The following is a 55,082-nucleotide window of genomic DNA, read 5'->3' as shown; positions in this document are numbered from 1 at the left end:
TCTTCTGCCGTGCTGTCCACGATCATCTGCTTGTAGGCCTGGTCTGCATTGGCCTCCTCAGTGGCAATGAAGGCGGAGCCAATATAGGCCAGGTCGGCACCGGCTGCCTGGGCTGCCAGCACGGCGTTGCCGTTGGCAATGGAACCGGAGAGCAGCAGCGGACCGTCAAACCATTCGCGGATTTCCTGGATCAGGGCAAAGGGTGACTGGGTACCGGCATGGCCACCCGCACCGGCAGCTACTGCGATCAGCCCGTCGGCACCCTTCTCGATAGCCTTGCGGGCAAATCGGTCGTTGATGACGTCGTGGAGCGTAATGCCGCCCCATGCGTGGACCTTCTGGTTCAGGTCCTCACGGGCACCCAGGGAAGTGATGATGATGGGTACCTTGTACTTGGCGCAGAGGTCCAGGTCGTGTTCGAGCCGGTCGTTGGAACGGTGAACAATCTGGTTGACGGCAAAGGGAGCCGCTGGCTTGTCGGGGTTCCGGGCATTGTAGTCCGCCAGCTCGGTGGTGATCCGGTCAAGCCACTCTTCCAGCACATGGGCCGGGCGTGCATTGAGCGAGGGGAAAGACCCCACGATACCGGCCTTGCATTGAGCAATAACCAGGTCGGGGTTGGAAATAATAAACAGGGGGGAGGCAACGGCCGGTAGCGACAGGCCCTTGAGAATATCGGGTAACGACATGACAGCTCCTGACTGACTGAGCCACCGGTGGCGGTTGGTCCGGGCCCGGCGGCAGCGTGAACAAGGGAAACAGGTGGCCGAAGACGCCCGTTACGATGTGTCGCGCGTCTTGGTGCAACCAGTTGCACAAAATTACCAGTGGGTCCTGGCATGTGCAACTGGTTTCATACATGTCGCTTAGTGGATTATCAGGAGTCCCCCTGTGCGGAGGCGGCCTTGCGGAGGTATTGCACCAGCGTGTCGGGCTCCTGGGCGCCGGGCACCATATAGCGTCGATTCAGGACGAATGCCGGCACAGCACTGACCCCGGCCTGCTGCCAATAAGCCTCGTCTTCGCGGACGGCTTCGCCATAACGGTCTGAGGTGAGCACTTCGGTGGCTTCGCTGCCATCCAGGCCGATGCTCTCCGCCCGTGACCGCAGCACGGCAGGATCCGCGATGTTGTCTGCGTGCCCGAAATAGGCATCAAACAGGGCCAGCTTCATGTCTGTCTGCTTGCCATACTCGGCGGCCCATTTCACTAACCTGTGCCCGTCGAAGGTATTGCGGGTATAGCGTTCCTGCATACGGCTGAAATTCAGCCCCAGGCCCTTGGCAATCCCCATCATATCAGCCTGGGCGGCCTCCATTTCAGCAGGGGTGCGGCCGTACTTCCGGGCAAGGGCTTCAAGGATCGGCTGGCCATCACCGGTGGGGTCCGGGTTCAGCTCGAACGCGTGCCAGCGAACGTCGAAAGTCATTTCATCCGCCAGCAACTCCATGGCCTGCGCCAGGCGGGCGTACCCGATGGCGCACCAGGGGCAGGCGATGTCGGAGACGATGTCAATGGTCAGGTGGTTCATGGGTTATTTCTTCGCGATGACCCACACCGCATGCACGATGCCGGGAATATAGCCGAGCAGGGTCAGCAGGATGTTTATCCAGAAATGCTTGCCGATGCCTACCTGGAGGAAAACGCCCAGGGGCGGCAGCAGAATGGCGATCAGGATTCGAATCAGGTCCATGTGGCAGCTCCTTGTTGCGGTGTTCGGATTGACCGGAGTCATGTCCCTGACTCCCGGAAAACCATCCCTGAAGTTACCTATCTTGTAGTGAAGGTTAGCAATAAAACCCCGGGAGGTAATTAAAATTCGGAAACGCCCGTGACGATGGCAGGTCCTGTGATCGACTATGATGAACGGTGAAGCACGCAGAAACTGTGCCCTGCAGGGGCCGCCTGAATGGATCGCAAACCAGGGGAGGAAAGTTATGGCAATCAGACTTGAGCGGGTCTACGACGAGTCCGGTAGCGGTGACTATCGGGTGCTGGTCGACCGGATCTGGCCCAGGGGGATTTCGAAGGAATCGCTTGCCGCTGACGAATGGCTCAGGGAGATTGCGCCGTCATCGAAGCTGCGCAAGGCCTTCCACTCGGGGGACGTGTCCTGGGATGAGTTCCGTCGAAGCTATCTGACTGAACTGAAAGACCACCGGGATACCTTGCGCCCGCTGGCAGAACGGGCGAGCCGCGAGAGCGTCACACTGCTATACAGCGCAAAGGACGACGAGCACAACAACGCGGTGGTACTGAAACAGTACCTCAGCATGCTGGAGTGACGTCAGGCCTTCAGCATGCCGGCGACCAGCCGACCGGCCAGTGCGATAAGCAGCACGCCGAAGAAACGCTCCAGCCAGACCACGTTTCGTTTGAGGCTGGCCAGCAACCGGGGGCTGGAGAACAGCCAGGCCACGATCATATACCAGCCGATGTCGATCACCATGGCGGTGGCTGCATAGGCAAGCTTGGCCAGCAAGGGGGTGTCCGGTCCTACTACCTGGCTGAACAGCGCAATAAAGAATACCGCAACCTTGGGGTTCAGGAACGCCAGCATGAAGCCGTCCTGGGCGGCGCTTGCAGTTGTGGGTACTTCCGGCAACTCTCCAGCGTCGCCTCTCTTCGCTGTAAGGCCCTTGAAGCCGAGCCAGGCCAGGTAGGCTGCGCCGGCCCATTGCAGAGTGGCAAACAGGGTGGGGGATGTGGTGATCACGGCGGCCAGTCCGATAATGCTCAGAAAGGCATAGAGGCCGATACCGATGCCGTGGCTGACGGCCACGATCAAACCATTACCGCGCCCACCGGCCAGTGTCTGCTTCAGAACAAGCGCCAGGGAAGGCCCGGGGGACATGGCGCCAAGGGTGCATATGGTGACGACTGCGAGCCAGGTGGTCAGTGACATGATGTCTTACCTCGTGCCTGCAGCCATTCGGCGAGCGCCCAGCAAGGTCTGGAACACAGCCACGCCGAGTCCCCAGAAACCATTGAGGACCAGGCCGCCAACCCAGGTCTGGGCGGTAACATCGATTTCCTTCAGAGGAAAGACCACCAGCATGGCGACGGCCGTTGGTCCGATGGCCCCCAGAAGGACCATCAGGCCCCAGAACGCGGGGCTGGCCAGTCGTGCCAACAGTGCCCACAGAAGCAACCCCCAGAGCCCCCCGAAAAACCCAAGGGAGATAACTGCAGGCACACCAAACGGGGGCACCGGTGACAGGTTGAAGGGCGGGGCCGGCGTCATACCTGCCATCCAGAACAGGGCAAAGAGACCCTGGTGAAATACCAGTGTTGCGAGAAAACCGCTGATAAAAGCCTTGATCCAGGGCATGGGAACTCCACGAAATAAACCGATAGTTTACTGATTTGGGATAGCCCGTGCATCGTCGGGAAGCGATGAACCGGGAAAGGCGTATCAATAAAAAAGGGCCACGCCGGCTGGCAGTGGCCCTGAAGAGTACAGTTCTTGCTGGTACCTTAGTCGACCCGGGTCAGTGTGACGTCGATGTTGCCACGGGTGGCATTGGAATACGGGCACACCTGGTGAGCCTGTTCTATTAACTGGTTGGCCTGGTCGTTATCCATTCCCGGCAGTGAAATTCGCAGTTCCACCTGAATACCGAAACCGCCATTGGACGGCCCGATACCTACCAGCCCTTCTACGGAAGCATCCTGGGGCATGGGCAGCTTCGCCTTGCCGGCGACGACTTTCATTGCACCAATAAAGCACGCCGAGTAACCGGCTGCGAACAACTGTTCCGGGTTGGTACCCTCGCCCCCGGCACCACCGAGTTCGCGGGGTGTGGTCAGCGCGACATCCAGGGCTCCGTCGGAAGAAACGGCGCGGCCATCACGACCACCGGTCGCTTCAGCCGAAGCGGTGTAGAGCACTTTTTCCAGAGACATGGCAGATCCTTTTTCGTGTCAGGGATTAGTGGTCCGGCGCTGCCTGACGGCTTGCCGGATAGCTGCACTATACCTTCTGGAAAAATTGCACGCAATAAGATTGTGTGCAATGTAATAGTCCCATAGGAGCCCCAGATGGAATCTGGTCAGGTGCACAGAAGGGGCTGGCTACTGCTCCTTTTCCGTCAGCAGTTTGATCATCTCGGAGGCGCCCGTGGCGAGGGCGAGATCCAGCGCCGTGTTGCCATTTACATCGGTGAGGTCCGGGTTCGCGCCACTCTCCAGCAACAGGCGGGCGGTGTCGATATGGCCATTGCGCACCGCCAGAATCAGCAGGCTTTCGCCCTCGCTGGTGCGAACGTCAACCGGTACGCCGGCGTTGAGCAGGGTGGCCAGCACCCCGGTACCTCCGTTTCTGGCCAGCTCAAAGATTCCCTGGGCGAAGGCAATGGCGTCCTTATCCTGTTCACTGTCAGGCTTTTGTGGCTCTGGTGGTTTTGCTCTGCTCATTATTACTCCCGAAAGTTGCTGGCGTTCATGACGCTCCGTCACGGATAAGTGACAGGCCCCAGGCACCTGCCACCAAGAGCGTGATGATGACGGCGGTTTTTACCTTGTGCCGTTCGAAAATGGCCTGTGCCTTGTTCCCGGCCACCAGTACCAGAAGGGCCAATCCGAAATAGCGGATCGCCCGGGAAATGGCCGATGCGACCATGAACAGCGTAAACGAAAAACCGGTGGCGCCTGCGGCAAGCATGGCGATCTGGAACGGTATCGGAATAACGCCAACACTGAGTACAAACCAGAAACCACCGGTTTCCATGCTCTGGCGCACCCGTTCGAACTGTTCCGGTGACGATGCCCATTCCACCAGTTGCGCTCCGATGGCGTCGAAAACGAAGTAACCCACAGCATACCCTGTGGCGGCACCCAGCAGGCAACCCAGCAAGGCAATCCCTGCCAGCAGGAAAAGCTGGTGGCGGCGCGCCTGCATAAGCGGGATCAGTATTGCTTCAAGCGGAATCGGTACGATGATGGACTCCAGGAAGGACGCCAGCCCAAGCCCCCAGAGCGCGTGCCTGGAATAGACCAGTTGGCGGCCAAGTTTATGCAGGCGTGAGATGGTCGTCCGTTTCCTGTATTGCTCGCTGCCCATGGGTCGGCGTCCCTGTCTGGTGGATTGGCCGGGTGGAACCGGAGCCTGTCAGCGCTCGAGAATCCCTGTATGATTTCCACCCGTTTTCGCCGAGTATAACCCGGGAGCTGTATCGGATGTCGTCACTGGCCGCCTACCAATATGTCCTTATTGCGCTGATCTTTGTCTGGAGCGGGTTCGTCCGTTCGGGGCTGGGATTTGGTGGTGCGGTGCTGTCCCTGCCATTCCTGCTGCTGGTCCATGACCAGCCTCTGGTGTTCCTGCCCATTATCGCCGTGCATCTGCTCGTGTTCTCGTCCCTGACGATCTGGCTCAACAACCGCCGGACCAGTGCAGAACGCAGGGCTGGTGAACGCCGGGAGAGTACAGTGGACTGGCGCTACCTGTGGTATCTGCTGGCAGTGATGATGGTGCCGAAGCTGGTTGGCGTGTTCGGACTGATCACCCTGCCGTCACGGGTGCTGAGTGCCATTATCTTTGTCATCGTTGCCATATATGCCCTGTCTTACCTGTTCAACCGACCGTTTCGCAGCAATAGCCGCGTGGTGGATATCATCTTTCTGATGGTGGGTGGCTATATCAGTGGCACATCGCTGATCGGCGCGCCCCTGATCATTGCCGTGGCTGCCCAGCAGGTCGCGAAGGAAAAACTCAGGGATACCCTGTTTGCACTCTGGTTTATCCTGGTCTTCATCAAGCTGGCGGCCTTTATCTGGGCTGATGTCGACCTGCAGCTACTGCACCACCTGTGGTTATTGCCCTGCGCGGCCGTTGGCCATGTGATCGGACTGAAAGTCCATCGGAGGATGTTGCAGGCAGAGACTCCGGTATTTTTCCGGGTACTGGGCGCCGTCTTGTTGACGGTCAGTGCCGCGGGCCTGGTTCAGGCCTTCCTGTAGCGGGCACGTGCCCCGGCTCAGAGTAAGCCCAACTGCTCGCTACCGGGGCGCCTGAACAGGTCGGTCCGCAGGGCTGGCTCGGGTTCACGATTCAGCCCGACAGCCCTCGCTTGCCGGTTGAAACGCTGGCGTATGAGGTCGGCATAGGGGCCTGAACCGGTCATTCGCTTGCCGAATTCACTCTGGTAGCTCTTGCCGCCACGCAGGTCCCGCATCCTCGCCATGACATGATCCGCCCGTTGCGGGAAGTGCCTTTGCAGCCAGTCCTGGAAGAGTTCGTCCAGTTCCAGAGGCAGCCTCAGAAGGATCCAGCTTGCCCGTATGGCCCCTGCCGTGGCGGCCGCTTCCAGAATCCGCTCCAGCTCATGGTCGTTCACGAACGGGATGACCGGCCCCATTATTATGCCGGTAGGGACGCCGGCGGCCGACAGCTCCCGCAAGACTTTCAGTCGGGTTGCCGGGGCGGCGGTACGGGGTTCCATGGTGCGTTTCAGGTTGTTGTCGAGGGTGGTCAGGCTGACACGGACAGAGCAAAGCCGCTGGCTTGCAAGCTCTGACAACAGGTCAAGGTCCCGGAGGATAAGGCCACCCTTGGTGATGATGGATACCGGGTGACGGTATTCAAGCAGGACTTCCAGTAGTTGTCGGGTGATACCGCGCTCGCGCTCGACCGGCTGATAGGCGTCCGTGTTCACCCCCAGGGCAATGGTGGCTGGTCGATAGCCCGGCCTGTCCAGCTCTCGCCGCAACTGATCAGCAGCGTTTGGCTTGGCGATAAGGCGGGTTTCAAAGTCCAGGCCCGGTGAAAGGTCCCAGTAGGCGTGGGTCGGACGTGCAAAGCAGTAGATGCACGCATGCTCGCACCCCCGGTAGGGGTTGATGGACTGGTCGAAAGGCACATCCGGTGACCGATTTCGGCTGATGATAGTACGTACCCTCTCGTCCGTGACTTCGGTGGCAACCGAATCCGGGCACAGGGTGTCTTCGGGGGCCTGGTACCAGCCGTCGTCGACCTGGCGATCAGTTGCAATAGGCTGGAACCGGTTGTGAGGGTTCAGGGCCGTGCCGCGAGTCTTCAATGGAGTCACCGATACTGGTTAAATGTACAGTATTGGCTATCATATCACGGGCGCGGGCCATGACAAGCATGGTCAGCGGGCCTGTTGCTGTTTCAGAAACAGCACAATCGCCGGAGGCAGGTGCGCCACGCCGATGGCTGTCAGAAAGGCCGCCGCCCCGCCGCCTTCTTCCGCGCCCATGTAGACGCCGGTAACGGCCCATCCAAAGGCAACGGCAACCAACGCCAACAGGCCATGCCCCAGCCATCGCCGGGGGCTGGCGGTTACCTGGCGTGCCAGTTGCCAATGGGCGTAGGCGACAACGGCAATCGCCACCACCGTCAGAACCAGTGTGAAAACAAGTCGCATGGGCTTCTCCCCCGGGCATCTATCGCATAAGCTGACTGATCTGAAGTCTACTACCAAAAACAATGAAGCCGCGGCAGCCAGGTTCAAGGTGCCCGATCGGATCGGGCCCGGAACCCGGCCCCGGCCATAATCAACAGGATTACCCCCATGTCAGGAGCCAACGTTGTAGCTGGTCTGTCGCTGGACCGTCTTGAAAATATCAGTCGTCACCTGGATGAGCGCTATATCCGTACCGGCAAGTTCCCCGGTGCGGTAACCCTGGTAGCTCGCCGTGGCGAGATTGCCTGGGTGAAGGCGCAGGGTCTTATGGATATCGAACGGAACAAACCGGCCCGGCGGGATACGGTGTTCCGCATCTACTCCATGACCAAGCCGGTCACCTCCGTTGCCATGATGCAGTTGTACGAACAGGGCCGATTCCTGCTGGATGACCCGGTGCACAAGTACATTCCGTCCTGGAAGCATCTGCGGGTCTACGACAACGGCATCTATCCGAATTTCATTACTCGCCCGGCAACGACCACCATGCGGATCCGGGACCTGTTCACCCATATGTCAGGGCTCACCTACGGCTTTCTCTGCAGGAGTAACGTGGATGCCGCCTACCGGGAGCTGAAACTGGATGGCAGCCGGGACCTGACCCTGGACAAGCTGATTGAACAGCTCGCCGAGATGCCCCTGGAGTTCGATCCCGGCACCGCCTGGAACTATTCGGTGGCCACCGATGTGCTGGGTTACCTCGTGCAATTGTTATCCGGGCAGTCACTGGATGACTATTTCCGTGAGCACATTTTTGAACCGCTGGGTATGAGGGATACAGGTTTCCAGGTCCGGGAAGATCAGATGGACCGCTTTGCGGCCTGCTATCTCTACCAGCCGGGTGACCAGATGGCTCTGCAGGATGACCCGGAAACCTCCCGTTATCGGGAGCGTCCGAATTTCCTGGCTGGTGGGGCAGGCCTGGTATCCACCGTGGATGACTATTTCCGGTTTGCCCAGGCGCTTTGCCAGGGGGGTGAGCTGGATGGCCACCGTATCATTGGTCGCAAGACCCTGGAGTTCATGCGCCTGAATCACCTGCCTGGCAACCAGGACTTGCCCGGACTGTCCATCGGGGCATTCAGTGAGACCCCCTATGAAGGTAACGGATTCGGGTTGGGCTTCTCGGTAAAGACCGATGTGGCCAAGTCCCGGACCAACGGTTCGGTGGGGGAGTATGGTTGGGGGGGGCTGGCCAGCACTAACTTCTTCATAGATCCGGTGGAAGAGCTGGTAATGGTTTTCATGACCCAGTTGATTCCGTCGTCTTCCTACCCGATACGAGAAGAGTTACGGGCGATGATCAATGGGGCCCTGGTCTGATTTCAGGTCGCCACATTCCGGCTTCCCTGAAGGGAAGCCGGAATGTGGGTAGGCTGTTGTGTCGGCTGTTTCAGCCGGCGCGACCAAACATGCGCTCCAGGAAACCGGCTTCTCGTACGTCAGGTACCGGCAGCTGATGCAGTGATTCAGCCGCTTCCCGCCAGAACCGGGTCGGCTCGTCCAGGCCAGCGACCTGTTGCTTTTCTTCCTGGCTGAAGGAGTTATGGTCACCGGCCAGACCGGATTCCAGCACCGCACTGGTCCAGAGGTAGAGGGTGCCGCGGATGGTTCGGATGACGTCGCAGTAAGCGCTCCGGCTGACATTGATCGCCAGTTCGGCGGTCAGGTTGATCTTCTGCTGCAGTTCCCGCAGGTGCTCCGGGGGCAGGGAAATACGGTGCCCATTGCCCTTCTTGCAGTTCATGCAGATTTTTTCGAGCTCTGCCACGCCCTCGTGAAGGTCCAGGTGGCCAAATTGCTCCAGCTGCTGCTTGTCTACTGGAGCGGGAATCCACCCGTACTGCGGAGAGCGGGCTACAATATGTCCGCTGACATCATGACGATAGGCGGGCAGTTCGGTTTCAGGCGCATATCCCTCGAATTCACGGCGCAGCCAGGCGGCCATGGATCGGTGGCGAAGCATCATCGCAAGGGTGATAGCGGAGGGCATGATGTCAGTGAGTGACTCACTGGCATCGAGAAGGCGTTCCTGAAGGTGATCGACAGGTGCTGACATGATTGACGACTCCCATTCCGGATCAATCGCTGTCCGGGATTTTGTTGTTGTTTCTGGGTAATACCTGGGTTTTGTGTAGCCGGCGTGGTCAGTAACCAGCCATTACTATGACATTAGACCCGGAGCGTCCCGGTGTCTGTTCCAAAAAGTAATGAGCGGGTAACAGTTTGTACAGTATATGATCACCTCAGTCGCATTTTCTGGCTTACTCGTGTAGGTGATGTTTTTATTGGGCGTTTAGGACGTCAGGCCGGGGGTCGGGCACCGATATTTTTGAGCAGGCTCGTCACGTCCTCTTCCAGGTATTCCGGGTCGAAACCGGCGACGTCTTGCAGACCATTCCGGTCCAGGAGAGTGATGCCGTCAGGACCAAGTGTGGTAAGCCCTTCCTGCTTTAGCTCGTTCAGGGTGCGGTTTACGTGGACAGTGCTCAGTCCCAGCGCATCGGCCAGCACGACCTGGGTGAGCGGCAAGTGGTTGCAATCGTCCACATCGACACAGGCCTTGTCGAGGCGGTGTGCCATCTCCAGAAGGAAGTGAGCGACCTTCTCCCGGGCTGATCGGCGTCCCAGGTTTATCAGGCGCTCAACGAGGATGGCCTGGTCCCGTGCTGCGATCAGGAAAAACAGGTTGCACAGGAGGCGGGAGGTGGCAAAGACGTCCGTCAGGCGGTGCTTTGGGAAAGGGCACAGGGTGGCATTCGTGGCGGTAAGCAGGTTCGATACCCTGCGGCGGAACGCAAATTCCCGCAGGCCAACGATGTCACCCGGAACATACAGGTCCAGCACCTGCCTGGATCCATCTTCCATTGTCCTGAAGCTGCAGGCCCAGCCACTGCTGACCGTGTAGAAATGCTCCGACTCCGTACCCTGTTGCCAGATTACCGTACCCCGGGTGAACTCCCGGGGTGATTTCTCCAGCGAGTCCAACAACTCCCGGTCCCTCTGGTCGAGTTCGGCATAGTGTTCAAAGTGGCGAATGATACAGCTGCTGGACATGGGGGCTCCTTGTTTCGGGCTAATTTAAACCTGCCTTTTCCATAATTCTGTAGGCTTAGCGTTTCACTCTCTATTACAAACGGTCCATAATTCAACAAAGGACTACCGGTCAGGCACCTGTCATAACCTATGTTATGTCGTCGCTCATGGCAGGGTGTTAGTTTAAGTGGACCAAAATTCATGGTTTGGACAGGTTGTCTTGCCAGAAGAGTGGCCGCGCCACTGTCAGTCTCCGGTTCAGATAGCACCTCCTGTTTTTTGGGTCACAAAAGGTATCCCCGGATACCCCATGACCGTCTTGGAGGAAAGCAATGGGAATTGCACGCAGAAAAACCGGGTTTGAGTCAGTCAAAGGGGTTGTTGCTCCGCTCAATCTGAAACGGGTGTTGAGGGGCATGCCCCGGTGGCAGGAAGCGCGAAGTTTCCGCTTATTCAGCTACTCGGTAATTGTGGCCTCTGCTGTGGTACCAGCACTGGTCTGGAACAGTCTGACAAGCCCCGGTGACAGCTGGCAGGAGCCTGCGCTTCCTGTTTATGGGCCCTTCGTGCTGATCGGGGGGATCCTGGTGCTCGAAGCTGCGCTCATTCTGTGGGTCAAAATGCTCCAGTTCGGCAATGAACGAGTCCGGCGCCACCGTGAGCGCAGGGCCTCAGCATTTTCACCGGCGGCTGACACGACGCTATCGGCATCCGGTGATCTCCGCCCGGGATCTCCCGTTGAGAGCCATCAACGCGACGGGTGTCCGAGCACCAATATTCCCAGGGTTCTCGTGGTGGACGACGACCCCATCAACAGGATGATTCTGCGTAAACAGTTGTTGCGCCTGGATATCGAGCCGGTCAGTGCGGCGGATGGCATGGAAGCACTGGAAACCGTAAGGGAGGGGACCTGGGACCTGGTCCTTATGGATGGCCAGATGCCGCGGCTGGACGGCCCCGAAACCGCCCATGAGATTCGCCTGCGCGAACTGTTACCCCCCGAGGTGCCGATTATCGGAATTTCCACCAACGACACACCGGAATTCCGCGAACGTTGTCTCCGTGCCGGCATGCAGGCCTGCTATCATAAACCCGTACGCCGCTTTGTAATGGAAAAGCTGGTTGATGTTTATATCCATCAGCGCGTGGCTGAAACACCGGACCATATTGCTGGCCGTACCCTGACTTCCGTCTCTGCCTAGTCTTCGGCTGCCTGGAAGTCCCGCAGGTTCAGCAATTGGCCTGGCGGGACAGTATCCGAGTCAGTCTGAAAAGATGCCTGCCAATTAAGCTTTATTCATTCGGCCCCCTCAACGGCGATGAAAATGGCGTGTCATAACCTGTGTTATGTCTGCCACAAACAGCCGGTGTTACGTTGCCCCACATCCCTGATGGTCTCCCGTCACCTGGAGATCATCTGACATTCATCAGGGCATGTGGAGAGTGTAACCATGTTACAGAGAACCGACTTTTACCCGACCCGGGATGATTTCGTACCCGATCTGTTTCCCCGTCAGGAGCCGGTAATACATAGTACCGGTGTCGCCCGCGAACGCGGTCCGCTGGACCGGGAACAACTGGACCGTTTCGAGAGAGACGGCTTCCTCTGGATGGAGGGTTTCTTTCCGGAGCTGGCGGTTTCGCCCTTCCTGGAAGAACTCCGGCATATGGCCACACGGAACGATATCACGGACCTGGAGCAGGTGGTCATGGACAAGGAGCGACAGGAGATTCGCTCAATCTTCGCCATGCATGAGCTGTCTGATGCCTTTGATCGCATGACCCGCGATCCGAGGTTGCTCGACATGGTCCGCCAGCTACTTGGCTCGGAAGTCTATATCCACCAGTCACGGATCAACAGCAAGGCCGGGTTCTGCGGCAACGGGTTCGATTGGCACTCGGATTTTGAAACCTGGCACAGCGAAGATGGTATGCCTGCGATGAGGGCGGTAAGTGCCTCAATAATGCTGACCGAGAACAATGCCTTTAACGGTCCAGTCATGCTGATTCCGGGATCACACCAGCAGTTTGTGCCTTGTGTCGGGCGAACCCCCGACGAGAACTGGGCAAGCTCGCTGAAACACCAGCAGGTCGGCTTGCCATCCCGGGCTGACATCGAGAAACTTGCTGGCAGCGATGGCATCCAGGCCCCCACCGGACCTGCCGGCTCCCTGCTGCTGTTCGAGTGCAACACGCTGCACGCGTCCAATCGCAATATGTCGCCCTGGCCGAGGGCCAACCTGTTCTTTGTCTATAACAGTGTCGAGAACCGCCTGGCCCAGCCCTTTGCTGGTACCCGCCCACGCCCCTGGTACCTGGCGGAACGGGAGAATACCCGCCCGCTGATCGACCGTCGGTCTTAACGGATTGTCACCTCCCGGGGCAGGGGATGGGTTAACCTGAGGGTTCACCCTGAAATGGTCCACCCGCCCCGGAGGCGCATCATGACGGACTGGCTGCTGGCAAACCCGAAAGCCGGCGATGGCGAACGCAATGCTGACTTCTGGCAGGCACACCTCGCTGAGGTTGGGCTGACCGACTTGAGGTTGTGTGACCTTGACGGCCAGGGCTGGGTTGACTTGCTGGCACCGGGAGACCGCGTACTTGCCGCCGGTGGCGACGGCTCCGTTAACGCAGCGGCCCGGATCTGCCGGGATACTGGCGCAACCCTGGCGGTGTTGCCCTCCGGCACCGCCAATGATTTCTTTCGTAACCTCGGCATTGAGAACAGGCCCGAAGCCATTTGCCAGGCGGTGGCCGCTAACCGCAGTCTTGCGGTGGATGTGGCGGAATATGACGGTGGTATCTTCCTTAACGTGGCCCACGTCGGCCTGGGGACCATGCCGGCAAGGGACGCCAATTCCGACGATGAGACCAAGCAACGGTTCGGGCAACTTAGTTATGGACTGTCCCTTGTTCGCCGGGTTTTTTCCAGGCGTGGTTTCCGTGCCACTGTCTACACCGACCAGGGCACGCTATCGGGGCGCTGGCTGACCATAGCCATTGCCAATGGCACGTATTTCGGTGGCGGCAGTGAGGTACCCAATGCCGGTATCACCACAGGGGAACTGGCTGTAGTTGGTGTCAGGACGGCGTCGATACCCAGCCTTGCCATGGCCTTTGTGCTGACCCGCTTGCTGGGCCGGCCACCAAGGGATAACGATACCGTGGTTGAGGTGCAGAGCCCCTGGTGCCGCATCAGTGCCCGCCGCCCCAAGACAGTAACCGTGGATGGAGATGTGGCTGGGTCCACGCCGTTCAACGCAACCTGCCAGCCGGGAAAGCTCAGGGTGGTCGTCGGGGAGGTCAGTAGTTCGAGTAGGTCTCCGGACGCCAACGCGCAAAATGCTCGCTGAGGGACTCCGGCTCCCGTTCGATATCGGTGGCCTGCAGCTCTGCAGTCAGGCGATGGTCACGGAGCTCCTGTACCAGCAGGTCGAACCCGTCTTCCGGTCGGGGGCGCTGGTTGGCCCGGGGCTGGTTGTCCTTGCGCAGTACCGGAAAGGTTTCCGCCAGCGCCCCGGCGACTTTCAGTAACTGAACCTTATGCGAGCCGTGGTGTAACCAGGCGGTTTCACGGAGCTGTTTCCAGTCAGTGGTGGCGCTGTCGTGAAGCCGGTAGATGATGCCAGTGTTCGCCAGGGTGTCGACTGGTACTACCAGAAGCCGGGCAGTGGGAATACGGCGCTGATCAAACAGGCTGCCACTGCCATACCGGGGTTTTACGGTGAGACCGAGTTCGGGGAACGCCAGGTTCAAATGTTCCATCTGGGCGAGGAAGAAGGCGCCAATACCGGTTTCGATAAACAGGTGGCCCCGCAACGGTTCCTGGTCGAGGAAACGGATGTCTCCGGTTTCCCGGTAGCACTGCCTGCCCAGCATGGGAATCATTTCCCGAACCAGGGCGCTGCGCAGCGCCAGCGGGTGCTCTTTCAGGCGTGGGCTCAGGTCGATGGCGCGGGGGTGGTGGGTCTGGTCGCAGGTGCGCAGCCTCGCCAGGGCCTGGCCGGTATTGCCATAGCGGACGGTAAAGCGGTCTCCGGGGCGCAATGCCTGGTTGAAATAGCGCTCGTTGCACAGATCGAACAGTGCCTTGAGGTCATTGCAGGCGATGGGGTCGGCGCCGAGAGGCATAGCCGTCGTCCTCCGTAGGTCGAGACTGGCTTCCGCTGAGTATAGTGAAGTGTAGTTAATCTTCAGTGGAGGCGCCGTAACAGGGCGTAACGCTTTGTGTCGGCAGGCGCCGGTCGGGTGTCTGTGGGAGGGTCTTCAGGAGCAAATATGCATGCGACGATGCGGATAGCTGAAGGCGCACCGGGGGGCGGTGCGCCTCTGGGCCGTATTACAGGTAGGCTTTCAGCACTTCCTTGGCGATGGCGTTGCGGTGGACCTCATCGGGGCCATCCGCGGTGCGCAGATGACGGGCATAGACCCACATGTCCGCCAGCGGGAAGTCCTCAGTGTAGCCGGCGGCACCGTGAGCCTGGATAGACCAGTCGATGACCCTGAGGGCCATGGCCGGTGCTGCGACCTTGATCATGGCGATCTGCTGCTTCGCCACCTTGTTGCCCACGAGGTCCATCATCTGCGCAGCCTGCAACACCATCAGGCGGGTCTGATCGATGTCGATTCGGCAATCTGCAATGCGTTCACGCCAGACGCCCTGGTCAGACAGCTTCTTGTGGAAGGCTTCCCGGGAGACCAGGCGCTGACACATGATTTCGAAGGCCCTTTCGGCCTGTCCGATGACGCGCATACAGTGATGGATCCGGCCTGGTCCCAGGCGCCCCTGGGCAATTTCGAAGCCGCGGCCTTCACCCAGGATCAGGTTGCTGGCCGGTACCCGGACGTTGTCGAACAGGATCTCCGGATGGCCCTTGGGGGCGTGATAGTAACCGTAGACCGGCATATCCCGGACGATGGTTACCCCCGGGGTGTCCTTGGGGACGATGATCATCGACTGTTGCTTGTGGCGGTCGGCGTTGTCCGGGTCGGACTTGCCCATCACGATAAAGAACCTGGTTTCCTCGCCACAGCCGCCAGTGATAAACCATTTGCGACCGTTAACGACGTACTCGTCACCGTCCCGCTGGATACGGGTTTCAATATTGGTGGCGTCGCTGGAGGCCACGGCGGGCTCCGTCATGGCAAAGGAAGAGCGGATCTTGCCGTCCAGCAGTGGCTGCAGCCAGGTGGCTTTCTGTTCATCACTGCCGTAACGGGCCAGTACTTCCATATTGCCGGTGTCTGGCGCGGCGCAGTTGAAGACTTCGGAAGACCAAAGCACCCTGCCCATGATTTCCGCCAGCGGAGCATACTCCAGGTTGGTCAGGCCAGGGCCGTATTCTTCTTCCGGCAGGAAAAGGTTCCACAGGCCCTGGGCCCGTGCCTTTTCTTTCAGCTCGTCAACGATGGGTACCTTTGCATAGGCATGGCCCCGTTCGCGGTTCTCCTCTTTCTGCTGTTGGTACAGCGCCTCGTTCGGGTAGATGTGCTCTTCCATAAACGCCGTTAACTGTTTGCGCAGGGATTCGACCTTGTCGGAATACTGAAAATCCATTGATGCCTCCGGGCAGTGGATGTTGGTTGAGTGCTGACCACTATGAAAGCGGACAATGGATCAATCAACTGAATTGTTCTGATAGATCAGTATTAGTTTCGTTAATGAAGTGAGGCTGTGTGGGGTTTTCCGGGCGCCGGGGTGGCAAGGAAGGCGCTCCTTCGACCATACTGAGGGAACATCAAACCCTGAACAGATCTGAGGCGAAGCATGACTAACGAAGAACTGCAAAAGCTGAAAGAACGGTATGTGGCCGCCGGTGCTGCCAGCCCGAACGAACAGTTTGCGGATCACGCCCGCAACGCCGAACTGTGGGATGCCAACGGTAAACGCATGATCGATTTTGCCGGTGGTATCGGTGTACTCAATATTGGCCATCGTCATCCCAAAGTGGTTGAAGCGGTCAAGGCCCAGTTGGACAAGCTGATGCACACCTGCCAGACCGTCATGCCCTATGAGGGCTATGTCCGCGTGGCCGAGAAGCTCAGCCAGGTGGCACCGGTTCGCGGTCACTCCAAGGTGATGCTGGCAAACTCCGGTGCGGAAGCCCTGGAAAATGCGGTCAAGATCGCCCGGGCGGCGACCGGCAAGAATAACGTGGTCTGTTTTGATGGTGGTTACCATGGCCGCACCTTCATGACCATGGCCATGAACGGCAAGGTACAGCCCTATGCCACCGACTTTGGCGTGATGCCCGGCATGGTCTTCCGGGCGCCTTTCCCGGTGCCGTACCACGGGGTTTCCGAGGACGAGGCCATCCGAGGCCTGAAAATGGCCCTTAAAACCGATGCCAATCCAAAAGACACTGCTGCTATTGTCATCGAGCCAGTTCTGGGTGAGGGCGGTTTCTATCCGGCCCCGGCCAGCTTCCTGAAGAAGATCCGGGAAATCTGCGACGAGCACGGCATGCTGATGATCGTGGACGAAGTGCAGAGCGGATTCGGGCGCACAGGCAAGCTGTTTGCCATTGAGCACAGCGGTGTAGAGCCGGATATTATCACCATGGCCAAGAGCATGGCGGACGGTATGCCCATCTCTGCCATTGTTGGCACTGACAAGGTGATGGATGCCTCCGGCCCCAACTCCCTCGGTGGCACCTACACTGGCAGCCCCACCGCCTGCGCAGCTGCCCTCGCCGTCATGGAAGTCTTCGAGGAAGAGGACATCCTCGGCAAGAGCCAGGCGCTGGGCGATAAGCTGGGCAAGCGATTTGCCCAATGGCAGGAGAAGTTCGGCCATGTGGACAATGTGCGTAACCTGGGGGCCATGGCCGCTATCGAGCTGGTGACGGACAAGCAGGGCTGCGAACCCCGCGCCGACCTGGCGGCCAAGGTAACCGCCTACGCCAAGGAGCACGGCCTGATCCTGCTCAGCTGTGGCATGTATGGCAACACCATCCGTTTCCTGATGCCTGTGACTATTGAAGATGAGGTGCTGGAGGAAGGTCTTCAGATTGTTGAGGATGCCCTGGCAAGCCTGGCCTGAGGTCCGGCGTACCCGGCACTACCTAAACAGTGAGCTTTTCATTCAGGCAGCTGAGGTACTTCGTGGCGGTGTCAGAGATCGGCTCGGTCTCTGGCGCTGCCCGGGACCTTGCCGTTTCCCAGTCAACGATAACCGAAGCGATCAAAGAGCTGGAAAGTGACCTTGGCGTTGTCCTGCTGGAGCGGCATGCGCGGGGCATGGGGCTGACCCACAAGGGGCATGCCTTCCTTCGCCATGCCAACCGGATTCTGGCCGAGGTGAGCTATGCACGGGGGGTGTTCGCAGAACAGGAGCAGGTGACCGGCACCCTCAATATTGGCGTGACCTCTATTGTGGCCGGCTATGCCTTGCCAGATTTGCTGGCACGTTACCGGCGTGCGTTCAGCGCCACCGGAGTACAGGTAGTAGAGGATGCGCCGGAGTATCTCGAGCACTATCTGCTTAACGGCGAGCTGGATGTCGCAATCCTTATCCTGTCGGCGCTCGAGGAACGGACAGCCCTCAATACGGCGGTTATGGAAACCTCTCCTTTCCGGGCCTGGTTGCCGATGGGGCATCGCCTGGCGAACGGGCCTGAAATTGACCGGGACGTGCTCCTGGAAGATCGCTTTATACTCTTGAATACCGACGAAATCCGCCTGGCAACCGCCGATCTCTGGCATCGCGCTCGCCGCCAACCTCGCATGGCCATGCGTACCTCGTCAGTAGAAGCGGTGAGAAGCCTGGTGGCGACTGGCGCCGGTGTGTCGGTGCTTCCTGACCTTGTTTACCGGCCCTGGTCGCTGGAAGGCGACCGAATCGCTGGCGTCAAGTTGGCATCGCCGTTGCCGCCGGTAGAGGTTGGGCTTGCCTGGCGCCGCGGTGCCAAGCCATCGGACGCCGCGCGGGCCTTTATTGACCTGGCCCTGGAAGAGCCCGTCTCCCGCCATCGTTGATTTCCGGACCTGGTCGTTGCAGGTGTTCGGAAAAATCGAAAGTTTAACTCCCTTGACTGTTCCCTCTCATAAGCCTCCGTAGTTTTACCTATAAATATCGGAAAAATTGATATCTGTTTTCTGATTTTATTTATGGCGATACCTGTGTTGGTTTCTATACTCGAATTGGTAGCCGTCACTCATGTCGTCACAGAAGACATGGTGAGCCCCATAAAACGCGGGAGAAACATCATGAACAAGTTAATGTCGTCGATGCTGACGACCACGTTTTTCGTTGCAACGGTTGCTTCTGCAGCCGATATGAAAGAGTCGGTTGGTCAGGGTGAAGGTGCGGTGGATATCGTCGCCTGGCCCGGTTACATCGAGCGTGGTGAGACCGACAAGAACTACGACTGGGTCACGGGCTTCGAGAAAGCGACGGGCTGCGAGGTGCGCGTAAAAACAGCGAATACCTCGGATGAAATGGTTGCGCTGATGAACGAGGGTGGTTTTGACCTGGTAACGGCGTCCGGTGATGCGTCGCTGAGGATCATCTACGGTGACCGCGTGCAGCCCATCAACACTGACCTGATCCCGAGCTGGGACACCGTGGATGACCGGCTCAAGGAGGCTCCCTGGCATACGGTCGATGGCGTTCATTACGGCGTGCCCTACCAGTGGGGCGCAAACGTCCTGATGTACAACACCGAAGTATTCGGGGATCAGCCGCCTACAAGCTGGAAGGTTGTATTCGAGGAAATGACCCTGCCGGACGGCAAGTCGAACAAGGGTCGCGTGCAGGCCTTTGATGGGCCGATCTACATTGCGGATGCCGCGCTCTATCTCAAGAAACATCAGCCCGAACTGGGCATCGAGGACCCCTACGAACTGACCCAGGACCAATACTCCGCTGCCCTGGACCTGCTGCGGCAGCAACGCCAGATCGTTGGTCGTTACTGGCATGACGCCTTTGTCCAGATCGATGACTTTACCAACGAGGGCGTGGTTGCATCATCAGCCTGGCCCTTCCAGGCAAACATCCTCAAGGCCCAGGGCGAGCCAGTGGCAACACTGATTCCGGAGGAGGGCGCGACCGGTTGGGCGGATACCACCATGATGCACGTGGATGCCCCGCACCCGAACTGTGCCTATAAATGGATGGAGCATTCACTGAACACCAAGCTGCAGGGTGACCTGGCTTCCTGGTTTGGGTCGGTGCCGGTGGTACTGGCTGCCTGTGAAGATAATGAGTTGCTGGGTGAGAACGGTTGCCAGACCAACGGCCTGGATAACTTCGAAAAGATCAGCTTCTGGCGCACTCCGGTGTCCGCCTGCGGTGACGGCAAACAATGCGTTCCCTATTACCGCTGGGTAACGGACTACATCGCCATTCTGGGCGGTCGCTAAGGCGGGTGTGAGGCGTTTCGCCCCGCCATAGGCGCGGGGCGAAGTACGACAGGAGGCTCCATGGCAACGACGGTTCGGGAAACCATGTACGACACTGAAGGAAGTCAGGTGAACGAGGCAGCCGGTCAGAAAACCTCAGCCGTTGAACTGGCTGGCATCAGTCGGCACTTCGGCAAGGTCAAAGCGGTCGACAGTGTGGATCTGAGTATCCCCGAAGGTGAATTTTTCGGCATGCTTGGCCCTTCCGGCTCCGGCAAGACCACCTGCCTGAGGCTGATTGCGGGGTTTGAGCAACCGACAGCCGGCCATCTGAAGATCTTCGGCCAAACGGTTGACGGGGTGCCTCCCTATCGCCGTGCGGTTAACACCGTCTTCCAGGATTACGCACTGTTCCCGCATATGAATGTGATTGATAACGTGGCCTATGCCCTGACCGTTCGCGGTGTCGGACGCAAGGAAAGGCATCAACAGGCCATGGAAATGCTGGAGTTGGTGCGACTGGAAGAATTCGCCAGGCGACAACCGGCCCAGTTATCCGGGGGGCAGCGTCAGCGGGTTGCCCTGGCCCGGGCCCTGGTTGGAAAGCCGAGGGTTCTGTTACTGGACGAGCCTTTGGGCGCCCTTGACCTGAAACTTCGGGAGCAGATGCAGGTTGAACTCAAGACACTGCAACGTGAGCTGGGTATCACATTTGTATTTGTCACCCACGATCAGGGCGAGGCCCTCTCCATGAGCGACCGGGTGGCGGTTTTCAGCGAAGGTCGCGTGGTGCAGGTCGGTACTCCGGAAGATATCTATGAGCGGCCCGAGCACCGTTTTGTCGCTGATTTTGTTGGCTCCTCCAATATCCTGGAGCCGGCGTTCTGCCAACGTATAGGTGCTCCGGAGGGCTTGTGGAGCCTGCGGCCTGAGAAGATTCAACTCACGGACCAGTCGGTAACCCGGGAGAACAACGTACTCACGGTGTCCGCCGAGGTCAGCCACATGCAGTATCAGGGAGCGGTGCGTCGCTGCGTGCTCTCCGTTGCCGGACACTCCCTTTCGCTGTCTGTGCCGTCAAATGTTGAAAGCCTCGTCGTCGGGCAAACGGTTTATGCCCGGTGGAACCTCGATGACATGCACAGGATGGTATCGTGATGGCGCAGCGCGGTGTCCTCATGAACCAGCCTGCCGACGGCATCCTCGGACGGGTGTCCGACCTGTTTTTCCGCAAGCCGGGACTGTTGCTGCTGATCCTGTTGGGGCCACCCCTTATCTGGATTGGTGTGGTCTATGTTGGCTCGCTGGTGGCTTTGCTGGTGCAAAGCTTCTACTCGATTGATGAGTTTTCCGGTCGTATTGTCCGGGAGTTTACGCTGAAGACCTATGCCGAACTGCTGCGCCCCTCCAATCTGGATATCGTGCTGCGTACGGTCCTGATGGCCGCCTCAGTAACCGTTGTATCGGCCCTGATTGCTTTCCCTATCGCCTATTACGCGGCCCGGTTTGCCCGGGGCTGGGTCAAGGGGTTGTTTTTTATCGCGGTAATGCTCCCGCTCTGGTCCAGCTACCTGGTCCGGGTGTACGCCTGGAAACTGATTCTGGCCAACGAAGGTGTCCTGAACTGGACGGTGGAGAAAGTGGGCCTGACGCCGCTGGTGGACGCGCTGCTATCGATGCCGGTTATCGGTGGTCCCTCCCTGTCTTTCAGCTATATCGGAACGTTCCTGGTGTTTGTCTACCTCTGGTTGCCGTTCATGATCCTGCCAATCCAGGCCGCCCTGGAAAGGGTCCCGGCTTCAATGCTGGAGGCGTCCGGTGACCTGGGCGCACGTCCTGGTCAAACCTTCCGCAAAGTCATCTTCCCGCTGGCCCTGCCCGGCATCGTGGCCGGCTCAATCTTTACGTTTTCACTGACGCTGGGTGACTACATCGCGCCGCAAATTGTCGGTTCTTCCCGGCTGTTCATCGGCCAGGCGGTCTACATGCATCAAGGCACAGCGGGCAATCTGCCGATGGCCGCGGCGTTTTCAATGGTGCCGATTGTGGTGATGGCGATCTATCTGTGGATTGCGAAAAGGATGGGGGCTTTCAATGCGCTTTAAAAGAACACGGTCCGGTGCTTCGCTGAAGCTGAAAATTGGTGCCGTAGCGGGCCTCTTGTTCCTGCATCTGCCGTTGTTGCTGATATTTCTCTACGCCTTTACCACCGAGGAAAAGAGTTACCAGTTTCCGCCGCCAGACTACACGCTGAAATGGTTTGGCGTGGTCTGGGAGCGGCAGGACATCTGGGACGCCTTTGGGCTTTCCCTCAGAATCGCGCTGATCGCAACGGGTGCGGCCATTGTCCTCGGGACCCTGGCTGCGGCGGCGGTGGCCCGGACCCGTTTCTTTGGCCGGGAAGCCGTATCGCTTCTGATCATCCTGCCCATTGCGTTGCCCGGTGTGGTGACCGGTATTGCGTTGCGGTCCGCGTTCGACATCGCCGACATCCCGTTTTCCTTCTGGACCATAGTGCTGGGGCATGCCACGTTTTGTGTGGTGGTCGTCTATAACAATGCCGTTGCACGGTTAAGGCGCACGTCACCTTCTCTGCTGGAGGCCTCCCTGGACCTGGGGGCCAACGGCTTCCAGACGTTCCGCTATGTCTTACTTCCGAACCTGGCGACCGCCTTGCTGGCGGGCGGGATGCTGGCCTTTGCCCTGTCCTTTGACGAGGTCATCGTTACCACGTTCACCGCGGGGCAACAGACGACCCTGCCCATATGGATGCTCAGTGAGCTCGTTCGTCCCAGGCAGCGACCGGTGACCAATGTGGTGGCCGTATTCGTGGTGATTATCACCTTCCTGCCCATTCTCATGGCTTACTACTTCACCCGCGGTGGCGAGGCCACTGCAGGTCATGGCAAGTAGAAACCGCCAAGGCAATCACGGAGATTTCCCATGTCCCAGACAAGTAATGAAAAAAGTACCCAGGCCCTGTATACCCGGTTGCTGATAGGTGGAGACCTGGTGGCGGGCAGGGGCCCGGAAGAGCCCATTCTGAATCCGCGTACTGCCGAGAAAATTATCGGGCTGTCCGAAGCATCGGACGACCAGGTCAACCAGGCCGTTGCGGCTGCCCGGAGGGCTTTTCCGCGCTGGTCCCGAACCACGCCGGGTGAACGTTCGTTACTGCTGCTGAGGCTGGCGGATCGAATTGAGCAACAGGCCGAGACATTTGCCGGGCTGGAGGCGCTCAACTGCGGTAAACCCTTTCACATTGTTCTGGCGGAGGAGATTCCCGCGGTGGTGGACTGTCTGCGATATTTCGCAGGTGCCGCCAGGTGTCTGCAGGGCAGTGCCGCCGGTGAGTACATGGAGGGACATACTTCCATGGTGCGACGGGACCCGGTGGGCGTCATAGGCTCCATCGCACCGTGGAATTACCCGTTGATGATGGCCGCGTGGAAAATCAGCCCGGCCCTGGCCGCCGGCAATACGGTGGTGATCAAGCCTTCCGAACAGACGCCACTGACCAGTTTGTTGCTGGCGGAAGTCGCAGCCGAGGTCCTGCCCGCGGGGGTTCTTAACGTCATCACTGGCCGCGGAGAAAGTGTGGGCACATCACTGGTCAACCACCCGGACGTCGACATGGTCTCCCTGACCGGCGACATCGCGACGGGCAAGAAGATTCTCACCAGTGCGGCCAAGGGGGTCAAACGGACGCACCTGGAACTGGGTGGCAAGGCACCGGTCATTGTCTACGACGATGCGGACCTGGATGAGGTTGTTGAGGGTATCCGAACGTTTGGCTATTTCAACGCTGGCCAGGATTGCACGGCCGCGTGTCGAATCTATGCCGGGGCGGGTATTCATGACCGATTGGTGGAAAAGCTGGCGGATGCTGTGTCGTCCATACGATACAACCAGAACGATGATGATGAAAACGAAATTCCCCCGCTCATTTCAGAGCGTCAGCGGGACCGGGTGGCCAGCTTTGTGGCACGTGCCGCGGAGCAACCCCACATTGATGTGGCTGTAGGTGGTCGCAAGCCTTCAGGGAGTGGTTTTTACTACGAGCCAACATTGATAACCGGCGCCCTTCAGGAGGATGAGATTGTTCGCCGGGAGGTGTTTGGCCCGGTGGTCTCAGTGACCCGTTTCAGTGATGACGATGACGTTGTTGCATGGGCGAATCAGTCAGAGTACGGGTTATCTTCGTCGGTGTGGACCCGTGACGTCAGCCGGGCCATGGATGTTTCGGCACGCCTGCAGTATGGCTGTACCTGGGTAAATTGCCATTTCATGCTGGTCAATGAGATGCCCCATGGGGGCATGAAGCAGTCCGGTTATGGTAAGGATATGTCTATGTATTCCCTGGAAGATTACACCGTGGTGAGACACGTGATGATCAAGCATGGCTGAGCGCTGGCCAGGTCTCTGAACGGTGGATTTATCGATGAACTCGGGTATTCTCATAGGTTCTGATTCATTCCGAACGCTTAGAGAGTGCTGAGTTTATGTCCGATACATCCCGGGAGGCGGTGTTTGTCCGCGACGGAGATCTGTTCGTACCCTCCGAACTGGGCCGCGGCCCCTGGAGTCCCGATGCGCTCCACGGTGGAGCGCCTGCGGCCCTTTTGGCTGGCTATGCCGAAGAGATGGTCGGTGACCCGGAGATGCTGCTCGCCCGCCTGACCATGGAGCTGGTGCGTCCGGTGCCACTAGCGCCCCTGACAGTCACAGCAACCATGGGTAAGGGGCGCTCGGTGCGACGGGTGGAGCTGACCCTGTCTCACAGCGAGACCGTAGTCGCACGGGCAGTAGCGCTTTTCCTGAAGGGGGAAGACCAGGGTATTGAGCCAAGGCTGGAAGGCCATCCATTGTCGGGGCCGGAGCGTTGCCACGAACCTTTCCTGGTGCCCGGTATGGAGCAGGTCACTTCATTTCACTATACCGCCATGGATATCCGGGTGGCCCATGGGCAGACTGTGGGGCCAGGGCCGGCAGCGGCCTGGTTCCGCCTCAAGTACCCGGTCGTAGCTGGCGAAACCGTTTCGCCGGCCATGAGTGCGGTGGCCGCGGCCGACTTTGGTAACGGCCTGAGCTGGATCCTGCCCATTGAGGAGTTCACCTTCGTGAACACGGACCTGACGGTTTATCTGAATCGCCATCCCCGGAGCGAGTGGGTGGCGCTGGACAGCCGGATGACCGTTGAATCCAATGGTATTGGCCTGGTCCGCTCCGATCTCTATGACGAGCAGGGGTTGATTGGGGTGGCGCAGCAGAACCTGTTCGTTCGGGCGCGTAACCGGTGACCCGCACAGGCGGTCCACACCTTTCCGGACCCTGTCCAAACTGTCACTGAAACTGACGCTTCCGACCTTGTTCCGGCCAGTAGGCCGTGGCATAAACAGGGCTCTGATTCACTGGCGGGGCAAGGTCATGCAGAGATTTGAAGGTTTATACGTGGCGACACGTACGGCAAGGCTATACCGGACCATGTTGGTCATGGTGACCCTGCTTGTCTATGGGATGGGCTCACTGGCCCATGCCTCCTCTTCGGCGGAAACCGTTGTTCGCCTTTCCCCTCTGGGAACCATTGCCGAGCAATCCCGGGGGATGATCAAGGCGGGAATCCGTGATGGCCTGATAGCGACCGGACAAGTAGAGCCACTGGTAGCGGAAACCATCGCCGGGTTCGGCAGCAGTGCATTCGATACCCGTCGCATACGGGCCCGGCTGGTCAACGATCTGAACACGGACCTGAACGACCGACAGTTGCAGACGGTGGAGCGCTGGTACGAGTCGGACCTGGGGCAGCGCCTGTCACTGGCGGAAACGGAAGCCGCTATGCCGCCGGCCTGGGAGGCTATGGCAACGGCAGCGCCTGGCCTGCGCAAGCAGTTTGACGGTACCCGGCGTCAGCAGTTGTTTGACCGCTACGATCAGGCAGTGGGTGCCAGCCAGCGTGCGGTGGAAACGGCCCTGGCGGTCCAGCTTCACCTGGCGGAGGCCCTGGCCGCCCTCAGCGAGGGAGACACCGCGGAGTCTGTGAAGGAGCAGGTTCTGGCGAACCGGCCCATGATCGAGCGCCAGGTCGGCGAGCAGGTCTACCTGGCTTATCTTTACATGTACCAGGCATTCTCTGACCAGGAACTGGCAGAATACGTCGGCTTTCTCGAGTCACCTGAAGGCCGGGCTTTTACCGGGAGTGCCAGTAAATCCATCCATGCCGCTATCATTGAGCCGGTTTCCACGGTGGGGAATCAGTTGGTCAGACTGCTGGGGCCCGGGGGCGAATGACGCTACTGAAAGCCGCGTGTCGGTGGGTGGCCTTGCTGTTTCTGGCGGGGCTCCTGCTGATATCCCTGACACTCCTGCTCTTTCGTTACATTAACCCGCCAACCACGGCATTCATTCTTACCTGGCAGATTGAAAACCGCACCGGCGTTGAGCAGGAATGGGTGCCCCTGGAAGACATTTCTCCCTGGATGCCGCTGGCGGTTATTGCCAGTGAGGATCAGCGGTTTCTGGAGCACTGGGGCCTGGACCTGGATGCGATTGCCACGGCCGTCGACGCATTCCGGGAGGGGGATAGCCTGAGGGGAGCCAGCACGATTACACAGCAGACAGCCAAGAACCTGTTTCTGTGGAGTGGTCGAAGTTATTTCCGTAAAGGCTTGGAGGCCGCCCTGGCACTCGGGCTCGAGGGCTTGTGGAGCAAGCGGCGGATTATGGAAGTTTACCTCAATGTGGCAGAGTTCGGGCCGGGGATCTATGGGGTGGAAGCGGCCAGCCGGGCTCATTTCGGGATCAAGGCCTCACAGTTGACTGCGGAGCAGGCCGCCAGGCTTGCCGCAGTGCTTCCGAACCCTCGTGTCTACAATGCTGCTGCACCATCCGACTATATCTGGCGGCGTGTGTCCTGGATTCGTGCTCAGATGGGACAATTGGGGGGGCGGGACCTGGTCCGGCGGTTTTACTGAGAACGACCTCGACGAGCGCCGGTTGGTTCCTCCCGATCGTTCAGTACTTCTTTCTCGAAATGCCCGAGTACCGCGATCGTAATCAACGCAAAGGCCGACAGCAATGCAGCTAACGACAGGTTACCGATACCACTGGCCACACCGACGGCTCCTGCGATCCAGATGGAGGCACCAGTGGTGATGCCCTGCACGCTGCCCCGGGCCTGGATAATGCATCCGGCGCCCAGAAAACCGATGCCGCCAATCACGCCTTCCACGATGCGAGTCGGATCGATACGGGCCGAAGGGTCGCCGGTCGCGGTGGCGAAGAGTATATGCATACCCACCATGACAAACGCGGCTGCCCCCATGGCGACAAGCATGTGAGAGCGTAGCCCCGCTGGCTTGCCCCTGAGCTCCCGTTCGAGCCCCAGCAGGAACCCGAAGCCGGTAGCCACCGACAAGCGGATCAGCATGTCCATGAAAGGCAGTTCAGATGACTCCATGAACCCCTCCAGGTTGGCGCGCTAAAAACGGCCCGACGTCCGGAGACTGTCGGGCCAGAAGTACCTGAGTCAATCATAGTCGCCCTGCGGAATAGCTGCACGTCGAAAGCCCTGAGGGCGGAGCATGCCTTGGCCGGTGACGCCGCCTCGTGCCGCAGAGAGTCTGCACCTGGCTTCCTGCCAGGTGCCGGATGGTCGGTCAGAATGTGTAACGGAGACCAACGCGAGCGGTGTCAAACTCGGGACCGTCGTTGGTCACCTGGCCGTTGAAGTCATCCTCGTCGATATCCACGTTGTAGCGGTTGTACTCCGCAAATGCAGTGAGTGAATGGGTCATCATGAAGTCGACGCCGGCGCCGACAAACGGACTGACCTCGTCATAGGTCTCGTCTTCATCGAAGGCGCTGACTTCCATGTCCGAGGCGAAGGCACCCACCTTGCCATAGATACCAAAGGCCTCGGTGAGGGGCAGGCGGCCCTTGGCTGACAGTGAGAGGCCCTTGAGGTCAGAGCGCACTTCGTCATCACCGAACTTGCCGAAGTCGATGTAGTCCGCCTCCAGGGCGAAGAAAGGATTAAACTGGTAACCGGCGGATACGCCGTACAGATCGCGGTCATCATCGAACTCGCCGCCGTGGGCCTTGTAACCACCATAGCTACCGCTGATAAAGAAGCCGGAATTATCCCGCTCACCAGCGCCCTGGGCCATGGCAACTGGCGTGGCAACCGCAGCAGCGGTAAAAAGAGTCAAACAGGCAACACTGGACTTGATGCGCATAACACAGACCTCCTGGGTCATCTGTTGAATTCATGCTTCCGTTGCGTGTCGGTGTGCTCGACATCACATTATCCAGCGTAAATGAAAATCGGTAGCATCCAAGTTAAAACCTGAATACGCTTTGGTAATGAGGCTTTAATTTGTAGCCTGTTGAATCTGCGTTACTTTCAGCTCCCTGTTCAGCGGCGGTTCATCAACTCGATGGCATCGCCGATGGCCCGCGCCTCCGCTTCCAGTACGCTGGAAAGCAAGGCGTTCCCCTGACGGCGGGCGACGGTCAGTTGCCGCTGTTTGTTCTCGTGGAGGCGCTGGAGCAGGTCAGCCTGCTGCCTGGCAAGTCCCTGGTTCATGATGGTTCTCCGGTCGAACGTCGGTTTCCTTTACAGAACCCGTATCAACGGGGCCTCAGTGAGAGAAAACAGCATATTCCGCGCCATGACATCAAACATGCGCCAGTGATGGGCAGCTCGCTGTTTTACAGCCGTCTGGATGATCTAAAGAGAGACTGGGGGAGCCACCTGGTACCCTGAAGGCGACGATAAAGGGGGTATACTGACCCTGTGCGTCACAAAGGAGGCAATCGGTGCCGGACCTGTTTTCTGACCTGGACAACAACCCGGAATCCCTGGGCCCGGGTACATGGCTGTTCCGCGGTTATGCCCTGGACGTCGCGGATGAACTGCTGCAGGCCATTGGCCGTGTCGCCGAACAGTCACCGTTCCGGCGCATGAAAACCCCCGGAGGTCGTCAGATGTCGGCGGCGATGACCGGCTGCGGCGCCCGTAACTGGGTCACCGATCGTCAGGGCTATCGGTATAGTGAGCTGGATCCTGAGACAGGGCGCCCCTGGCCGACCATGCCGCCCCTGTTAACCCAGCTGGCAGGGGATGCAGCTGCCAGGGCTGGTTACCCGGGGTTCGAGCCGGATGTCTGTCTGGTTAATTGCTATCAACCGGGCGCCCGAATGGGGCTGCACCAGGATCGGGACGAACAGGATTTTCGCTGGCCTGTGGTGTCGGTATCGCTTGGGCTGCCAGCGGTATTTCTGTGGGGAGAATTGCGTCGTAGGGGTTCGCCGGCGAGGCTTCTCCTCGAACACGGGGATGTGCTGGTATGGGGTGGGGAAGACCGCCTCCGATACCATGGTATTGCGCCGGTCGCACATGGCCGGTGTGAGGCCACCGGCCATGTGCGTTACAACCTGACTTTCCGCAGGGCGTGTTAATCAGTTGCGGCTGGTCACTTCCAGCAGATGGTAGCCAAACTGTGTTTTAACCGGGCCGATGACAGTGTTCAGGTCGCTGTTGAAAACCGCCTTGTCAAACTCCGGTACCATCTGGCCAGGGCCGAAGGATCCAAGGTCACCGCCGTTGCGGCCTGACGGGCAACGGGAGTGCTCCCTGGCAACATCCGCAAAGTCCTGACCGTTCTCGATGGCCTGTTTGAGTTCTTCGCACTTCGCTTCTGTTTCTACCAGAATGTGGCGAGCTGTAGCCTGGGTCATGTTCAGTATCCCTGTTCCGTGAATGAGTCCGGAATGCTGCCTTTCCGGAACCCGTCTGGCAAGTCTTTTTGATGCCTGTCAGGGGAGTTCCTGGTGCTTCCTGCATCCCGATTCCCAATCACCACGCCCTGGCAGGCCCGGCACTGTCAGCCAGCCGCAGGGCGGTTCGGGCGAATGTGCAGGGCGATCCAGTGCTGGGCATGGCGGATCCAGCGGGCCACCGCCTTTGCAGTATTCCTGGCAGCCATCCGGGTATAGGCCCGGCGAAGCTCGACGGCATTGTGCAGTACGGTGGAGGGGACGGGATTAACTCTGGCTCGATCTTGCATACGTCTTACCTCCTGGTTGCATGGGTGTATTGCCTGATCGGGGCTGTGCCGCGGAGAAGGTAGTTTCCTGTCCGTCAGCACATGACTATTGTCTGGTTTCTTATGCGCAGTTTAAATACGTTAAACTGCATAGTCCCGTTGCAGATATGCAGTAACAAAAATCAATGACAGGACACCATCGATGGACTGGGATTACCTGAGATATGTACACGCCCTCGCCAATGGCGGGACCCTGGCCAGGGCCGGTGAGTTGCTCGGCGTGCATCAGACTACGGTGCTGAGACGACTCGATCAGATGGAGTCTGACCTGGCGACCCGGTTGTTTGAACGAAACCGTGATGGCCTGGCCCTGACTCCGGCCGGTGAACTGGCCTATCGGGAAGCTGAGCGACTGGCGGTGGATGTGGAAAACCTGGAGCGCCGGCTGGCAGGGCAGCAGACGGATCCGGAAGGACGGGTGCGGCTGGCTACGACAGACAGCCTGCTCAATGGGCTACTGGCACCGCTTCTGGGCGAGTTGATAGCGGCCTACCCGGGCCTGGATATCGAGGCAATCACCTGCACCGACGTGGCAGGGCTGACATTGAGGGACGCTGACCTGGTGCTGCGTCCTACCAACCAGCCCCAGGAAACCCTGGTCGGACACCGGGTCGGCAGTATCGAGTCGGCTATCTATGGCAGCCCTGCCTATGTAGAAAGGCACCCCTTCGATGAATCTGACCTGCCAGGCGATCACGTATGGGTAATACCGGATGAAAGCTTTGTTCACCTGGCTACCGGGCGCTGGTACCGCCGTAACCTTCGTCGCGCCGGTTCGACGCTCAGATGCAACAGCCTCTATGGTATGTTCAGCCTGATTCGCAATGGTGGGGGGCTTGGTGTTTTGCCCTGCTACCTGGGAGATCCGGCACCGGAACTGACCCGCCTGTCGGACCCACTGGAAGGCGAGAGCATCGACCTGTGGCTGCTGGCGCACCAGGACCTTCGCAAGATGGCCCGGGTCAGGGTGGCCATGGACTTCCTGGCACAACGCCTCCGTGACCGGCAACGGCAGCTTGAAGGCCAACCCTGACGGGTAACCACTGATTGCCGGGGTGGTACCAACAAACTTTTGCCAGCGCCGACAGACAGGATAGAAGCATGACAGCCCTGCGTCCCTCCAACCGATCCGTACCCATGCCCCGCACCGGGCCAGAGCCCGTGCCTGTGCAGCCGGAACAGGCAGCCGCAGCTCTCGCCGACTTCATCCGGAACCATCCCCGGCTGATGGTTCTGACGGGTGCAGGGATCAGTACAGATTCCGGTATTCCGGATTACCGGGATGCCTCGGGTGCCTGGAAACGCCGGCAACCGGTGCAGCACCAGGCCTTCCTGGCGGATGAGGGGTTGCGACGTCGGTACTGGGGGCGCAGCCTGTTGGGTTGGCCGGTTATGCGAAACGCGACGCCCAACCGCGCCCACGGGTACCTGGCTGAACTGGAGGCCAGGGGACACGTCAGTCTGTTGGTCACCCAGAATGTCGATCGCCTGCACCAGCGTGCCGGGAGTCGCCAGGTGGTGGACCTGCATGGTCGGGCAGACCAGGTCGTGTGCATGGAATGTGGTTATCGCTGCGACCGGGACCAGGTACATGGCTGGTGTACCGATCTGAACCCGGGCTTTCTCCGGTTTCGTGCGAGTGCCGCGCCGGATGGTGATGCTGACCTGGAAGTGGACTTCAGCGGTTTTCGGGTGGCGGACTGTCCCGACTGTCATGGAGTTCTGAAACCGGATGTGGTCTTTTTCGGCGACTATGTGCCGCGGGAACGGGTCAGCCGTGCCCTGGAGTGCCTGCGTTCAGCAGATGGGCTGCTGGTTGTGGGCTCGTCCCTGATGGTCTACTCCGGTCTTCGTTTCTGCCGTTATGGGCGGGACTGGGGAAAACCAATGGCTGCCCTTAACCTGGGGCGAACCCGGGCCGACGATATGCTGGACCTGCGCCTTAATGCGCGGATTACCGAAACCCTGGAGCTTTGCCTCGAGCAGCTGGGCCCACCCTGAAAACACAAAAAAGGCCCGGCAGAAACTGCCGGGCCAAGACGACACTCTGCAAGCAGAGTGTTACCCCCAACGATTGCCGGATTCCCTTCCGGCCTGAGCGACTGGTCCCTGGTCGCTGTGTTCCTCAAATCCCCCGATTGATAACTGCCTGGGTTACCACATCATCGATGGAGCAGATCGGGCTTTCCCGGTCGACCCATGCGTCGCCGCCGAAGTACTGCTGGAAGATCTTCTCGGCAGTCCGGGTAGCCAGTGCCTGGGTGCTCAGGGTTGGGTTCGGGCCGCCCAGGGAGTTGGGCAGGGCCGAGTTATCGGCTATGAACAGACCCTGCACCGCCCGCGCCTCGCAGTTCTCATCCAGCACGGAGTTGCGGGCGCTGTCACCCATGCGCATGGAGGACTGCAGGTGCAGCAGTACAGGTGCCCAGTCGCTGCGAATAATCTTCCTGGCACCGGCAGCCCGCAGGATTTCCGCTGCCCGGGTGGCCAGGTAGTCCCGGTTGCGCTGGGTACGACGTGAGCGACGGCGCTTGTTGATATCCACCCTTGCTACAGGGCCGTGGTCGTCCCGGAATACACGGGAAACGTCTACCTTGTTCTGGTATTCCACGTCGTCGTCGGTCAGCACCAGGATACTCATCTGGCGGTTGATGTCCGACATCACCTCCTTGAGTTCGGTGCCATAGACGCGACCGGAATCGCCGTCCCACGCTCCCTGGCCGCCAATACCGTTGGTGTAGGCGCCACGGATACCACTATCGCTGTTGGTCAGGTTGTTGGCCTGTACCCCTGGTGTATTGGCCGTGTTCTGGATGGCTCCGTAGCCCGGGAAGTCTGCCCGGGACGAGCAGGAGGTGCCCCTGGCGCCGCCGACGTCATGGTCGAAAATGCCGGTCACCCAGTCCAGGGCATGGTCAGTCAGGCCCCGTCCAACCCAGCCATTGGGGTCTGGCAGGTCGCTGTTCATCCACAGTCTTGGATTTTCGATGCAACCGCCGGCCATGACCACGACCCGGGCATCTTCCGAATGAATCTCACCGGTGTTGACGTCTCGCCATTCAACGCCCGTTGCCTTCTGCAACCGACGGCCCCACTGGCGGTCGGAAAGAATGCGGGTGACGTAGGCGTCGCTGATCAGGGTGATCGCCTTGCCGCCGGGCTTCCACAGATCCGCCGTCAGTGCCATGGGCATGTAACTGTTGTCGGTGGAGCGGCGGGCCTTGAGGTTACGTGGAGCTCCCTTGGGCAGCATGCAGCCCTGGAAACAGTGGCCGCACAGAGTACAGCCGCTGGCGTCGGGGTAGTTCAGCTGGGACGGGTCGCTGGTGCGTCCGGCGTTGCCGCCCGGCTGCAGGATCGCGTTCTCCTGGGGGCGGAAGCCGGCATGGGTGATGTCCTTGCCAGTGATCGGACTCAGCCCGGCTGCCTCGGCGGCCTGGAAGAAGGCTTGTTCCTTGGTGCCCATGGCTGCTGTCTGTACTGGCAGGGTTGCTTCCGTCCACTCGTAGTAGCGACGCATTTCGCCGTAACTGAACGGGAATTTGTGACGGGAGTCGTACATGCCGTGATCACGGCCGCGGTAGCCCGCAAACACGCCCGGCATGGCCCGGGGGCTGTTGCCGTAATAGTGCAATGTAGTGCCACCAACACCGGAAACCTGGGAGAAACTTCCGGGGGTGACCAGCTCACGGAACCAGGCTGGCTTGGCAGGATCAGAAGGGCCGAACCGCAGTTTGCCGGTGAGGGAGCTGTTCATGTGGTTTTCAAGGGCAGACCATTGCTGCTCCGGCCTGGCGTGGCGGGCACCCGCTTCGAGTACCAGGACGTCCAGGCCCCGCTCGGCCAGTTCCTTTGCTACTACAGGGCCACCGCCACCGGCGCCAATAATGATTACATCACGCATCAGACACTCCTCCGTCCCTGGTAATAACCAATAAAGTCATCGCTGCCGATGCCGCTGGGAGGCGCATCAGGCGCGTACTGGCTGAGTACCCAGCCTAACGGGCGCTGTGCCACTTCGCGGGTCTCGGGGTTGAATACGGCGAACTCGCAGTAACTGCCGAAGCCTGCAATACGCAAGATGAAGGCAACCATGGAAGACAGAACGCCCGGTGTCGCTTCCCGGTAATCCCGGTCAGGGATGTTCCAGGTGATAGCGCGTTTGAGCCAGGAGGATTCACTTTCCAGCTCTTCAAACACCCTGCACTTCTGCTCCCAGCCCAGGTTGGCGAACGGTGACGGGAACGGACCGTCGATGCTGCCTGCAACCCGGGTGGCTGCCAGGTTGACCAGCAGCGCCACCAGCACGGAGTTGGATACTTCGCCTTCCAGGTAGTCGGTAAAGGTGCTATTGAGGTTTTCGAGAAGGTATTCACCGTTCTCACCCACATCTCCGGCGGCCATCTCGGGGATATCCATCGGCTGGATCGCCAGGTAGGTGGCAATCGAAGCCAGCATCTGGCCCATGTAGGAGGCAGGCATGGGCACCAGCAGGTTCGTGCCCCCGGCCAGGTAAAGGTCGGCGCGGGTGGTGATGCCTCCGGGGTAGGGGGTGCTCACTCCCTGGTATTCGGAATAGGGGTCATTGCCGGGAACGCCGAAGGCGATCATGGCGAAGAACGTATCATCCCGTAGTCGGTCAAGGGCAGTGCGAAGCTGCTCTACGGTCCAGTCAACGGGTTCCACGTTCTCCTGTGGATTGTCGCGGCCCCAACGGCCCTTTCCCTTGTCGCGCCCCCAATGGGCGAAAGCCATGCCGGGATTGACGGCAGCGGCAGCGCCGAGCACACCAGAGCCGATCATTAGCTGACGCCTCCCGGAACTGATGGGTGAATTCGTCGATTTGGTTTCGGACACAAGCACCTCCCTCGCGGTTATTCGGGCCCACTGGAGGTGGCTGTGCCGGCCACCGGGCCCTGTTTTTATTGGAGAAACCCTGTTTCTCTTGTGTTGCGGACAAACAACGTTTCTCCGGCGCCGTCGCCGCACTGGCCATGTTCGTCAGCGAGGTAACGGCTTGGGAAATGTTAATGGCTGTTTAAGACAAAACCAGCAAATGTCTCGAAAAATAAGACACGTCTAACACTAATTATTTGCAGTTGAGACCCAGTTTGCATTTGACGGGTCGGGGCGGACAGTGAGGGAACCCGGCTGTCCGGAGGTGGGTTGGTATACGGAACCGGCCGGCACATAGGGCCTTTACAGAAATTTTACGGCATGGGGAACATAGGTTTACATCGGCAGCGGTACGGTGGGGCATGGCTGTAACGGCCAGGCAGTGCAAGCAAGACCTGACCACGAAAAGGAGATCAACCATGAGAAACCTGCTGATTGCTTTGTTGACTATTGGCCTGTTAGGTTCAGCGCCGCTGGCCCTGGCAGACCCGGACCGGAACGAATCCGGCTTCGTCAAGGCCCACGAACGCCATGACGGCTACCTGACCAAGCGAGTATACCGGGACCATCCGGGTCACCGGGGTCGGGGACACGATAAACACCACCATAAAAAAGGGCCGAAGTGGCATCATCGGGATCGTCATCACAGGCATAGCTATCGCGACCACAAGCGCCACTACCGTGACGATTACCCGAGGCACCGGCGTTCCTACCATGACCATGACCATGACCGTCGTGGTTCCTTCTTTGGCATCGCCGATGGGGACCGGGGTGTGCTGATCTGGAAAAACTGACCTTCCTCGCACCGGACCTTCGCCCTGGATAACGGTCAGGCCCAGCAGTCGGTGTAACCTTCTCCGGGCCTGGCCGCCTGGAGGGGCCACCCGAGCGTGATAGAAATTATCTTCCTTTCTGATTGATTGCCTCTAATTTAGAAAATCTGCCAAACCGGTCTATATTTATACAGATAGACAGGTCGACCGTTCTGTCGCAATGGTGCGAGCGGATTTGAGGAGGCAGAATCTCATGGAACTGGCAAAACAGTCTGGCAAAACGTCGCTGCCCGGGCGGACCTCTCTCCAGGACTACCTTCGCGATCTGCTGGCTGAGGCGGATATCCAGGTTGGTGGTGACAGGCCCTGGGACATGCAGGTGAACAACCCCGGCGTGGCCGAGCGCATCTTTACAGAAGGCAGTCTCGGGCTTGGCGAAGGTTACATGGACGGGGACTGGGAGGCCCAGGCCCTTGATGAGTTCATCCACCGGGTATTGCGGGCCCGGTTGCACCGGCAGGTCCGGCCCGCCCGGGTATTACTCCATTACCTGAAATCGCGGCTGCTCAATCGCCAGACCGTGTCCCGCGCGAAGGAGGTGGGCGAACGGCACTACGATCTGGGTAATGATTTCTACCGTGCCATGCTGGATTCCCGCATGACTTATACCTGTGGCTATTGGAAAGACGCCGATACCCTGGAGCAGGCCCAGCAGGCAAAGCTTGACCTGATCTGCCGCAAGCTGCAGCTGGAACCTGGCATGCGGGTGCTGGATATTGGTTGTGGTTGGGGCAGTTTCATGTCCTGGGCAGCGGAACATTATGGCGTGGAGTGTGTAGGGGTTACCATCTCCCGGGAGCAGGCGGACCTGGCCCGGCAGATGTACCCGGACCTGCCCCTGGAGTTCCGGTTGCAGGATTACCGGGATGTGGACGAGACTTTTGACCGTATCGTCAGTATTGGCATGTTCGAGCATGTGGGTAACAAGAATTACCGCACCTATATGGAAGTGGCGCACCGGTGCCTGAAAGAGGGTGGCCTGTTCCTGCTTCACACCATCGGAAAGAACGAGCGGGCGCCCCAGTCAGACCCCTGGATGGACAGGTATATTTTTCCTAACGGGGAACTGCCTTCTGTCGGGCAGATTGGTGATGCGGTGGATAATCTTTTCGTTGTCGAAGACCTTCATAATTTCGGTTCCGACTACGACCGTACCCTGATGGCGTGGTATCGAAACTTCGAAAAGGCCTGGCCTCGTTTTGCCGAAGACCTGGGGGAACGCTTTTTCCGCATGTGGCGCTTTTACCTTCTGTCCTGTGCCGGTGCCTTCCGCGCCCGGGACCTGCAGCTCTGGCAGTGGGTCCTTTCCAAGGGCAACCCCGAGGGGGTCTATGCACGGGTCACCTGACCTGAATTTGCGCTGCTCTATGGAACTGATTGCCGCCCTGTGCGAGTCTGTCCCGCTATTCCGGGAACCTCGTGTTACCAGCCCACGTCGGCAGGGCATGCACAGGCTTCCCGTCCGTGTTTCAGTTTCCAGGGAGTATGACAGATGGTGGCCAGCCCCGTGGCATCCCGCGAGTTCCTGTTTCAGTTGTTCGATGTACTGGATGTCGGTGCCCTGTTGGCGCGCTCCCGCTACCAGGAGCATTCCGGAAACTCGCTGAGAGCTGTGGTGGAAACCTTCAGCCGACTTGCTGAAGGCCGCAGCAGCGCTGGTGACGGGCAGGCTGAGGCACTGGCAGAGGGATCGGTGGGTGTGGTGCCGGAAGTCGTTCTTACCCTGGGTAATGGGCTTTACCAGGCCGATGGCCAGGCAAGCCGCCTGTTCAGAACCCGCTCGGAAGATCTCCTGGCGGTACCCATGTCGGTCATTCTTTCTGCCTGGCAACTGTTTCGTCAAACGCTGGCCGGCGCCGAACGGTCGGAACTGGATGCTGTCGACTCGGTAGACCTCCGTGGTCGGCTGCTGAGCGCCAAGACCCGGTGTGAAGCAGGGTTGGCAATGGTGCTCTACGGGGCTTCGCTGGCCGAGGATGTCCAGAGTCACCCCGATCCGGGGCACCGGGAAACCAGTGAGCGGCTGCTGGCGTTTCTGGAGCCTGTGCTGGCCTGGTGGCCCGGACAGGCAGCCTGGCAGGCCGCCGTATCGCTCGGGGAGGTACCAGCCCGGATACCCGACCCGGTAACCGGCAGCCATTTCGCCCGGGAATTCCTGGGGCAGCGTGTCTGGAGCCATCAGAGCCACGGCTTGCAGCTTTTCCTGCAGACCCTGCAGAAAGACCTTGAAGCGGCGGTTACACAGGACACCCGCCAGTGGGCCCTGTCACTGAGCGAAACGCTGCAACGGGCGGTAAAGGTAACACAGGTACTGGGCAAGGAATTACAGGCTGGTTCGCGGCAGCGGGTGCTAGCCAATGCTGGCCGGTACCTTCATCTGTTTGGTGAGATAGTGGCAGGCTGGATGTGGCTTCGCCTTGCCAACGCCGCAACACTGCGACTTCCGGGGGCCGAACCGGAGGACGAAGCTTTCCTGAGGGGTAAACTGCAAGCGGCCCGTTACTTCTTCCACTGGAGTCTGCCTGAGGTCGCCCAGGACCTGGTGCTGCTGCAGAACCAGGACACAACCTGTCTCGACATGAGGTCGGCCTGGTTCTGAAGCTCAGGCAAAGACGCCGATGAGGATCACGCCCAGTATGATGCGGTAGGCCACGAACGGCATCATGCCGATGCGTTTGATGAATGCCAGGAAGTAGTGGATGCACAGGTAGGCCGATATGCCAGACAGGGCGATGCCGGCGGCCATGGCCCCCCACTGGATGGGCTCCGGGGTTTCCAGCAGTGACCTGATCTGCAGGCCACTGGCCAGCACGATGACCGGGATCGACAGCAGGAATGAAAAACGGGAAGCGGCTTCCCGGTTCATCCCCATGAACAGTGCAGCGGTAATGGTAATGCCGGACCGCGACGTGCCCGGGAACAGCGCCAGCGCCTGGGCACAGCCGATGACCAGCACGTCTTTCCAGTTGATCTGTGCTTCGGTGCGGTCGCCCCGGTGGCGCAGGTCGGCCCAGGCCAGCACTATGCCGAACACAATCAGGCCGGCGGCAAGGTACAGGGGGGATCTCAGAACGGTTTCAATCGTGTCCTTGAAGGCGAGTCCTGCGAGGCCCACTGGAATGGTGCCGAACAGTACCGCCCAGGCGACCCGGGCATCTTCATCTGGCTGGCGGTTTTGCAGGGAACGGAGCCAGCTGCCGGTCATGGCGGCCAGGTCGCGGTGGAAATAGAGTACCACTGCCAGCAGACTGCCAAGGTGCAGGGCTACGTCAAAGGCCAGGCCCTGATCCTCCCACTCAGTCAGTACCGGCACCAGGATCAGGTGAGCGGAGGAGGATACCGGCAGAAATTCGGATATTCCCTGTACCAGGGATAGGATGACGATCTGAAGCCAGTCCATGGTGGATCCTGTGGGCGAAGAGTTTGGGTGGTAGTCTGTCGAAAGCCGGCTATTCTAAACAAAAAGCGATAACAACGAACAGTGAACAGAAGGAGACAGGCAAGGACATGGCCAATCCGAGACCGGTACTCGAAACGTCCCTCCGTGCAAAAATCACCCACTATATGCTTCAGCAGCAAATCATCGAGCTGGTTTACCGGGACTCGTCCGGGCAGGTGCAGGTCGTACATTCACGTATAAGGGACCTGTTCACCCGCCCGGGTGGAGACTTCGTGGCCCTGGACAAGGGTGTGCTGCTGGCGGTCGATCATATCCTGATTATCGATGGCCATAACCTGAACGGTTATTGATTACAGGTAATAATGAGGCAATGCAAAATATACATGTCCTGCCCTAGTATCGGTGGTGATCACACGGTGACTTGAATCACGTTCTGGAATGGAGTCGTGACGCCGTGTTCTCACCAACCAAAAGGGATGACCAATGAAAAAGCTGACGCTGAGTTTCTTCACACTGATGTTGCTTCTGGGACTGGCGGGTTGCAGCGATGACAGCGACGAGGGCGCCGACCTGGACCAGGCGGCCGAGAATGTCGAAGAGATGGCGGAAGATGCAGCCAGTGCTACCGAAGAGACCTTCGAGGATGCAACCGGCACGCAGGAAGGGCCGATAGAGGGCGCCGCAGAGTCTGCTTCTGATACCGCTGATGAAGTGGGTGAGGAAATGCAGGAAGCCGGCGAAGAGATCGATGAGTCCATGGATGAGGCCGGTGAGGAAATGGAAGAAGGTGCAGACGAAATGGTCCAGTAAAACGACCCTGTATCTCTGACTATTGAAAAGGCAGGCACCGGGAGGCGCCTGCCTTTTCCGTTATTCGGATCGGGGATAGCCTGGATGACCACCCCCGATCCTGGCTTGCTCCGTCAAACGGCGATTTCGCCACCGTCTTCGCGGGTGATCACGACAGTGGCTGATCTGGGCCGGCTACCTGCCGCCCCTACCTCGGTCGCGTCCCGCGAGGCTGCCGGCCAGGTGCTGACATCCGTATTGAACAGCTCGGCCGAGCCACCCTCGCCGGGGTGCTGGACATTGACGAACAGTGTTTTTGCATCCGGTGTCAGTGAAATCCCGGTGATCTCACACCCCCGGGGCCCTACGAAGAAGCGCTTGAGCTGGACATCGGTTGCGCTTTGCCCGATCCAGGATTCGACGGTGGACGTCACACCATCGTTGTCCGTCGTCATGACAGTCTTGCGTTCGCCATCGCGCACCGAACCGGGAATGGCCACCAGCATCTGGTTGTTGGTCACATCCGTCAGCGCACCATCATCCGTCTGGATCCAGATAACGCCCCGGTGGTCGATATAGAGGCCGTCCGGGCTAGAGAACTGATTGTCCACTGTCAGGCCAGACAGGTTGTAATCGGTATCACGGTCTGCCGCAGAACCGAACAGGAAGATATCCCACTCGAAGGTCGCTGCGGTGTTGTCGTCACTGGCCTCTTTCCAGCGAATGATATGGCCATTTGAGTTAACGGCGCGGGGGTTGGCCGGATCGGTTTCGTCAGCGGGGCGATTGCTCTGGTTGCCGTTGGTCAGGGTCAGGTACACCTCGCGGTTGATGGGGTGTACGGCGGCCCACTCCGGCCGGTCCATCTTCGTGGCACCCACGTGGTCTGCAGCAAGGCGGGTGGCCACCATGACATCACCCTGGTTACGGAACGGGTAGAGGGGGTTGTTCTCGTCAAGGCCGTTGACACCGTAGCTCAGTTCTTTCCATTCGCCAGTGCCGTCCTCACTGAATACGGCGACGTAGAGTTTGCCGTCGTCCAGGTACTTGTCCCCTGCCGCCAGTCCGAGGGTGGCATCGGCCGGGTCCCAGTTGGCGGTCGAAACATACTTGTAGACGTACTCGCCCCGGGAGTCGTCGCCCGAGTAGAACACCAGGGGCTTGCCTTCAACAGCTGGCGCCGCCCAGACGCCTTCATGGGAAAAACGGCCGAACGCGGTACGCACACGGGGTTTCTGCGCAGGACGGAACGGGTCTATTTCAGTGGCGAAGCCGTGAAGGTTGGCCTCGTTGCGGTAATCGTCCAGCGGAGAGGCCGCGGTGGCGGTCACGTCAAAGCGGGCATAGACATCGTTGCTGCTTGCCGTATCCCACTCGCGATAATTCCATCCCGGACCGATCACGTTGCCATTCAGGCCAATGGCGTAGCGGCTTGCCAGGGTATTCTCGGCGTCACTGCGGTTCGCGGTGTCATCAGTGCGGGTAAAGTAGGCGTACCAGTTCTCCTCAGCAGCAATGTAAGTGCCCCAGGGAGTGTAGCCGTTGGCGCAGTTATTCATGGTACCCCAGCGTTTGATGCCCTGGGGGGAGCTCTTGGTGCGCAGCAGGTCCGAGCCCGCTGCGGGCCCCTTGACGTCCATCTCGGTGAAGATGGTGACCCGGCGGTTGTACTGGGAGTCGCGAACCACTTCCCAGCGGCCATCGACCTTGCGGACTTCAATGCAGGAGACGCCATGGCCATTCATCTCACGGTCCACTTCAATCAGCGGACGGCTGCCGCCATTGTCGGCCGCGCTGGTGACCCCGTTCTCGTGCAGCGTCGCGTCTTCAAGGTTTTCGTGGTTGACGCACAGAATGCCCCGGTCCGAGCGATTCGGGTCGTAACGGCCGTCGTCGGAGATTCCGAAGAACCACATGCCATCGTGCTCATCGCCTGAACGACGGTCAAAGTCCACATCCGTGCCGTTATTGAGGTATTCGGACAGGCCCGCTTCGATCGGGTCGCCCTTGGCATAGAGCACTTCGGCACGGTAGCCCTGAGGCACGATGACACGGTCCTCCAGGGAGGTGGGAACAGAGTCAAAGCCCAGACTTTCGGGGGTTATCGTGGCGGTGCTGGTTTCTCCGGATGCCGCTGTGCCTGATGAGGAACCACCACTACCACAGGCAGACAGCCCCAGCGCGCTGACAACGCCCAGCGTCGCGGCGGACGCGGAGCCTTTCAGCAGGGTCCGTCGGGAAAGCCTGGCGGAAACAATGGTCTCGAAGGCGGGGTTCTGGCTTTTATTACTGTCTTCAACGGGATGATGTCCCATAGTGCGCTCCTTGGTCTCTCTTTACTGCCAGCGCTGCCCGGAAGGGGGAAGGCTGGCAGGCATCGGGTGTCTTGGGTCAGGCAAAGCTTGGCGTGACTTGGTGACAGTTCGTTGACCGGCGCGTTACAGGAAGATAAAAGCATACAGCTGTGCGGGCTGTGGTTACGGAGTCGGATTCGTTCGGGTGAGTGTCAATTGATGTAAATTCCATGTCCCATATCACTAAAGTCGGATTCCCTCGGTGTTACTTTGTCGTATGCTGATTTGAGCAGAATATGATCAAAACAAGAATAGTGAGGACACCATGGGCGTTTTGAACCGGTTTACAGCACTGGCCGGACTGGGTTTGTTGCTGGTTACCTGCGCAACAGCAGGCGTAACGGTCAGGTTTGCAGGCGCGAGCCCATGGCAGGTGTTCGTGGTTACACTGATCGTAGGCCTGTTGTTGGCCCTTGTCTGGTGGTACCGGCTTGTCGTTCCCCATGCGCGGGCGTTAAACCAGCTCTCACGGGGTGAGCTTCCCGATGATCATCCCCTATATCAACGATTCAGCACCCTCCTGGAACAAGCGGCGGCCGGCAGGGCCCTCACAGAGACACTATCGGGCTCGGCGGACCATAATGCCGTTTCTGCTGCCGAAGTGTCCTGGGCAGCTGATCAGCTCAAGCAACGCCTTGATCGACAGGTCACCGAAATACGGCAAATGGCCGACTATGCCAGCCAGGTTACCGAAACGGTCCGCGAAAGTGCCCGCAAGGCAGGAGAGGCGGCGGAAGTGGCCCGGGGAGCCAGTCGTCTGAGTGGGGAAGGGCGTACGGCGCTGGGAACAGCGCTCGGGGATATCCGCCAGGTTTATCAGCAATCAGAGCAGAACCTGAACCTGATTCGCGACCTTGATGGTAAGTCAGACAAGATCCAGGGCGTGACCTCGGTTATCGAGGCCATTGCCGAGCAAACCAACCTGCTTGCCCTGAACGCCGCCATCGAAGCGGCCCGGGCCGGCGAGCAGGGTCGGGGTTTTGCGGTCGTTGCGGATGAGGTACGCCACCTGGCAGCCCGGACCACCGAGGCCACTACGGAGGTGGCCGCTGTGCTGGCGGATATCCGCGAATCCACCGCGCGCATCCTCGCAGGCGTCGAAGAGCTGGCCTATACCGTTGACCGGGGGCTGGAGTCGGTCCAGTCGGTGTCAGGTAACCTTGAGCAGATCGGGGAGCAGGCCGACCTGCTGGAAAGTGAAGTGGACGTCATCGCCGAGGGTGACCGGGAGAACGAGCGCAACCTTGAGCAGATTCTGAAGGGGGTCGAGACACTGCGGGATGAAATGGCCGAAAGTGACCGTGGGGTGGGAGACCTGGCTACCCAGGCTACCCGCCTGATGGACCTTGCGGAGCAGGCCAACGCGGCGTTTGCGGCCAACAGCCAGGCCAGCTATCACCGCTTCTTCTTCGATCAGGCAACCAGTGCCGCGGGAAAGATTGGCGAGCGTTTCGAAGAGGCACTGCGACTGGGCGAGCTGACTGAAGGTCAGTTATTTGACCGAAACCGGCAGCCGGTTGCCAACACCACGCCCACCAAGTACCACAGTGGCTTTGATGCCTTTACCGACAAGGTGCTTCCGGCTATCCAGGAGCCGGTGGTGGCCGCCCACGATGCCCTGGTCTTCGCGATCACTACGGCCCCGGACGGTTATGTGCCTACCCACAACCGGGCCTTTGCCCACGAGCCAACCGGCGACCCCCAGCAGGACCTGGTTCGCAGCCGCAGCAAGCGACTGTTCAATGATCGCACCGGTGCCCGTTGTGGCAGCCATACCGATACCATGCTGCTGCAGACCTATCGACGGGACACCGGTGAGATCATGCATGACCTTTCGGTACCGATATTCGTGAACGGCCGTCACTGGGGTGGTTTCCGTCTTGGCTATCGCCCATCCGGTCATTGAAGTGATTGAGGTACACCCTATACTGGTTGTGCATTCCCAATGACAGGACCGGCCCTTGAACGATCAGGACAGCAATCAGGAATACATACCCGCCCGTCGCCGTGAGCAGCGCTACAGCGACGACCCTCTCTGGAAAATCGTGGTCGTGGTCTACCTGTTGCAGGCCCTGGCCATACCCACCAGTGGCCTGATGGCGGTGGCCGGTGTCATTATCAATTACCTGAAACAGGACGAGGTGCGCACAAGTCCCCTGGATGCCCATTTCCGCTGGCAGATCCGCACCTTCTGGATCGCCCTGTTGTGGGCGGTGATCGGTACCGTGACGACCTTCCTGATTATTGGCTGGTTTATCCTGGTCGGGCTGGCCATCTGGTACATCTACCGGGTGGTACGGGGCGCCCTGGCCCTGAACGATGGCAGGGCGCCTTGATTGCACGTCAATCAGCTTTCTGAACCCGCAGAAACCTCTTCCAGTCGCAGGGCACTGATCGTACCAGCCAGTCCCATCAGTCCCAGGGCCAGGATAACCGCTACCTCAGAGATGATGGAGATCAGGGCAGTCAGGCCACCGGCGGCTAGCAGCAGCAGTCCGATGACCGAGTTGCTGACAGAGGTGTAGTCAGTACGCTTGTTGCCCCCGGCCATATCCACCAGGTAGGTTTTGCGGCCCAGCCTCACGCCCGCATGGGCAATGCTGAGCACAAAGAACGCCAGCGGGTAGAACCACATTCCGCCCACATCATCCCCCGCCGCCAGTGCAATGAGCCCCACCAGCAGGCAGACACCACTGGCAATGGCAGCACCGCGGATCATTACCTGGCGGCTGCTGGCGTCAGCCATCCAGCCCCAGACGCTGGCACTGACGGAACTGGCCAGGCTGCTGGCCAACAGGAACACCCCCAGCAACCAGGCAGAATCTGCCTGGTTCTGGGCCAGTAATACAAAGTAGGGTGAGGCCAGGGCAGAGCAAAGCAGGAGCGCCCGGGTAATCACGAAATGGCGAAATGGCGGGTCATCCCGCAACAGCCCCAGATTACTGATCGCATCCTTGAGGGCATTACCACCACCGCTGGTTTCCCCCTCGTATTCATCGACACTGGCAAACAACAGCCCGGCGATAATCCACAGCCCGCCGGCGAGCAACAGCAACAGGCTGTAGAACAGCATGGACGGGTCGCCCCGGTCCCAGAACAGCAATACCGTCAGGATGACGGTCATGGTTCCGCCCAGGGTGGTTGCCAGGCCCGACAGCCGGCCCCGGCGGCCCTTGGGGATACACTTGCCCTGTACATCCTTCATGGACACAGAGCAGAACCCCCGGGCCAGCGAGAACACCACCAGCGCGGCGACGACAGCACCGCCGGCTGCATACCCCTCGAGGAACCAGACGCTGGCAGCCATGGCCATCACGCTGATGGCCTGGCCGAAGGCTCCCAGGGTCCAGAACCACTTCCGCACAGGCTTGCGGCGAACCCAGGCGCCGATAACCATCTGGGGCAGCATGGACCCGGACTCCCGGATGGGAACCAGCCAGGCTACCAGGCCGGGGGCGCCCACCGCGTTGAGTAGCCAGGCCAGCACGGTTTTTGGGCTGATCAGCAGGTCGCCCAGCTTGGTGAGCACGTTACTGGCAAGGATCAGGAAAAAATTACGGGGAACCTCGCGACAGGCCTCTTCCGGCAGGTCGCTACAAGTTCGCGCATCCTCTTCGTTGGCAATCAGGGCATAGAGCTGCTCGGTGGTGCGGTTGGCATCCGGTTGTCTGCTCAAGGGCAACCTCTCGTGCTGGTGGGTGTCAGTGGCGGTTACATAGGGTACCAGCCCCGGCAGTGCATTCGTATCGGCCCCGGACTTGCCTGACGGCGGCTGAGTGGGGCCTAATGGCCGACTGTATGGTCTGAACCCCGGAGCCCGCTCGATGCTCAGTTATCTCCATGAATTCCACGCCGGTAACTTTGCCGATGTTCACAAGCATGCGTCCCTGATCCTCACGCTTGCCATGATGCAGGCCAAGCCTTCGGCAATCGCCGGCTTTGACACCCATGCGGGCAGCGCGATGTACGACCTGGCCGGTGAACGGGCAAAAAAGACTGGTGAGGCGGAGAGTGGCATCCAGCAGGTCTGGAAACTTCGCCACCGGCTGCAGTCATCGGACTGGTCACCCATGCTGGCGGAACTGGCAAGGCTGAATCCGGGCGAAGGACAACTGTCCCGGTATCCCGGGTCACCGGCATGGTTCGACTGCCTGCAACGGGAGCAGGATTCCCTGACAGCTTTCGAGCTGCATTCCGGCGAGTCCTCGCGACTGCAGGATTGGGCACGGGGGCACCGGGTGACAGTGCAGGCAGGGGATGGCCTGGAGGGGCTGCTGCGTGCACTGCCGCCCAAGGCGCCCCGTTTGCTGGTGCTGGTCGACCCGTCCTATGAAATCAAGGAGGACTATCAGCGGGTAGCGAAGACATTGGCGCAGGCCTGGACCCGTTGCCGCCATGGTGTGTTCCTGGTCTGGTACCCCATGCTCACCAGCGGACAGCACCGAGTGCTTCCAGAGCAGCTTGTGCGCCTGGGTATTCGAAAGACCTGGCACAGTGAGCTGGTACTCAGGCAGCCACCGGAACGCGGCATGACTGGTTCAGGTATGGTGATAATCAACCCGCCCTGGGGCTTCAGTGACCGCTTCGGTGCCATGATGGCCGAAGTATCGGGAGACCAGGGGCTGAACGCCGACCATAAGCAAACCTGGCTGGTTCCTGAGTAAGGCCGAAAAAGCGCGGGGCCTTATGGTTTTATTGCGGGGTCTGGTGCGGAGGCTTCTTCCTGCCCTGCACTTCGCTCAGCTTCACTTAGCCGTTGTATCCGCCCCAGGATTTGCGCCCCCCGTTTCCCGGCCTGCGCCCGGTAGGCGTCGACTGCGGGTCCGGTAGCCTCGTGAAAGCCGGTCCTCTGCTGCTCGTTGAGTGAATGAATGCGGATACGTCCGGATTCACGGAGTTGTTGAAGGCTGCGCTGGTTGTATTCCTGCTGAATCGCATCGATAAACTCCGGCATGCCTTTAATTGCTCCATGGAGCCACTCACGATGAGTGGTGTCGAGGTCCTGATACCACTCGCGATTGCTGACTACGCTGGCGACAAAGCGGGTCGCTGCTGGCAGGGTCATGTGGGACTGAAACTCTTGGAATTGCATTTCGGCGATGGCAAAGGCCGGATTACTCTGCCCATCTACCTGGCCAAGTTGCAAGGCTTCATGCACTTCGCCGTAGGGCAGGGCGACAGGGTCAGCCCCCCAGGCTTCAAAAACAGCGTTGTGCATGGGAGCCGTCATGGTTCGCATGCGCAGTCCGGAGAAGTCCCCGGGTTCAAGTAGCGGCTGGTTGGCGGTCCACGCTATCCAGCCCTCCGGAACCAGTGACATCAACTGTAACCCGGCACTCGCCCAGGCCTGTTCCAGCAAGGAGCCCAGCTCCGGGTCAGACAGGATGGTGCGCGTGGCCTGGTCATCTTCCGGAAACAGGTAAGGCAACAGGAACACACCGGCCTCGGGAACTTTATCAGCTACATGCCCGGGTGATGCAAAGGCCAGGTGAACCCGGCCGTCCCTCACCAGGCCGGTCAGGTGGGGCGAGTTTCCAATGGAACCGTAGGGATATATTTCCACCTGTACCTGGCCGTCGGAAAGTTCCTGTATCCGGCGACGGAACTCCTGTGCCCAGGCGTCCTGAACGCTGCCACCGACTTCTTCCAGTGCGAACCGCCAGGTCTCCGGTTCCGGGTCTCCCGGGAGCAAGCCAGTCATTACTTCATCGTTGTCGCTGCAGGCACCCAGGAACAGGCTGCTGGCCAGTATCACCATCAGTGACCGGGTGGGTACGGCTGTCATCGGATCGTTATCTCCGTCGGGGCTCGGATCGTGCAGTACAGGTTATCCCAGGAGGCTGTACGGAGGAAATCCTCGCGAAAGACAACGTCGTTGTTCGAGCAAAAAAGCCCCGCTCAGGGGCGGGGCAAAATCTGGCAGGAACTTCTGCGTTTGCGCATCGGGTTGCTTGCCAGCTTCCTTGTTACATCAGTGCGTCGACCCGGTTACGAACGCTGGGCTCGCTGTTGTATGCGGTAGCGATAGCGTTGTAGGTGGGGATATCGAGGCCGGCGTCCTCGATCACAGAGACCATTTCGTCATTGGCTTCGATCTGCAGCTCCTGGGCTTCTTCCTGGGAGCCGGCGTCTTCGATCTTTGCCATGTATTCATCACGGATGTCGTTGATGCCGCTCTGTGCTTCCACAAACTTGCGCAGCTCGGCGTCGTCAAAGTCGGTTTCAGCTTCGCCGGACGCGGCCGGGTTAGTGTAGGTGCTCTGGTCGGTTTCCGTCGGCTGGCTCTGGGTCTGGGCGTAGACCGCTGGCGCGCCGGCAAGGAGGGCGATGGATACGGTTGCAGATGTGAGAAGCTTTTTCATGGTCAATCTCCTTGGTCATTGAGTGGGGGTTAGCCCGTTTGGGAACATCTTTGTTTGCTGGGCCAGTGACCAGTCAATTCCTGTGCCAGATCGTCATTCTCGTTTATATCGTTTTAAAATCAATTACCTGGGTGCTTCCTATGATGACAGTCGCTTAATCCGGATTGAGGCATATTGCCACATGTGACATCCTTTTGTGGCATTTGCGCATAGGGAGTTCATTCCATGGGGCGACTTCCGGGCAGCGCCCGCGAGGTATTTCACACGGTAAGGCTGACCCTGCTGCTGAGTATCGTGGTCCCCCTGATGCTGGTGGTCGGGGCGGGTATCTTTTTTGCCGTCAGTGCCATCGAAGATAACCTTGACGAACGTTTGCGGGAAGACCTTGAGCTGGTCGCCCGGGCTGCCAGCGGGCCGCTGGCCAGGGCCATGGAAGATGGCAACGATATCGTCCTGGACGACACCCTCAAATCCATTTTCCGGATCGGGCGTGTGTACGGTGCCTCAGTGTTCGATGCAGACGGGTTGCAGGTTGCCAGTCTCGGTGTGGCAGATACCAGCATCCGTTCCAGTCGCAGTGCCAACCAGGTTATCCAGAGTGGTGAGCGGGGTGGCACGTTTCGCCGGGTGGACGGAGTGTCGGTGTTCTCCCAGTTTACCCCGCTGATTGCCGAAAACGGCCGTATCAACGGCCTTTTGCAGGTCACCCGCAAACGCAGCGACTTTCACCGGCTGGTAGCGTCGGCAAGGGTCTGGGCGGTGGCGCTGTGGTGTGCGGTGCTGGTCGTGGTCAGCCTGGTAGTGGTGTTGGGGCACTATGGCGCAGTGGGCCGTTACGTCAGCCGGCTGGTGGCTGCCATGCAGGGGATGGGGCCCGGCAACTGGCCGATCTACTCACGTGCATCTGGCCCCCGTGAAATCCGGCAGCTCCATGAAGGACTTCGGGACCTCGGTGATCGCATGGCCAGGGCGGAGGAGGAAATCCGTGAACGGGTCGCCCGGGAACGAGAACTCGGTGAGCAGCTGGAGTACCAGGAAAAAGTTGCCATGATCGGCCGTGTTGCCGGTGGCGTCGCCCACGAGCTGGGCGCGCCCCTGAACGTCATCCAGGGTCGTGCATCCATCCTCGCCCGGCAGGGGCTGGGGCCAGACAGTCAGCGACACCTGGATGACATCAACCACCAGGTGCAGCGAATGACGCGGATTATCGAACAGTTGCTGGACTGTTTCCGGCATGTGCCGGATGCACGCCGGCCGGTCGACCTGGCGTCCATGCTGCGGGAACTGGTGACTGGCCTGCGGGAGGATCCTCGCGCCGGAAACGTCCCGGTAACCCTGAATCTGCCGGAGGGTGACGTTTGGGTCAATGCCGAGCCAACCCGGCTGGAACTGGCCTGCCTGAATGTGATCCGCAATGCCTGTGAGGCCGCACGCGGCCAGGTGGTGGTGGCAGTTACCAGGGCTGGTGAGTATTGGGATGTTCAGGTCGATGACGATGGTCCGGGAATTTCCGGGGCGCTTCGGGAGCGTATTTTTGAGCCCTTCTACAGTACACGCCCTGCCGGTGAGGGCACGGGCCTGGGCCTGGCCATGGTGAAGAGTGTTGTCAAGGAACACCAGGGCCGCCTTGTTGTTGCAGACAGCGAACCGGGAGGCTGTCGCATGACCCTGTCCTGGCCCGCCGCTACGCCGCCGTCACCAACCTCTGAGGTAGCTCCATGAAAGCATCGGAAACCCTGCTGCTGATCGAAGATGACGCCAGTCTGCGTACGTTGCTGCAGGAAGAGCTGGCCCTGGACGGGTACCGCATGCTCGTGGCAGCCAACAGTGCAGAGGGTGCTGCGATGGCGCTGGTGGAGGCTCCGGACCTGGTCATCTCCGATCTGCGCCTGCCCGACGGCGATGGCCTGGATGTTCTGCGCAAGCTGCAGGCGGAAGGCCGGGTAGTGCCCTTTGTTATCATCACCGCCTTTGGCACCGTGGACCAGGCCGTAGATGCTTTGCAGGCAGGTGCCGACGATTTCCTGACCAAGCCCTTGTCCACCGAGCATCTGCGTCTGAAGGTGCGACGGTTGCTGGCCCACGCGGCCCTGAGTCATGAGCTGGCTCGCTACCGGTCAGCGTCCGGCGCACCCGCGAACCTGGGCCTGGTGGGTGAAAGTGCCGCCATGGACCGGCTGCGCCGGGAAATTCGCCAGGTTGCGCGTAGCGAGGCCTCCGTGCTGATCAACGGTGAGAGCGGTACTGGCAAGGAGCTCGTCGCCCGGGCGATCCATCGGGAAAGTGAGCGTAGGGACGGCCCTTTCATTCCGGTGAATTGTGCCGGTATTCCGCCTGAACTGATGGAAAGTGAGTTCTTCGGCCATGAGGCGGGCGCGTTCACCGGCGCCCGCCAGGCGCGCAAGGGCCTGTTTGCCGAGGCCAGTGGTGGCACCCTGCTGCTCGATGAGATCGGAGAGATGCCATTGGCCTTGCAGGCGAAGTTGCTGCGGGTTCTCCAGGAAGGCCAGGTCAAGCCGGTGGGGGCAGAGCGGGAAGAGCCGGTGGATGTCCGCATCGTAGCGGCTACCCATGTAGACCTGATGCAGGCAGTGCGTCAGGGAGAGTTCCGTGAGGACCTGTATTACCGGCTGGAGACGCTGATGCTGACGGTGCCGCCCTTGCGTGAGCGCGGCGATGATGTCGAACTGCTGGCCATGCATTTCCTGCGACAGTCGGCAGACCGGCATCGGCGCGGATTCATGCGTCTCGGGGAGGCGACCCTCAAGACCCTCGCGGACTATCCGTTTCCCGGTAACGTTCGGGAGCTGGCCAGCGCCATGGAGCGGGCGGTGACGTTCTGTGATGGTGAAGTGGTGCAGCCGGAACACCTGCCGGCCCGCATTCGCAAGCGCCAGGCCAGTCTCCCGGGCCAGGGCTGGCCCGGAGTGGCCGGTGGGATACAGGAAGAGCCTACGGCCAGCTGGCCAACCCTCGAAACGCTACAACAACAATACGTCCGCCAGGTGATGGACCGGGTGGATGGAAACAAGCGGCGAGCCGCCCAGATACTCGGGATCAATCGACGGACGCTGTACCGATGGCTGGAACAGCAGGACGAAGCAGGATGAAAGACCAGCGGCTGGCCATGTGGTCCGGGCTTGGGGCGGTATTGTTGTGGTCGACGGTGGCCACCGCGTTCAAGCTGACCCTGGATTATTACACACCGTTGCAGATGCTGTTGATCGCATGCCTGGCATCTGTGGGTGTGCTCGCGGTGCTGCTCGCCGGCCAGGGCCAACTGCGTGCTGCATTCCGGTTGCCAGCCAGGCAGTATGTGCAGTCGCTGGGACTGGGGTTAATCAACCCGTGCATCTATTACCTGCTCCTGTTCGGTGCCTTTGATCGCTTGCCCGCCCAGGAAGCCCAGCCGATCAATTACACCTGGGCGCTGGTGCTGGCCTATCTGTCCGTACCGTTCCTGGGGCACCGGTTGAAAGGTACCGACATACTGGCCGGCCTGGTGTGTTATTCCGGAGTCGTAGTGATTGCTACCAGGGGTAACCTTGCTGACCTCGCTTTCTCGGATCCGCTCGGGGTAACCCTGGCCATCGGCAGCACCCTGGTCTGGGCGAGCTACTGGATCCTGGCGACCCGCGACCGGCGGGATCCGCTCACCGGCCTGTTTCTGAACTTCCTGTTCGGACTGCCGTTCATCGTGGCACTGACCTGGTGGCAGGATGGCCTGCCGCCGCTTGCCAGTGGTGGGTTTATCGGCAGCCTGTACGTGGGGTTGTTCGAGATGGGGTTGGCGTTCGTGCTCTGGTCCCGGGCCATGAAGCTGGCTACCAATACTGCCCGCGTCAGCAACCTGATCTTTATCTCGCCTTTCCTGTCGCTGGTATTTATCTACTTCATCGTTGGAGAGGTCATACTGGCGTCCACCTGGGCCGGGCTGGTGTTGATCGTGGCCGGGCTCTGGTTTCAGCAGCTGGGCGCTCGCAGAGGCGCTACGGAGCCGGCCCATGGCTGACTGGCACCTGTACATCATCCGCACAGCCGGCAATACGCTCTACACCGGCGTGACCACAGACGTAAATCGCCGCTTTACCGAGCACTGTAGCGGGGGACCACGCTGTGCACGGAGTCTGCGTGGGCGGGGACCGCTGGAGCTGGTGTTCAGCCAGGCGGTGGGCAACCGCTCCCGTGCCCTCAGGCTCGAATGGTATGTCAAGCGCTGGCCCCGTCGATACAAGGACGAACTGATCTCGGGGCATCGGGGGCTGGAGCTGTAAAATTGGCACCCGGTCACGTAAAAAACCCGTAAATTCCGTAACAAAGGCCGGCCACCGAGCCGAGTATGTTATTCTGCCGATACCGTAAGACGGCCGTTCGGGCCCCAGAAGACATCTGACAACAGGCGCATAGACCTACTGTGTACTGGAAAAGCGACAAGATCGGCGTTCCGGAGTGGGAAAGTGATGTGGTCCGGGAGGCCTTGCCGGCCTTCGCACCCGATGATGCCCATAGTCTGGGTGAAGACATGAAGGCCTACTGTCGCTTCTACGGACTGGATCTTTGGGTGGAGTACCCGGAAGTGCGTTACACGCCAGGACTGGTGGAAGCCGGGGGCCATTCAGTGGCAGTGCACTTCTATCGTCAGCCGGCAGGTGAGGGTACCAAGGGCACCGTCTTTATCCTCCATGGCTATTTCGACCATGTGGGGTTGTACAGCCAGCTGATTGAGCGTTGCCTGGGCGCCGGTTACGACGTGCTCGCCTGGGATCAGCCCGGTCATGGCCTGTCCAGTGGCACACCTGCGGCCATCGGCAGTTTCATGGAATACCAGGCGGTGCTGAGTGACCTGCTGGCGCAGGTTCGCAGGCATGCCACCAAGCCCTGGTACGCGGTCGGGCAGAGTACCGGTGGTGGCATACTCATCGATTATCTGCTATCCAACCACCATAACCGGGAAACGTCGGCGTTCACTGCCGTTGTTCTCCTGGCACCACTGGTACGTCCGTTTGGCTGGCTGGGTGCGCGGGCATTGCATACAGTGGCCCGGCCATTTCTGAGGCGCTGGAAGCGGGCGTTCTCCGAAAACAGTGCCAATGCGCGCTTCCTGAAATTCCTGCGCGAGCATGACCCCCTGCAGGCCCGGGCAGTCCATGTGGACTGGGTCAGTGCCTTGCGCCAATGGGTGCCTCACATTGAATCGGCCCGACCAGTAGATTTCCCGGTCACGGTCATCCAGGGTGAAAAAGACCGTACCGTCGACTGGCGGCATAACCTGCGGATTATCAGGAACAAATTTGCGTCTGTGGAGGAACTCAAACTCCGCGACGGTCGTCATCATCTGGTGAACGAAGCACAGGATTTACAGGCCGCCGTGTTCAACGGCATCGTTGATGCCTTTGACCGCGCCTGGGAGGCGCACAGGGCGGCCCCGCACAAAAAACGGTTAACAAAACAGGAGACCTGACCGTGAAAAAGACTCTGATCGCATTTTCCGTGGCTGCATTCGGCCTGTCCGGCTGTATGACCTATGACCCGTACACCGGCGAAGAGAAAGTTTCCAGCGCGACCAAGGGTAGCATCATTGGTGCTATCGGTGGTGCAGCTGTAGGGGCGGCGACGTCCAGCAGCAGTGATCGCGGCAAGGGCGCCCTTATTGGCGCGGCCGGCGGTGCCGCCGTTGGTGGCGGTATCGGTTACTACATGGACCGCCAGGAAGCCCAGCTGCGACAGAAACTGGAAGGTACCGGCGTCCGGGTTGTTCGTAATGGCGATCAGATTGAGCTGGTTATGCCGGGCAACATCACGTTCGATACAGACCAGGCTACTATTCGTTCCTCATTCACCGGCGTACTGGAGTCGGTTGGCCTGGTACTGAAGGAATTTGACAAGACGATCATCCAGATCGACGGCCATACCGACAGCACCGGCTCCGACAGCTACAACCAGCTGCTGTCCGAGCGTCGTGCCAGCTCGGTCCGTGACTTCCTGCTGAATCAGGGCATCGCCCCGGCCCGTACCCGTGCGACCGGCTACGGCGAGCGTTACCCGGTCGCGAGCAACGACACGCCGGCCGGCCGCGAGCAGAACCGCCGCGTAGAGCTGACACTGGTGCCGATGCAGCAGTAAGCGTTAGCGAAAGCGCAGTTTGGCGGGCTTTTACTGCTCGCCATTAAAAAGGGGTGCCACAGGAGGCTGTGTAAAAACTCGATTTACATAGCTTCTGAGCAGGCCCACAAAATGCCTCGGACATCGTCCGGGGCATTTTTGCTTTCAATCAGCATATATTTCCATGCGATAGAGAGGCGTAAGTGCCTCAAGTCAGCCTTGCCAGCATGCCCTTCACGCCCAGCACGTTGATCGCCCGCATCAGGTTGTAACTCAGAACCCCCAGACTGTATTCACTACTGGCAGAACTCAGACCCCAGCAGGTAAATCGCCCTTTATTCAGCAGCCTTTTGAGTGTGGCGAAGGTCGGCTCAACGGCAGCCATGCGACGGATCATCCGCTCAGGTGTGGCGGCTTTCGTTGCTTTCTCCA

At 59.7% G+C, this 55,082-nt stretch carries 60 protein-coding genes (1 of these 60 running past the window's edge); 33 read left to right on the top strand and 27 right to left on the bottom strand.

Annotated elements, in window-relative coordinates:
- The 3 genes from BM036_RS06990 to BM036_RS06980 all read right to left on the bottom strand — a co-directional run.
- Positions 1-689, bottom strand: the 5' portion of a protein-coding gene (locus BM036_RS06990; protein WP_091849889.1) for an NAD(P)H-dependent flavin oxidoreductase. 307 nt of this gene lie to the left of the window's left edge; the window shows 689 of its 996 coding nt (coding positions 1-689); its start codon is at positions 687-689; its stop codon lies beyond the left edge, outside the window.
- A gap of 188 nt (positions 690-877) precedes the next feature.
- Entirely contained in the window at positions 878-1,531 is a 654-nt protein-coding gene (locus BM036_RS06985) for a DsbA family oxidoreductase (RefSeq protein WP_091849888.1), read from the bottom strand.
- A 3-nt stretch (positions 1,532-1,534) separates the two neighbouring features.
- Positions 1,535-1,693, bottom strand: coding sequence for a YqaE/Pmp3 family membrane protein (locus tag BM036_RS06980; RefSeq protein ID WP_091849886.1), 159 nt, complete (start codon positions 1,691-1,693; stop codon positions 1,535-1,537).
- A 244-nt stretch (positions 1,694-1,937) separates the two neighbouring features.
- Here BM036_RS06980 and BM036_RS06975 point away from each other — a divergent pair, with 244 nt between their 5' ends.
- Positions 1,938-2,285, top strand: coding sequence for a DUF488 domain-containing protein (locus BM036_RS06975; protein ID WP_091849884.1), 348 nt, complete (start codon positions 1,938-1,940; stop codon positions 2,283-2,285).
- Positions 2,286-2,287: 2 nt separating this feature from the next.
- On the opposite strand, the gene BM036_RS06970 is transcribed toward BM036_RS06975, so the two are convergent.
- The 5 genes from BM036_RS06970 to BM036_RS06950 form a co-directional block, all read right to left on the bottom strand.
- A complete protein-coding gene (locus tag BM036_RS06970) occupies positions 2,288-2,905 on the bottom strand; it encodes a LysE family translocator (RefSeq protein ID WP_091849882.1) in 618 nt (205 codons plus the stop codon).
- A gap of 6 nt (positions 2,906-2,911) precedes the next feature.
- A complete protein-coding gene (locus BM036_RS06965; RefSeq protein WP_091849880.1) occupies positions 2,912-3,331 on the bottom strand; it encodes a hypothetical protein in 420 nt (139 codons plus the stop codon).
- A 146-nt stretch (positions 3,332-3,477) separates the two neighbouring features.
- Complete coding sequence (locus tag BM036_RS06960; protein ID WP_091849878.1) at positions 3,478-3,906, bottom strand: organic hydroperoxide resistance protein; 429 nt, start codon at positions 3,904-3,906, stop codon at positions 3,478-3,480.
- Positions 3,907-4,074: 168 nt separating this feature from the next.
- Positions 4,075-4,416, bottom strand: coding sequence for an ankyrin repeat domain-containing protein (locus BM036_RS06955; protein WP_091849875.1), 342 nt, complete (start codon positions 4,414-4,416; stop codon positions 4,075-4,077).
- Between the two features lie 25 nt (positions 4,417-4,441).
- Entirely contained in the window at positions 4,442-5,062 is a 621-nt protein-coding gene (locus BM036_RS06950) for a YqaA family protein (protein ID WP_091849873.1), read from the bottom strand.
- A 116-nt stretch (positions 5,063-5,178) separates the two neighbouring features.
- Between BM036_RS06950 and BM036_RS06945 the strand changes: the two genes are divergently transcribed.
- The gene (locus BM036_RS06945; RefSeq protein ID WP_091849871.1) at positions 5,179-5,961 is read left to right on the top strand and encodes a TSUP family transporter; all 783 of its coding nucleotides are present in this window, start codon (positions 5,179-5,181) and stop codon (positions 5,959-5,961) included.
- Positions 5,962-5,978: 17 nt separating this feature from the next.
- Here BM036_RS06945 and BM036_RS06940 read toward each other — a convergent pair whose 3' ends face one another.
- Complete coding sequence (locus BM036_RS06940; RefSeq protein ID WP_091849869.1) at positions 5,979-7,040, bottom strand: PA0069 family radical SAM protein; 1,062 nt, start codon at positions 7,038-7,040, stop codon at positions 5,979-5,981.
- Between the two features lie 72 nt (positions 7,041-7,112).
- The gene (locus BM036_RS06935; protein WP_091849867.1) at positions 7,113-7,388 is read right to left on the bottom strand and encodes a hypothetical protein; all 276 of its coding nucleotides are present in this window, start codon (positions 7,386-7,388) and stop codon (positions 7,113-7,115) included.
- Between the two features lie 147 nt (positions 7,389-7,535).
- On the opposite strand from BM036_RS06935, the gene BM036_RS06930 reads away from it, so the two are divergent.
- Entirely contained in the window at positions 7,536-8,750 is a 1,215-nt protein-coding gene (locus BM036_RS06930; protein ID WP_091849865.1) for a serine hydrolase domain-containing protein, read from the top strand.
- A 70-nt stretch (positions 8,751-8,820) separates the two neighbouring features.
- Here the strand turns inward: BM036_RS06930 and BM036_RS06925 are convergent, their stop codons facing one another.
- Both BM036_RS06925 and BM036_RS06920 read right to left on the bottom strand, forming a co-directional pair.
- Positions 8,821-9,486, bottom strand: coding sequence for an AbiTii domain-containing protein (locus tag BM036_RS06925; RefSeq protein WP_091849863.1), 666 nt, complete (start codon positions 9,484-9,486; stop codon positions 8,821-8,823).
- A 245-nt stretch (positions 9,487-9,731) separates the two neighbouring features.
- A complete protein-coding gene (locus BM036_RS06920; RefSeq protein ID WP_091849861.1) occupies positions 9,732-10,484 on the bottom strand; it encodes a Crp/Fnr family transcriptional regulator in 753 nt (250 codons plus the stop codon).
- Between the two features lie 311 nt (positions 10,485-10,795).
- Here BM036_RS06920 and BM036_RS06915 point away from each other — a divergent pair, with 311 nt between their 5' ends.
- The 3 genes from BM036_RS06915 to BM036_RS06905 all read left to right on the top strand — a co-directional run bounded on the left by BM036_RS06915 (position 10,796) and on the right by BM036_RS06905 (position 13,819).
- The gene (locus BM036_RS06915; RefSeq protein WP_091849859.1) at positions 10,796-11,665 is read left to right on the top strand and encodes a response regulator; all 870 of its coding nucleotides are present in this window, start codon (positions 10,796-10,798) and stop codon (positions 11,663-11,665) included.
- Between the two features lie 249 nt (positions 11,666-11,914).
- Positions 11,915-12,826 carry an ectoine hydroxylase gene (gene thpD / locus BM036_RS06910; protein WP_091849857.1) on the top strand — a complete coding sequence of 304 codons (912 nt, stop codon included), beginning with the start codon at positions 11,915-11,917 and terminating at the stop codon, positions 12,824-12,826.
- Positions 12,827-12,907: 81 nt separating this feature from the next.
- The gene (locus BM036_RS06905; RefSeq protein ID WP_091849855.1) at positions 12,908-13,819 is read left to right on the top strand and encodes a diacylglycerol/lipid kinase family protein; all 912 of its coding nucleotides are present in this window, start codon (positions 12,908-12,910) and stop codon (positions 13,817-13,819) included.
- Here the strand turns inward: BM036_RS06905 and BM036_RS06900 are convergent.
- Together BM036_RS06900 and BM036_RS06895 are read right to left on the bottom strand one after the other, a co-directional pair.
- Positions 13,770-14,597: a hypothetical protein gene (locus BM036_RS06900; RefSeq protein WP_091849853.1), complete on the bottom strand. Its 828-nt coding sequence runs from the start codon at positions 14,595-14,597 to the stop codon at positions 13,770-13,772. The two genes, BM036_RS06905 and BM036_RS06900, sit on opposite strands and share 50 nt — an antisense overlap.
- A 208-nt stretch (positions 14,598-14,805) precedes the next feature.
- The gene (locus tag BM036_RS06895; RefSeq protein ID WP_091849851.1) at positions 14,806-16,023 is read right to left on the bottom strand and encodes an acyl-CoA dehydrogenase family protein; all 1,218 of its coding nucleotides are present in this window, start codon (positions 16,021-16,023) and stop codon (positions 14,806-14,808) included.
- A gap of 210 nt (positions 16,024-16,233) precedes the next feature.
- Here BM036_RS06895 and gabT point away from each other — a divergent pair, with 210 nt between their 5' ends.
- From gabT to mtgA, 10 genes are all read left to right on the top strand, one after another.
- Complete coding sequence (gene gabT, locus BM036_RS06890) at positions 16,234-17,508, top strand: 4-aminobutyrate--2-oxoglutarate transaminase (RefSeq protein WP_091849849.1); 1,275 nt, start codon at positions 16,234-16,236, stop codon at positions 17,506-17,508.
- 29 nt (positions 17,509-17,537) lie between these two features.
- On the top strand, positions 17,538-18,443 hold the full coding sequence (locus BM036_RS06885; RefSeq protein WP_091849847.1) for a LysR family transcriptional regulator: 906 nt from the start codon (positions 17,538-17,540) through the stop codon (positions 18,441-18,443).
- A gap of 231 nt (positions 18,444-18,674) precedes the next feature.
- Positions 18,675-19,829, top strand: coding sequence for an ABC transporter substrate-binding protein (locus BM036_RS06880; protein WP_091849845.1), 1,155 nt, complete (start codon positions 18,675-18,677; stop codon positions 19,827-19,829).
- An 84-nt stretch (positions 19,830-19,913) separates the two neighbouring features.
- Positions 19,914-20,966, top strand: coding sequence for an ABC transporter ATP-binding protein (locus tag BM036_RS06875; RefSeq protein ID WP_091850189.1), 1,053 nt, complete (start codon positions 19,914-19,916; stop codon positions 20,964-20,966).
- Between the two features lie 20 nt (positions 20,967-20,986).
- A complete protein-coding gene (locus BM036_RS06870) occupies positions 20,987-21,913 on the top strand; it encodes an ABC transporter permease (protein WP_218144787.1) in 927 nt (308 codons plus the stop codon).
- Positions 21,903-22,721, top strand: coding sequence for an ABC transporter permease (locus tag BM036_RS06865; protein WP_091849841.1), 819 nt, complete (start codon positions 21,903-21,905; stop codon positions 22,719-22,721). Before BM036_RS06870 ends, BM036_RS06865 begins: the two co-directional genes overlap by 11 nt.
- A 30-nt stretch (positions 22,722-22,751) precedes the next feature.
- Complete coding sequence (locus BM036_RS06860; RefSeq protein ID WP_218144786.1) at positions 22,752-24,215, top strand: gamma-aminobutyraldehyde dehydrogenase; 1,464 nt, start codon at positions 22,752-22,754, stop codon at positions 24,213-24,215.
- Positions 24,216-24,310: 95 nt separating this feature from the next.
- Positions 24,311-25,108 carry a thioesterase family protein gene (locus BM036_RS06855; RefSeq protein WP_091849839.1) on the top strand — a complete coding sequence of 266 codons (798 nt, stop codon included), beginning with the start codon at positions 24,311-24,313 and terminating at the stop codon, positions 25,106-25,108.
- Between the two features lie 127 nt (positions 25,109-25,235).
- Positions 25,236-26,096 (top strand): DUF2059 domain-containing protein, encoded by an 861-nt coding sequence (locus BM036_RS06850; protein ID WP_143066576.1) that lies wholly within the window; start codon positions 25,236-25,238, stop codon positions 26,094-26,096.
- Entirely contained in the window at positions 26,093-26,779 is a 687-nt protein-coding gene (gene mtgA / locus BM036_RS06845) for a monofunctional biosynthetic peptidoglycan transglycosylase (protein ID WP_091849835.1), read from the top strand. Before BM036_RS06850 ends, mtgA begins: the two co-directional genes overlap by 4 nt.
- Here the strand turns inward: mtgA and BM036_RS06840 are convergent.
- The 3 genes from BM036_RS06840 to BM036_RS20070 form a co-directional block, all read right to left on the bottom strand.
- Positions 26,773-27,264 (bottom strand): MgtC/SapB family protein, encoded by a 492-nt coding sequence (locus BM036_RS06840; protein ID WP_091849833.1) that lies wholly within the window; start codon positions 27,262-27,264, stop codon positions 26,773-26,775. The genes mtgA and BM036_RS06840 overlap by 7 nt on opposite strands.
- A gap of 199 nt (positions 27,265-27,463) precedes the next feature.
- Positions 27,464-28,042, bottom strand: a complete 579-nt coding sequence (locus tag BM036_RS06835; RefSeq protein ID WP_091849831.1) for an outer membrane beta-barrel protein — start codon at positions 28,040-28,042, stop codon at positions 27,464-27,466.
- Positions 28,043-28,221: 179 nt separating this feature from the next.
- Positions 28,222-28,392, bottom strand: coding sequence for a hypothetical protein (locus tag BM036_RS20070; protein WP_177186019.1), 171 nt, complete (start codon positions 28,390-28,392; stop codon positions 28,222-28,224).
- A gap of 233 nt (positions 28,393-28,625) precedes the next feature.
- Here BM036_RS20070 and alkB point away from each other — a divergent pair, with 233 nt between their 5' ends.
- Positions 28,626-29,267 (top strand): DNA oxidative demethylase AlkB, encoded by a 642-nt coding sequence (gene alkB / locus BM036_RS06830; RefSeq protein WP_091849829.1) that lies wholly within the window; start codon positions 28,626-28,628, stop codon positions 29,265-29,267.
- Here alkB and BM036_RS06825 read toward each other — a convergent pair whose 3' ends face one another.
- Together BM036_RS06825 and BM036_RS06820 are read right to left on the bottom strand one after the other, a co-directional pair.
- On the bottom strand, positions 29,268-29,546 hold the full coding sequence (locus BM036_RS06825; protein ID WP_091849827.1) for a peptidylprolyl isomerase: 279 nt from the start codon (positions 29,544-29,546) through the stop codon (positions 29,268-29,270). It abuts the gene before it with no gap.
- Positions 29,547-29,692: 146 nt separating this feature from the next.
- On the bottom strand, positions 29,693-29,875 hold the full coding sequence (locus tag BM036_RS06820; RefSeq protein ID WP_091849825.1) for a hypothetical protein: 183 nt from the start codon (positions 29,873-29,875) through the stop codon (positions 29,693-29,695).
- Positions 29,876-30,056: 181 nt separating this feature from the next.
- Between BM036_RS06820 and BM036_RS06815 the strand changes: the two genes are divergently transcribed.
- Positions 30,057-30,947, top strand: a complete 891-nt coding sequence (locus BM036_RS06815; protein WP_091849823.1) for a LysR family transcriptional regulator — start codon at positions 30,057-30,059, stop codon at positions 30,945-30,947.
- 104 nt (positions 30,948-31,051) lie between these two features.
- Positions 31,052-31,915 (top strand): NAD-dependent protein deacetylase, encoded by an 864-nt coding sequence (locus BM036_RS06810; RefSeq protein WP_245742523.1) that lies wholly within the window; start codon positions 31,052-31,054, stop codon positions 31,913-31,915.
- Positions 31,916-32,039: 124 nt separating this feature from the next.
- Here the strand turns inward: BM036_RS06810 and BM036_RS06805 are convergent, their stop codons facing one another.
- Positions 32,040-33,818 (bottom strand): GMC family oxidoreductase N-terminal domain-containing protein, encoded by a 1,779-nt coding sequence (locus BM036_RS06805; RefSeq protein WP_091849819.1) that lies wholly within the window; start codon positions 33,816-33,818, stop codon positions 32,040-32,042.
- Positions 33,818-34,717 carry a hypothetical protein gene (locus tag BM036_RS06800; RefSeq protein ID WP_091849818.1) on the bottom strand — a complete coding sequence of 300 codons (900 nt, stop codon included), beginning with the start codon at positions 34,715-34,717 and terminating at the stop codon, positions 33,818-33,820. The genes BM036_RS06805 and BM036_RS06800 overlap by 1 nt, the downstream gene beginning before the upstream one ends.
- 512 nt (positions 34,718-35,229) lie before the next feature.
- Here BM036_RS06800 and BM036_RS06795 point away from each other — a divergent pair.
- The 3 genes from BM036_RS06795 to BM036_RS06785 all read left to right on the top strand — a co-directional run bounded on the left by BM036_RS06795 (position 35,230) and on the right by BM036_RS06785 (position 38,242).
- Positions 35,230-35,604, top strand: a complete 375-nt coding sequence (locus BM036_RS06795; RefSeq protein ID WP_091849816.1) for a hypothetical protein — start codon at positions 35,230-35,232, stop codon at positions 35,602-35,604.
- 232 nt (positions 35,605-35,836) lie between these two features.
- Positions 35,837-36,991, top strand: a complete 1,155-nt coding sequence (gene cfa / locus BM036_RS06790; protein ID WP_091849814.1) for a cyclopropane fatty acyl phospholipid synthase — start codon at positions 35,837-35,839, stop codon at positions 36,989-36,991.
- A 144-nt stretch (positions 36,992-37,135) separates the two neighbouring features.
- Positions 37,136-38,242 carry an acyl-CoA dehydrogenase C-terminal domain-containing protein gene (locus BM036_RS06785; protein ID WP_091849812.1) on the top strand — a complete coding sequence of 369 codons (1,107 nt, stop codon included), beginning with the start codon at positions 37,136-37,138 and terminating at the stop codon, positions 38,240-38,242.
- Between the two features lie 3 nt (positions 38,243-38,245).
- On the opposite strand, the gene BM036_RS06780 is transcribed toward BM036_RS06785, so the two are convergent.
- On the bottom strand, positions 38,246-39,043 hold the full coding sequence (locus tag BM036_RS06780) for an undecaprenyl-diphosphate phosphatase (protein WP_091849810.1): 798 nt from the start codon (positions 39,041-39,043) through the stop codon (positions 38,246-38,248).
- Positions 39,044-39,150: 107 nt separating this feature from the next.
- Here BM036_RS06780 and BM036_RS06775 point away from each other — a divergent pair, with 107 nt between their 5' ends.
- Complete coding sequence (locus tag BM036_RS06775) at positions 39,151-39,393, top strand: hypothetical protein (RefSeq protein ID WP_091849808.1); 243 nt, start codon at positions 39,151-39,153, stop codon at positions 39,391-39,393.
- 133 nt (positions 39,394-39,526) lie between these two features.
- On the top strand, positions 39,527-39,853 hold the full coding sequence (locus BM036_RS06770) for a hypothetical protein (RefSeq protein ID WP_091849806.1): 327 nt from the start codon (positions 39,527-39,529) through the stop codon (positions 39,851-39,853).
- A gap of 113 nt (positions 39,854-39,966) precedes the next feature.
- Here the strand turns inward: BM036_RS06770 and BM036_RS06765 are convergent, their stop codons facing one another.
- Positions 39,967-42,147, bottom strand: coding sequence for a PhoX family protein (locus BM036_RS06765; RefSeq protein WP_091849804.1), 2,181 nt, complete (start codon positions 42,145-42,147; stop codon positions 39,967-39,969).
- A gap of 304 nt (positions 42,148-42,451) precedes the next feature.
- On the opposite strand from BM036_RS06765, the gene BM036_RS06760 reads away from it, so the two are divergent.
- Together BM036_RS06760 and BM036_RS06755 are read left to right on the top strand one after the other, a co-directional pair.
- Positions 42,452-44,092, top strand: coding sequence for a methyl-accepting chemotaxis protein (locus BM036_RS06760; RefSeq protein ID WP_091849802.1), 1,641 nt, complete (start codon positions 42,452-42,454; stop codon positions 44,090-44,092).
- 55 nt (positions 44,093-44,147) lie between these two features.
- Positions 44,148-44,522, top strand: a complete 375-nt coding sequence (locus BM036_RS06755) for a DUF4870 family protein (protein WP_245742514.1) — start codon at positions 44,148-44,150, stop codon at positions 44,520-44,522.
- An 11-nt stretch (positions 44,523-44,533) separates the two neighbouring features.
- Here the strand turns inward: BM036_RS06755 and BM036_RS06750 are convergent, their stop codons facing one another.
- Positions 44,534-45,862 (bottom strand): MFS transporter, encoded by a 1,329-nt coding sequence (locus BM036_RS06750; protein WP_413774370.1) that lies wholly within the window; start codon positions 45,860-45,862, stop codon positions 44,534-44,536.
- 148 nt (positions 45,863-46,010) lie between these two features.
- Here BM036_RS06750 and BM036_RS06745 point away from each other — a divergent pair, with 148 nt between their 5' ends.
- Positions 46,011-46,850 (top strand): 23S rRNA (adenine(2030)-N(6))-methyltransferase RlmJ, encoded by an 840-nt coding sequence (locus BM036_RS06745; RefSeq protein WP_091849798.1) that lies wholly within the window; start codon positions 46,011-46,013, stop codon positions 46,848-46,850.
- 20 nt (positions 46,851-46,870) lie between these two features.
- Here BM036_RS06745 and dctP read toward each other — a convergent pair whose 3' ends face one another.
- Complete coding sequence (gene dctP / locus BM036_RS06740) at positions 46,871-47,971, bottom strand: TRAP transporter substrate-binding protein DctP (RefSeq protein ID WP_091849796.1); 1,101 nt, start codon at positions 47,969-47,971, stop codon at positions 46,871-46,873.
- A 181-nt stretch (positions 47,972-48,152) separates the two neighbouring features.
- Complete coding sequence (locus BM036_RS06735; RefSeq protein ID WP_091849794.1) at positions 48,153-48,548, bottom strand: DUF4168 domain-containing protein; 396 nt, start codon at positions 48,546-48,548, stop codon at positions 48,153-48,155.
- 225 nt (positions 48,549-48,773) lie between these two features.
- Between BM036_RS06735 and BM036_RS06730 the strand changes: the two genes are divergently transcribed.
- The 6 genes from BM036_RS06730 (at position 48,774) to BM036_RS06705 (ending at position 54,671) form a co-directional block, all read left to right on the top strand.
- Positions 48,774-50,270 (top strand): ATP-binding protein, encoded by a 1,497-nt coding sequence (locus tag BM036_RS06730; RefSeq protein WP_091849792.1) that lies wholly within the window; start codon positions 48,774-48,776, stop codon positions 50,268-50,270.
- On the top strand, positions 50,267-51,658 hold the full coding sequence (locus tag BM036_RS06725; protein WP_091849790.1) for a sigma-54-dependent transcriptional regulator: 1,392 nt from the start codon (positions 50,267-50,269) through the stop codon (positions 51,656-51,658). The genes BM036_RS06730 and BM036_RS06725 overlap by 4 nt, the downstream gene beginning before the upstream one ends.
- Positions 51,655-52,560: a DMT family transporter gene (locus BM036_RS06720; RefSeq protein ID WP_091849788.1), complete on the top strand. Its 906-nt coding sequence runs from the start codon at positions 51,655-51,657 to the stop codon at positions 52,558-52,560. The genes BM036_RS06725 and BM036_RS06720 overlap by 4 nt, the downstream gene beginning before the upstream one ends.
- Positions 52,553-52,822, top strand: a complete 270-nt coding sequence (locus tag BM036_RS06715) for a GIY-YIG nuclease family protein (protein WP_091849786.1) — start codon at positions 52,553-52,555, stop codon at positions 52,820-52,822. Before BM036_RS06720 ends, BM036_RS06715 begins: the two co-directional genes overlap by 8 nt.
- 140 nt (positions 52,823-52,962) lie before the next feature.
- Entirely contained in the window at positions 52,963-54,009 is a 1,047-nt protein-coding gene (locus tag BM036_RS06710; protein ID WP_091849784.1) for an alpha/beta hydrolase, read from the top strand.
- Positions 54,010-54,011: 2 nt separating this feature from the next.
- Positions 54,012-54,671 (top strand): YiaD family glycine zipper/OmpA-like lipoprotein, encoded by a 660-nt coding sequence (locus BM036_RS06705; RefSeq protein WP_091849782.1) that lies wholly within the window; start codon positions 54,012-54,014, stop codon positions 54,669-54,671.
- A gap of 187 nt (positions 54,672-54,858) precedes the next feature.
- Here BM036_RS06705 and BM036_RS06700 read toward each other — a convergent pair.
- A partial coding sequence (locus tag BM036_RS06700; protein ID WP_177186018.1) for a transposase occupies positions 54,859-55,082 on the bottom strand: 224 nt, incomplete at its 5' end.

Source organism: Marinobacter segnicrescens, assembly GCF_900111555.1.
GTDB classification, from domain to species: domain Bacteria; phylum Pseudomonadota; class Gammaproteobacteria; order Pseudomonadales; family Oleiphilaceae; genus Marinobacter; species Marinobacter segnicrescens.
Note: the sequence above shows the minus strand (reverse complement) of the source record. Positions and strands in the feature narration are given on the sequence as shown.

Excerpts from the sequence above, each read along its gene's own strand:
- BM036_RS06985 (WP_091849888.1), bottom strand. The coding sequence starts at position 1,531 with ATGAACCACCTGACCATTGACATCGTCTCCGACATCGCCTGCCCCTGG.
- BM036_RS06980 (WP_091849886.1), bottom strand. The coding sequence starts at position 1,693 with ATGGACCTGATTCGAATCCTGATCGCCATTCTGCTGCCGCCCCTGGGC.
- BM036_RS06975 (WP_091849884.1), top strand. The coding sequence starts at position 1,938 with ATGGCAATCAGACTTGAGCGGGTCTACGACGAGTCCGGTAGCGGTGAC.
- BM036_RS06970 (WP_091849882.1), bottom strand. The coding sequence starts at position 2,905 with ATGTCACTGACCACCTGGCTCGCAGTCGTCACCATATGCACCCTTGGC.
- BM036_RS06965 (WP_091849880.1), bottom strand. The coding sequence starts at position 3,331 with ATGCCCTGGATCAAGGCTTTTATCAGCGGTTTTCTCGCAACACTGGTA.
- BM036_RS06960 (WP_091849878.1), bottom strand. The coding sequence starts at position 3,906 with ATGTCTCTGGAAAAAGTGCTCTACACCGCTTCGGCTGAAGCGACCGGT.
- BM036_RS06955 (WP_091849875.1), bottom strand. The coding sequence starts at position 4,416 with ATGAGCAGAGCAAAACCACCAGAGCCACAAAAGCCTGACAGTGAACAG.
- BM036_RS06950 (WP_091849873.1), bottom strand. The coding sequence starts at position 5,062 with ATGGGCAGCGAGCAATACAGGAAACGGACGACCATCTCACGCCTGCAT.
- BM036_RS06945 (WP_091849871.1), top strand. The coding sequence starts at position 5,179 with ATGTCGTCACTGGCCGCCTACCAATATGTCCTTATTGCGCTGATCTTT.
- BM036_RS06935 (WP_091849867.1), bottom strand. The coding sequence starts at position 7,388 with ATGCGACTTGTTTTCACACTGGTTCTGACGGTGGTGGCGATTGCCGTT.
- BM036_RS06930 (WP_091849865.1), top strand. The coding sequence starts at position 7,536 with ATGTCAGGAGCCAACGTTGTAGCTGGTCTGTCGCTGGACCGTCTTGAA.
- BM036_RS06925 (WP_091849863.1), bottom strand. The coding sequence starts at position 9,486 with ATGTCAGCACCTGTCGATCACCTTCAGGAACGCCTTCTCGATGCCAGT.
- BM036_RS06920 (WP_091849861.1), bottom strand. The coding sequence starts at position 10,484 with ATGTCCAGCAGCTGTATCATTCGCCACTTTGAACACTATGCCGAACTC.
- BM036_RS06915 (WP_091849859.1), top strand. The coding sequence starts at position 10,796 with ATGGGAATTGCACGCAGAAAAACCGGGTTTGAGTCAGTCAAAGGGGTT.
- thpD (WP_091849857.1), top strand. The coding sequence starts at position 11,915 with ATGTTACAGAGAACCGACTTTTACCCGACCCGGGATGATTTCGTACCC.
- BM036_RS06905 (WP_091849855.1), top strand. The coding sequence starts at position 12,908 with ATGACGGACTGGCTGCTGGCAAACCCGAAAGCCGGCGATGGCGAACGC.
- BM036_RS06900 (WP_091849853.1), bottom strand. The coding sequence starts at position 14,597 with ATGCCTCTCGGCGCCGACCCCATCGCCTGCAATGACCTCAAGGCACTG.
- BM036_RS06895 (WP_091849851.1), bottom strand. The coding sequence starts at position 16,023 with ATGGATTTTCAGTATTCCGACAAGGTCGAATCCCTGCGCAAACAGTTA.
- gabT (WP_091849849.1), top strand. The coding sequence starts at position 16,234 with ATGACTAACGAAGAACTGCAAAAGCTGAAAGAACGGTATGTGGCCGCC.
- BM036_RS06880 (WP_091849845.1), top strand. The coding sequence starts at position 18,675 with ATGAACAAGTTAATGTCGTCGATGCTGACGACCACGTTTTTCGTTGCA.
- BM036_RS06875 (WP_091850189.1), top strand. The coding sequence starts at position 19,914 with ATGTACGACACTGAAGGAAGTCAGGTGAACGAGGCAGCCGGTCAGAAA.
- BM036_RS06870 (WP_218144787.1), top strand. The coding sequence starts at position 20,987 with ATGAACCAGCCTGCCGACGGCATCCTCGGACGGGTGTCCGACCTGTTT.
- BM036_RS06865 (WP_091849841.1), top strand. The coding sequence starts at position 21,903 with ATGCGCTTTAAAAGAACACGGTCCGGTGCTTCGCTGAAGCTGAAAATT.
- BM036_RS06860 (WP_218144786.1), top strand. The coding sequence starts at position 22,752 with ATGTCCCAGACAAGTAATGAAAAAAGTACCCAGGCCCTGTATACCCGG.
- BM036_RS06855 (WP_091849839.1), top strand. The coding sequence starts at position 24,311 with ATGTCCGATACATCCCGGGAGGCGGTGTTTGTCCGCGACGGAGATCTG.
- BM036_RS06850 (WP_143066576.1), top strand. The coding sequence starts at position 25,236 with ATGCAGAGATTTGAAGGTTTATACGTGGCGACACGTACGGCAAGGCTA.
- mtgA (WP_091849835.1), top strand. The coding sequence starts at position 26,093 with ATGACGCTACTGAAAGCCGCGTGTCGGTGGGTGGCCTTGCTGTTTCTG.
- BM036_RS06840 (WP_091849833.1), bottom strand. The coding sequence starts at position 27,264 with ATGGAGTCATCTGAACTGCCTTTCATGGACATGCTGATCCGCTTGTCG.
- BM036_RS06835 (WP_091849831.1), bottom strand. The coding sequence starts at position 28,042 with ATGCGCATCAAGTCCAGTGTTGCCTGTTTGACTCTTTTTACCGCTGCT.
- BM036_RS20070 (WP_177186019.1), bottom strand. The coding sequence starts at position 28,392 with ATGAACCAGGGACTTGCCAGGCAGCAGGCTGACCTGCTCCAGCGCCTC.
- BM036_RS06825 (WP_091849827.1), bottom strand. The coding sequence starts at position 29,546 with ATGACCCAGGCTACAGCTCGCCACATTCTGGTAGAAACAGAAGCGAAG.
- BM036_RS06820 (WP_091849825.1), bottom strand. The coding sequence starts at position 29,875 with ATGCAAGATCGAGCCAGAGTTAATCCCGTCCCCTCCACCGTACTGCAC.
- BM036_RS06815 (WP_091849823.1), top strand. The coding sequence starts at position 30,057 with ATGGACTGGGATTACCTGAGATATGTACACGCCCTCGCCAATGGCGGG.
- BM036_RS06810 (WP_245742523.1), top strand. The coding sequence starts at position 31,052 with ATGCCCCGCACCGGGCCAGAGCCCGTGCCTGTGCAGCCGGAACAGGCA.
- BM036_RS06805 (WP_091849819.1), bottom strand. The coding sequence starts at position 33,818 with ATGCGTGATGTAATCATTATTGGCGCCGGTGGCGGTGGCCCTGTAGTA.
- BM036_RS06800 (WP_091849818.1), bottom strand. The coding sequence starts at position 34,717 with ATGATCGGCTCTGGTGTGCTCGGCGCTGCCGCTGCCGTCAATCCCGGC.
- BM036_RS06795 (WP_091849816.1), top strand. The coding sequence starts at position 35,230 with ATGAGAAACCTGCTGATTGCTTTGTTGACTATTGGCCTGTTAGGTTCA.
- cfa (WP_091849814.1), top strand. The coding sequence starts at position 35,837 with ATGGAACTGGCAAAACAGTCTGGCAAAACGTCGCTGCCCGGGCGGACC.
- BM036_RS06785 (WP_091849812.1), top strand. The coding sequence starts at position 37,136 with ATGGTGGCCAGCCCCGTGGCATCCCGCGAGTTCCTGTTTCAGTTGTTC.
- BM036_RS06780 (WP_091849810.1), bottom strand. The coding sequence starts at position 39,043 with ATGGACTGGCTTCAGATCGTCATCCTATCCCTGGTACAGGGAATATCC.
- BM036_RS06775 (WP_091849808.1), top strand. The coding sequence starts at position 39,151 with ATGGCCAATCCGAGACCGGTACTCGAAACGTCCCTCCGTGCAAAAATC.
- BM036_RS06770 (WP_091849806.1), top strand. The coding sequence starts at position 39,527 with ATGAAAAAGCTGACGCTGAGTTTCTTCACACTGATGTTGCTTCTGGGA.
- BM036_RS06765 (WP_091849804.1), bottom strand. The coding sequence starts at position 42,147 with ATGGGACATCATCCCGTTGAAGACAGTAATAAAAGCCAGAACCCCGCC.
- BM036_RS06760 (WP_091849802.1), top strand. The coding sequence starts at position 42,452 with ATGGGCGTTTTGAACCGGTTTACAGCACTGGCCGGACTGGGTTTGTTG.
- BM036_RS06745 (WP_091849798.1), top strand. The coding sequence starts at position 46,011 with ATGCTCAGTTATCTCCATGAATTCCACGCCGGTAACTTTGCCGATGTT.
- dctP (WP_091849796.1), bottom strand. The coding sequence starts at position 47,971 with ATGACAGCCGTACCCACCCGGTCACTGATGGTGATACTGGCCAGCAGC.
- BM036_RS06735 (WP_091849794.1), bottom strand. The coding sequence starts at position 48,548 with ATGAAAAAGCTTCTCACATCTGCAACCGTATCCATCGCCCTCCTTGCC.
- BM036_RS06730 (WP_091849792.1), top strand. The coding sequence starts at position 48,774 with ATGGGGCGACTTCCGGGCAGCGCCCGCGAGGTATTTCACACGGTAAGG.
- BM036_RS06725 (WP_091849790.1), top strand. The coding sequence starts at position 50,267 with ATGAAAGCATCGGAAACCCTGCTGCTGATCGAAGATGACGCCAGTCTG.
- BM036_RS06720 (WP_091849788.1), top strand. The coding sequence starts at position 51,655 with ATGAAAGACCAGCGGCTGGCCATGTGGTCCGGGCTTGGGGCGGTATTG.
- BM036_RS06715 (WP_091849786.1), top strand. The coding sequence starts at position 52,553 with ATGGCTGACTGGCACCTGTACATCATCCGCACAGCCGGCAATACGCTC.